Genomic DNA, 57,671 nt, shown 5'->3' on the forward strand with positions numbered 1-57,671 from the left:
CGTCGCAATCCACACCGAACCGGAAGGCCCTCACCTGTTCAAGATCCCCCAGCCGAGACCTGGCTCACTCGTCCACAACCTCCCGAGACAGAACACCTAGGTGGCTTTGCGGAGACGACCTGGAGCCGTCCGCGTTCCCCCGTCCGCGGTCCCCCCCGTGGGCGCCCCCGCGTGCGCCCGCCAGGCGGTGGGCCGTCCGGCGAAGTGGCGCGCACACAGGGCGAGTCGGCGGGAGACCGTCCCGTCGGCTGGGTCCGGGGCGGCTCGGTGTGATCGGATGGGTCCGACCCCGTTGGAACGGGACCCACGTGAAAGGAAGAACCGTGGCTACCACGCGCTCCGCACACACCGTATGGGAAGGCAACCTGCTCGAGGGCAACGGTGTCGTCACCTTCGACTCGTCCGGCGCCATCGCCGAGCAGCCGGTGACGTGGGCCGCTCGCACGCAGGAGGCGAACGGCAAGACCAGCCCCGAGGAGCTGATCGCCGCCGCGCACTCCAGCTGCTTCTCGATGGCGTTCTCGCACGCCCTCGCCGGCGCCGGCACGCCGCCCACCAAGCTCGTCACCTCCGCCGACGTGACGTTCCAGCCGGGTGAGGGCATCACCGGCGTCCACATCACCGTCGAGGGCGAGGTGCCCGGTCTCGACGAGGCGGGCTTCGTCGAGGCGGCCGAGAACGCCAAGGTGAACTGCCCCGTCAGCCAGGCCCTCAAGGCCGTCCCGATCACCCTGTCGGCCAAGCTGGCCTGACCCCCGGGTACACCACGGCCGGACCAGCCGCCTCGCGGGGCGTTGGTCCGGCCGTCGGCGTCCCGGATGCGCGCGCCGCCGCGGGCGAGCACATTGGGCGCATGAGTGATGACGCACAGCCAGGGCCCGACGCGGAGCTGAGACTCGCCGTCGCGTTCACCGGCGGCCTCAGCCTGGCCGTCTGGATGGGCGGCGTGGCGAGGGAACTGAACCTGCTGACCACCGCCGCGCGCGCCGACGCCTCCGACGATCTCCCCGGACTCGTGCGGGCCCGCTACAAGCGGCTGCTCGACCTGCTGCGGATCGACGTCAGCGTCGACGTGCTCTCCGGCACCAGTGCCGGCGGCATCAACGCGGCCCTGCTGGGCCTCGCCACCGTCCACGGCTGCGACCTGGGCGGACTGCGGTCGCTGTGGCTGGACGAAGGCGGTCTCGGAACCCTCCTGCGCGACCTCGACGAGCGGCGGCCCCCCTCCCTCCTCCAGGGCGAGGAACGGCTGCTGCGCGGGCTGGAGAAGGGGCTGGAGACCGTGCGCGACGACCGGGTGAAGGGGATCGCCGGGCACCCCCGAACCGACGCCGACCCCGATCCCACGCGGGTCTTCATCACCACCACCCTCCTGGACGGCATGCCGCACCCCTTCCGGGACGACTACGGCAGCACGGTCCACGACCGCGACCACCGGGGCCTCTTCCGGTTCACCGCCGACGACCTCGGACGCCCCGGGACGCTGCGGGCGCTGGCCCGCGCGGCCCGCTCCAGCGCCTCGTACCCCGTGGCCTTCGAACCGGCGTACATCCCCGCCGGTGAACCCACGCACCAGCGCCCCGACATGGGCCCGTACATGGTGCGGGTGCCCGCGACGCAGTTCTGCGCCGACGGGGGACTGCTGGCCAACCGGCCCATCGGGCCCGCCCTCCAAGCCGTCTTCGACCGCCCGGCGACCCGGGAGGTCCGCCGGGTGCTGGCCTACGTCGTCCCGTCGGCCGGCGGCGCGTCCGAACGGGCCGTCCCGCCGCCCGTGCCCGACCACGTACCGCCGCTGGGGCCGACGCTGCTGAAGGTCTTCGGCGTCGTCACCTCGCAGAGCATCAGCGCCGAGCTGAGCGCCCTGGCCGCCCACAACGAGCGGGTCAGGAGCAGGCTGCGGGCGGAGACCCGGCTGGCCCGGATGGCGGTACGGGGCGCCGACCTCGGCGACGAGGACCTGCGCCGCGAACACCGCGCGAAGCATGTCCGGGTGCTGGCCCGGGCCGTCGCCGAGGAGACCCTGGCCCAGATGATCGCCTGCGGCGCCGGCCCCGCGGACCGCCCGGTCGGGTTCGGCCCCGATCTGGACCGGCTCACGACCGCGGCGGCGGCCGTCGTCGAAAGCGGTGATCCGCCGCCGGAGGCCCTGCCGGAGGGCACGGCCGTCTTCGACGCGCTGGCCCGTTTCGGGCGGCCGCTGCTCGACGCGGGCAAGGCCACCGTGCTGCGGCTGCTGCGGGAGAGCGGCGCGCAGGCGCCGCCCGACACCCGTACGGCCGTCGAGGCACAGGTCGGACAGGTGCACGCCGCGATGCCAAAGCGGAGGGCGCCGGACCTCCGGGCGAAGGTACGGCCGGTCGTCGAGGCGGTGCTGGGCCGCGTCCCCGCGGACGGCGACCCGGTGGGCGCCGTGATCCAGGCCCCCGGCTGGGCCGACGCGATCACCGGACAGCTGCCCACCGCGGAGGAACTGCCGGACCTGGCGGACGCCTGGCGGACGATGGTCGGCGCGGTCCTCGACACGCTGCGGCGGTTCCCCGGCCCCGCGCGGGGCGACGGCGACCCGGCCGCGGACTGGAGGGTTCTGCTGGCGTACCTGGTCGGCTCCGAAGCCGGCACCGGTGTCGGGCCCGGGGACGGGCCGGCCGATCCGCCGCCCTCCGACGTCGTCGCGCGGCGGCTGTTCGATCTGCTCGCCGCCCAGCGGGTGATCTTCCCTGACGAGCCGGCCGCCCGGCAGCGCGTGGAGCTGGTCCAGATGAGCGCCGACACCCGCAGCCTGCTCGACGACCGCCAGACAGCCGAACAGAAGCTCACCGGTTTGCAGCTCCATCACTTCGGGGCCTTCTTCAAGCGGTCCTGGCGGGCCAACGACTGGATGTGGGGCCGCCTGGACGGCGCCGGATGGCTGGTCCACGTGCTGCTGTCCCCGCAGCGCCTGAAGCAGCTCGCGGACGAGGGCGTGCCCGTGGGGGAGCGGCTGCGGGAGATCGCCGGGACCGAGGCGCCGAGGGGGGTGTTCACCGCCGGGCCCCAGGGGGAGTCCGCCGAGCTGGCCTTCCTCACGGCGGACGACGCGGCACCCACGCCGGCGAGCCTGCCGCTCACGTCGATGTGGGTGGCCCTCGCCCTCCAGCGGCTGATCGCGGCGGAGGAACTGCCCTGCGTGGCCGAGCAGGCGGAGGCGGACCGGAAGGCGGGTGGCGCCCTGGCCGCGGCGGACTTCCTGAAGCACTACCGGGCGCGGTACCCCGACTCCCGGCGGCCGGTCGACCCGGAGACCGTCGGCGAGTTCCTCCGCGCCTGCCGGGTCTCCGAGGAGACCTTCCGAGGGGAGAAGGACAGCAGGCTTCTGGAGAACACCGTCTCGCACACCGCCGTGGTGACGGCGAACGCGGTCCGCACAGCGGTCGACCGGTGGTCCTGGCGTCTGCTCTTCGGCGGTGTGAGCGGGGCCCTGCGCCTGGCGCACGCCGTGCGCAGACGTACCTAGGCCGAGACCGCGCGCCCCATCGAGCCGCAACCCCCACGCCCCATTGACAAGAGGCCACTCAAGTTTTGTGCTGGTGGTAGGGGTCACGGGAAGGGGACGGCGATGGGGCGTGCGGTCGGGATCGATCTCGGGACGACGAACTCGGTGGTGGCCGTGCTGGAAGGCGGTGAACCGACCGTCGTCGCGAACGCGGAGGGCCAGCGGACCACTCCCTCCGTGGTGGCCTTCGCCAAGAACGGCGAGGTCCTCGTGGGCGAGGTCGCCAAGCGGCAGGCCGTCACGAACGTGGAGCGCACCGCGCGCTCCGTCAAACGCCACATGGGCGACGGAGCCTGGCGTTTCCCCGAACAGGGCTCCGTGGACGGCACCCGTCTGCGGGCCCAGGAACTGTCCGCGCGTGTGCTGCAGAAGCTGAAGCGGGACGCGGAGTCGTACCTCGGCGACGACGTCACCGACGCGGTGATCACCGTCCCCGCGTACTTCGACGACTCCCAGCGGCAGGCCACCAAGGAAGCGGGGGAGATCGCGGGCCTCAAGGTCCTGCGGATCATCAACGAGCCGACGGCCGCGGCCCTCGCGTACGGCCTCGACCGGGGCGAGGAGCAGACCGTCCTCGTCTTCGACCTCGGCGGCGGCACCTTCGACGTCTCGCTGCTGGAGATCGGGGACGGGGTCATCGAGGTCAAGGCCACCAACGGCGACACGCGTCTCGGCGGCGACGACTGGGACCAGCGGGTCGTCGAGTACCTCGTCAAGAAGTTCCAGGGCCAGTACGGCATCGACCTCGGCAAGGACAAGATGGCGCTGCAACGGCTCCGGGAGGGCGCCGAGAAGGCCAAGATCGAGCTGTCCAGCTCCTCCGAGACCTCCATCAACCTCCCGTACGTCACCGCCTCCTCCGAGGGGCCGCTGCACCTGGAGGAGCGGCTGACGCGTGCCCAGTTCCAGGAGCTGACGGCCGATCTGCTCGACCGCTGCAGGACGCCGTTCCACCAGGCCGTGAAGGACGCCGGGGTGAAGCTCTCGGCGATCGACCACGTCATCCTCGTCGGCGGCTCGACGCGGATGCCCGCCGTGACCGATCTGGTGAAGGAACTCACCGGGAAGGAGCCGCACAAGGGCGTGAACCCGGACGAGGTGGTGGCCGTGGGCGCCGCGCTCCAGGCGGGTGTCATCCGCGGCGACGTGAAGGACGTCCTGCTGCTCGACGTCACCCCGCTGTCCCTGGGCATCGAGACCAAGGGCGGCATCATGACCAAGCTGATCGAGCGCAACACCACGATCCCGACCCGGCGTTCGGAGATCTTCACCACGGCCGTCGACAACCAGCCCTCGGTCGGCATCCAGGTCTACCAGGGCGAGCGGGAGATCGCCGCGTACAACAAGAAGCTGGGCGTCTTCGACCTGACGGGGCTGCCGCCGGCGCCGCGCGGGGTGCCGCAGATCGAGGTGGCGTTCGACATCGACGCCAACGGGATCATGCACGTCTCCGCCAAGGACCTGGCCACCGGCCGGGAGCAGAAGATGACGGTCACCGGGGGCTCGGCCCTGGCGAAGGACGACATCGACCGCATGATGCGGGAGGCGGAGCAGTACGCCGAGGAGGACCGCAAGCGGCGCGACGCCGCCGAGACCCGCAACCAGGCGGAGCAACTCGTCTACCAGACCGAGCGGTTCCTCCGTGACAACCAGGAGCGGGTGCCGGCCGACGTCCGCGGCGAGGTCGAGGCCGCAGTGACCGAGCTGAAGGGGCTCCTCGACCACCCCGAGGACACGGCCGCCCTCCGGGCCGGCATCGACAAGCTCGCCACGGTGAGCCAGCGCATGGGCCAGGCGATGTACGCGAACGCCTCCGGCCCCCAGACCGACGAACCCCGCGCCACCCCCGACCCCGCCGGTGAGGAGGGCGTCGTGGACGCGGAGATCGTCGACGACGAGAAGAACACGAAGGGCGGCGCGACCTGACGGAGCCGGCGGGCCCCGTCCACGACGCGGCGGCGCTCAGGCGCCGGCCGTGTCGACCCGCTCCGGGGCGCCGCCGCCCCTTTCCCGGTGCCAGGCCGCCGCGAACATCTCGTGCAGGGGGGCGGGCGGCAGTATGCGGCCGAAGGGGGAGGCGATCTGGTCGCCCCACAGCGGGCGCACCCCGTACGCGCGCAGCTTCACGGTTTCGAGGGGCAGAGGAGGGGCCTTCAGCTCGGTCCACTCCCCGGGCAGGAACAGGGTCCGGCCGACGCGCGCCCGCTTGGCCGCGACGACCGCGCCGGTGGCGAGGAGTTCTTCCCGGACCTGCGCGTGCCGCTTGGTCGACCAGCCGTTCCACCGTCGTACGTCGCGGTCCGTGGGCGCGGCCAGTGTGGCCAGTTGGAGGTACAGGGCGGCGGCGTCCGCGCCGACCGCGAGTTCCCCCGCCGCTCGTGCGACCAGTTCCGGACAGGACCGACGGGGATCCGCCGCCGGGCCCATGTCACCGGCGGGCAGGCTCAGTACGTGTCGCGGTACCGCCGCAGGATGTCGCGGGTACGGTCCACGGAGGCGGCGTGGGCGGCCATGTGGTCGAGGACCTCCAGGTGGAGGGCGACCTCGTGTCGGGAGTCGAGGTACAGCGCGCCGGTGAGGTACTCCGTGTAGACCATGTCGGGGAGTTCGGGCTCCGCGAAGCGGAAGAGGGCGAACGGGGCGTACGTGCCCGGATGGGGCCCGGCGGCGAACTCGGCGACCTGCAGGACCACATGGTCCTCCTCGGTGATCTCCAGCAGCCGGTCCATCTGCTCCCGCATCACCCGCGCGTCGGTGCTCACCGGCCGTCTCAGCGCCGTCTCGTCCATGATCACCCACAGGTGCGGCGGGCTCTCCCGGGTGAGGAGCTTCTGCCGGGCCATGCGCAGCGACACATGCCGCTCGATGGTCTCGGCGCCGGTCTGGCCGAGGGTCCCCGCCTCCATCACGGCCCGGGCGTAGTCCTCGGTCTGGAGCATCCCCGGCACGAAGTGCGGTTCGTACTGCCGGATCAGGTGCGCCGCGCCCTCCAGGCTCACGTACAGGCTGAACCAGTCGGGCAGCACATCGTGGTACCGCTGCCACCAGCCGGGCTTGTTCGCCTCCTCGGCCAGCTTCACGAACGAGGCGACGTCCTGCTCGGCCACGCCGTACGTGGTGAGCAGGACCTGCACGTAAGGGATCTTCAACGCGACGTCGGCGGTCTCCATGCGCCGTACCGTGGCCGGGGCGACCCGCAGGACGCGCGCGGCCTCCTCGCGCTTGAGGCCGGCTGCCTCGCGCAGCTCCTGGAGCCGTCTGCCGAGCACCACCTGACCGACGGTGGGCGCGGGCCGCCGCTCACTCACGCCACGCCTCCCCACGCGCCGAAGTACGCGTTCCAGTCTGTCATGTCCGGGTGCGCATGGCGGAACGAGCCACGGCGACCCCAAAGAGTAAAGGACGATCCCGAAGGGTGAGCAACGATCCCCCGGCGTGACCTCCGTCATGACCTGTCACGGCCCCCGTCATGACCTGCCATGGCCTCCGTCATGACCTCCGGGGTAATCGACCGCCGCGCCCCGTGCGCGGCAAGGTGAGGGCATCGGGTTCCGGGCCGGCGCACTCCGGCCCGGGGCCCGGCCCCGGCGGCCCGCGCGGCCGCCCTCGGCCGACCCGCTTCCCAGCCGACCGACGCCACCTCGACGAAGGGTGATGCCCCATGTCCGCGACCCCGCTCGCCGTTCTCGCCCGGACCACCGACCCCCGGACCATGCTGCGCCGCTTCCTGGCCGCGGACGCCGCCGTGACCGGGGTGAACGGGATCGCCTACCTCGTCGCCGCCGGGCCGCTCGGCCGGCTCCTCGGGGTCGGCTCCGGTCTCCTCGTCGCGCTCGGCGCGTTCCTCACCGCGTTCGCGGCGGCCGTGGCCCTGCTTGCGGCGCGCGGGCGTCCGCCGGTGTGGCCCGTGCGGGCGGTGATCGAGGCCAACCTCGCCTGGGCCCTCCTCAGCCTCGTCTCCCTCGCCCTGTGGCTCACGCCGAGCACGGCGGGTGCGGTGTGGACGGTGCTCCAGGCGCTGACGGTGGCCGGCTTCGCCGCGGCGCAGTACACCGCCCTGCGCACGACCGGCGACTGAATGGCCGTCACATCGCCACGGACTGAAGGTACTTGACCGTCGCCGGGTCGGCCGGGAGGAACGTCTCGATGGCCAGCTCGGCCACGGTCACGTCCATGGGCGTGTTGAACGTGGAGATCGACGAGATGAAGGACAGCACCCGGCCCGCGTGCTCGACCCGCATCGGCAGCGCGAAGGAGACCCCCAGCTCCTCCTCGGCCTCCTCGTCGGCCCTGCCGGGAGGCAGCGGATACGCCGCGACCTCCTCGTACAACGCGCGCAGCGGCCCCGAGCGGTGCAGGGCGATCTGACGCTCCATCTGCTCCAGCAGATGACGGCGCCAGGCCCGCAGGTTGCGGATGCGGGGCGCCAGGCCCTCGGGGTGCAGCACCAGCCGCATCGCGTTCAGCGGCGGCACGAGCAGCGACTCGGGGACACCGTCCAGCAGCATCGCGATGCCCCGGTTGGCGGCCACCACGTGGTACGTCGCGTCGAGCACCAGCGCCGGGTACGGCTCGTAGCCCTGGATCAGGCGCTCCACACCCTCGCGGAGGGCCGCCATCGACGGGTCGTCCAGCGGGGTCTGCGGATACCGCGGGGCGTAACCGGCGGCCAGCAGCAGCGCGTTGCGCTCGCGCACGGGGACGTCCAGGTGCTCGGCGAGCCGCAGCACCATCTCCTCGCTGGGCCGGGAGCGCCCCGTCTCGACGAAGCTGATGTGCCGCGCCGACGAACCGGCCCGCAGTGCCAACTCCAGTTGGCTGACCCGCCGTTGCTCTCGCCATGCGCGAAGCAGCGGGCCGACGCCCCGGTCGCCGGGGGTGCCGGGGCGGCTCGTGGTGACGGACGGGACAATGGTCATACGTCAGAACGTAGCCGAGGCGATCGAGGTGTGGTGCGTGTACGACCCGTGGAACCCGTCCTGGGAGGCGACGGCGGTGTACCGGGCACGGGTGCGGGGGTGCCTGCTGGGCGGGGCGGTCGGGGACGCGCTCGGCTACCCGGTGGAGTTCGCCTCGCTGGCCGTCATCCGCTCCACGCACGGCGGCCGGGGGGTGACCGGACTCGTCCCGGACGTGGACGGAGTGGTCGGGCGGGTCAGTGACGACACCCAGATGACCCTCTTCACCGTCGAGGGGCTGCGGCAGGCGCACGAGCGGGCCCGCCTCAAGGGCATCGACGGGGCCTGGCCGCAGCTGGTCCGGGAGGCGTACGGCCGCTGGCTGGACACCCAGCAGCGGCCCGGCCCCGGCCCGCGCGCGACCTCGGGCCTGGCCGCGCTGCCCTGGCTGTACGCCCGCCGCGCGCCCGGCAACGCCTGTCTGTCCGGCCTCGCGCAGGTCCACCACCCCGATCCGGCCGCCCCGCTGGGGAGCCCAGGCCCCGTCAACCCGGAATCCAAGGGCTGCGGCACCGTCATGCGCTCGGCCCCCTTCGGGCTGGCGCGCGTCCCGGCGGAGGCCGCGTTCGGGATGGCCGCCCGCGCCGCCCGGATGACGCACGGGCACCCCACCGGCGCCTACGCCGCCGGCGCGCTGGCCGCGATCGTCGCCCACCTGCTCGCCGACGAGTCGCTGGAGGGCGCCGTCCTGCGCACCCTGCGGCTGCTGTCCCGCCACCCCCGGCACGAGGAGACCAGTACGGCCCTGGAGCGCGCCCTCGACCTCGCCGCAGAGGGCGCCCCCACGGCGGAGAAGGTCGAGTCGCTCGGCGCGGGCTGGGTCGCCGAGGAGGCCCTCGCCATGGGCGTCTACTGCGCCCTCGCCACGCACAGCGTCAGCGAGGCCCTCCTCCTCGCCGTCAACCACTCCGGCGACAGCGACTCCACCGGTTCCGTCTGCGGCAACCTCCTCGGCGCCCACTACGGGGACCACGGCCTCCCGCACGACTGGCTGGCCGCGACCGAGGGCCGCGCCGACATCACCGTCCTGGCGGACGACTTCGCGACGGAGAACGTACGCAGGTGAACGCCGGCCCCTGACCCATCGGCCCCCGGGCGCTGTTCCGCGCGGCCGAATGCGTACGCCGCCGGGCGGCCGCGCGGGTTCTGACCAGGGCGCGGCGGCCCGGCTGTGGCACGCTGAGAGGGACCGCACGTCATGGAGGGGACGTCACGGAAGGAGCGGGCCATGCCCGTCGAACCCTTGTCGCAGAAGGAGATCGAGGACCGGCTGGTGGAACTGCCGGGCTGGTCGCTGGACGGGGACCGGATCACCCGCACCTACCGGCTGGCCTCGCACTTCGCGGCGACCGCGATGGTCGTGCACATCGCCCGCACCCAGGAGGAGCTCGACCACCACTCGGACCTCACCCTCGGCTACAACACCGTCTCGCTGACCGTGCACACGCACAGCGCGGGCGGCGCCGTCACCGAGAAGGACTTCGAACTGGCCCGACGGGTGGAGGAGCTCGCCCCCGGTCACGGGGCGAGCTGAGCCGGTGCTGGACTACGACAAGGAGGCGGGCGACTACGACGCGCTGCGCGGCGGCGAGCCGCGCGCCGAGGCCGCCGCCGACGCCGTGCTCGGCCTCGTCCCCCAGGGCGCGCGCGGCCTGCTCGACGTCGGCTGCGGCACCGGCATCGTGACCCGGCGGCTCGCCGCCGCCCGCCCCGGGACGCGGGTGACGGGCGTCGACCTCACCGCCGCCATGGCACGCCGGGCCGCCGCGCGCCTGCCCGGTGCGATCGTCCTCGGCGACAGCCGCCGACTCCCCTTTGCCGACGGCGTGTTCGACGCCGTCACCAGCGTGTGGCTGCTCCATTTGCTCGCGGATCCGAACGATGTCCGGACCGTCGTCGGTGAGTGCGCCCGCGTGCTGCGTCCGGGCGGTGTCTACATCACCACCGTCGACAAGGGAGCCGCCCACAACGTCGGCAGCGACATCGACGCCGTCCTCGCCACACGCCCCCGCAGCCCGGCCACGGACACCTCGGCGGCCGTGGAGAAGCACGCCGACGAGCACGGGTTGCGCCCTGCGGGCGAGGCCCGCTTCCCCGGCCGCGGCCAGGGCCGCAGCCCTCGCCGCGCCCTCATGGACCTGCGGCGCGGCTGGTTCGTCACCCTGCCACCGGGCGACCCCCTCGCCGACGACTTCGCCGTTCGCCTCGCGGCCCTCCCCGACCAGGACCGGCCCCGCCCCGACCCCGAGTTCTGTCTGCGGGCGTTCCGCAAGAGGTGACCGGGGCCGGCGGTCAGGAGATCGCCGGCCGCCGGAACTCCATGATCCAGTTGGTCAGCCAGGTCGCCCCGTCGTCCAGCGAGAACGCCTGCTCCCAGCGGGCGCCGGCCGCGGACACGTCGGACCACACGAACCGCACGCGCACGTCCTCGCCGTCGTGCGTGTCGTCGCCGTGGAACTCGCCCCGGCCGCCCTCGAACCGGCCGACGACCGGCGGGAACAGCCGCCCGCTGCGGCTGGACGACCAGTTCAGCGACCACTGCCGGGTCTCCGGGTCGAACAGCCGCAGCGTCAGCCCCTTCGAGCCGAGGTGCGGCATGTCGATCTCGTCGATGTTGGCCGCACCGTCGAACAGGGGCAGACAGCGGCTGGTGGCCGGGAACTCCTCCCAGGCGCTGTCCGGGTCGAGGAAGCCGGTGCGGCGGCGGTGGCGGACCTCCCACTCGCCGTGGAAGAAGTCGAAGTCGTGCGGGCTGCTCATATGCGGTCTCCGGTGGTTCCGGCGGGCAGGGAATCGGCCAAGTAGCCGTCGAGGTCGGGGAGTCGGGGCGCGAGGACGTGCCGGACCCAGGCGTCGCGTTCGTGCAGGACCGGCGGCAGCTCCCACACGCAGCCGATCCACGGCCTCGTGGAGGCGACGAAGCGGGTGGGGTCGCGGTCGGGGCAGCCGAGGACGGGCTGGCCCGCGGCGGCGCCCCCGAAGTGCAGGACGTTGTCCCACACCCAGCTGTAGGCGTTGAGATAGGCCCCGTCGTCCCCGCCGCGGTGCAGGACGACGAAGGACGCCAGCGGTGTCCCGTCCGGTTCCGGCAGCAGTTCGGGGAGGATCGCGTACGCGGCCTCCTCGACCTCGGGCGCGATGCCGGCCGGGTCCGCGGTGACGTGGTAGCGCTTGATGTGCCGCCCCGCCACCTCGATGGGCGGCGGCACGGTCAGCAGTTTCTCGCTGAAGGACATGACGCGACGCTAGGGCCGCTTCACTGACATCCTGTGTCAGTGAAGTCCAGCCGTCTCGTCTCGATCCTCCTGCTGCTCCAGACCCGGGGCCGGATGACCGCCGCCCGGCTCGCCGAGGAGCTGGAGGTGTCGGTCCGCACGGTCTACCGGGACATGGAGGCGCTCGCCGCCGCCGGTGTCCCGCTGTACGGCGACGCGGGCCACGCCGGCGGCTACCGCCTGCTCGACGGCTACCGCACCCGGCTCACGGGCCTCACCGGCCAGGAGGCCGAGGCCCTGTTCCTCGCGGGCGCCCCCGGTCCCGCCGCCGAACTCGGCCTGGGCGCCGTCCTGGACGGCGACGGCTGGATCCGGGCCACCGTCCCCGTCGAGTCCCTCGACCGGGCCCACGACGACTTCCTGCGGCTCGGCACCGCCGTGGAGGTCCTGGAGCCCGCCGAACTGCGGGACCGCATCGCCCGGACGGTCACCGAACTCGCCGCGAGATACGGACCGGGGGGCGTCAACTCCGGTGCGACCGGCGACGACTGAGGAAGCGGAACCCACCAGGACGGGCCACGGCGACGCCCAGCACCTCGGCGACCTCGACCCGTCCACCGCCGGCCTGGAGGACTTCAAGGTCTCCGAGTCCGCCTCGCAGCCCGCCGCGCTGTACATCGACCCCGCGAACGGCGCGGTCCGCTTCAGGCTCGCCGCCTGCTGCGACAACGGCAGGGGCGTCGCCGCCGACATCCACGCGGGCAGTCCCGGGCCAGAGATGTGGTCCGCCTCCGACACCTCCCCGCGCGACCGGGCCGGCGCCGCGAAGGGCCGGAAGCCGTCCTCCGTCAACTTCCTCTCCTGGTGGGACGGCGACCCGGTGCGCGAACTCCTCGACGGCACCCGCATCGACACGTACGGCCCCTCCGCCGACACCCGCCTGCTGACCGGCGCCGGGGTCGCCTCCGACAACGGCACCAAGGCCACCTCCGCCCTCTCCGATCACGACGCTGCTCCACGACACCCAGTACCGCACGGGCCTGGCCTGGCAGAACACCGTGTACAACCAGCCCCCGCACACCAGCTTCTGCATCGGCGCCGGGATGCCCACGGCACCCCGGCCCGCGGTCCACGCGCCCTGACCGGTATGACGACACAGACACGAACGGATGTATTTTTCGGCCGTCCCGCTGACGTCGGCGGGCCCGGGCGGGATCATCGTCCGGCCCGCCCCGTTCAGCACGCCGTCACTCCCCGGGCAGCGGCCGAGAAAGTCCGTCGATGACCTTGTCCCGTGTCGTCACCGCCGCACCGGCGATCGTCATGCTCGTCGCCGCCACCGTGATGCTCCTCTGGTGGATCCGGCACCGCGACGACGAGTGAACGAATGACGAGAAGGAATGACCAGTGAATGAATGAGGGCGCGCGCCGTCACGGCGCGCGCCCTCGTCGCGTCCCGCTCGGGTGTCAGGTCACCGTGCAGGACTGGTCACCGAGGCGGAAGGCGGTCGGTCTGCCGTTCGTCCCCGACCAGCTTCCGGTGAAGCCGAAGCTCACCGACGACCCCGCCGCCACGTTCGCGTTCCAGGCGAGGTTCTTCACCGAGACCGCCGCGCCCGACTGGGTGTGGGCCCCGTTCCACAGCTGCGAGACGCTCTGGCCGTTCGGGAAGGACCAGGTGAGGGTCCAGCCCGTCCAGGCGCCGGTGCCCGTGTTGGCCAGCCGCACATCGGCCTGGAAGCCGCCCGACCACTGATTGGTGATCTTGTAGGTCACGGCACAGGCTCCCGTCGGCTGCGGTTCCGGATCGGGATCCGTCCCGCCGCCCGTGTCGGAGGTGTCGCCGTAGATGACGCCGCGGCCGTTGGTGGAGATGTACACCCGGCCGTAGATCCGCGGGTCACCCGTGATCGCCGCGCCGGTCCAGCCCCACTGATGGGCGTCGTCGTTGATCCGGGTCCACGTGGCGCCCTTGTCCGTCGAGCGGAAGATGCCGCGCACCCCGCCGATCCTGGCGCTGGTGTACAGCGTCTGGTACGAGGCCCCCGCGGCCGCCTTGCCGAAACCGATGGTGTCGGCCTGCCCGACGTTCGACAGCTTGGTGAAGGTCGCGCCGCCGTCGGTGGAGTGCCACAGCCCGTACGCGCCGCCCGTCTCCCCGCCGGCGAGCCACACATCGCCCTTCGTGCCGGGCAGCGCCTTGAAGCGGACATTGCCACCGCTCGGCAGGCCGCTCGCGCTCGACGCGGTGAAGGTCGCGCCGCCGTCCGTGCTGACGTAGAACTTCCCGGACTTGAAGCCGTAGAAGGTCTTCGGGTCGACCCGGTCGGACTCGACGATCGCGCCGGACGGTATCCCGCTCGACTCCTGCCACGACGTCCCGAAGCCCGTCGTGTACCGCACCCCGGTGCCCGCCGGGCTCCACACGAAGCGGCTGCCGTCCGCGCCGGCCGCGACCGTGCCGCCGCCGCTCACCCCCGACGGATCGGTGCCCGCGAACCAGTTCGCGCCGTTGTCCGTGGAGAACGCGATGTGCGGCCCCGAGTCCAGGTCGCCGACCCGCACGACGGTGTCCGGGTTGGTCTCGGCGAAGTCCAGGCTGGTCGTCGTCGTGAAGTTCGGCTGGGTGAACATCATCGACGGGACCTTCGTCAGATCCGTGTGCCGGAAGCCGCCGATGTCACCGAGCGCGCTGAGCAGCGGCGCCCCGGACGGGGGAGAGGCGAGATCGTTGACGGCCGTCTCCTCCAGGCCCCGCACCATGGGCTTGACGGTGAACTTGGTGCCGCTGTCCCAGTTGGTGAGGTTCTCGGTGCCGTAGATCGTCGCGCCCGTCCCGTACATCATGCGGTTCGAGTCGAACGGGTCGATCTCCAGCGACTCCGTCATCCAGCCCAGCTTCGGCGTCTGTTCCGGCGGCGACGGGTTCGCGCCCCACGTCAGCCACGGCGAGGACGAGACGTCCATGGTGTACCGGTTCTCGCGGTTCGGGTACGAGCTGTAATCCCACGCCTTCGTCCAGGTCGCGCCCCGGTCCGTGGAGCGGAAGATCTGCGTGTCCGGCCACCAGGAGCTGTACGCCGTCGCCATGACCGTGCCCGGCTTCTGGCGGTCCAGCGTGAGCCCGCTGAAGCCGTAGTGCGTGTCGGCCTCCGCCACCGGGCTGATGTCCGTCCACGTCCCGGTCGCCGTCGTGTACCGGTAGAGTCGGCCCTTGCCGCCGTCGTAGGGCCCGCCCGTGTCGCTGTACGCGAGGTAGAGGTAGCCGTTGGCCGCGTCCAGCACGCCCTTGTGGGCCAGTTGGCCGGTCGGCTGCCCGGCCAGCCGCGACCAGGTCGCGCCCGCGTCCGTCGAGCGGTAGACCGCGTTCTCCTTGTCGGCGACTCCGACGTAGATCGTCTTCGTGGCGGTGCCCGTGGTGCCGGTCGACTCGTCGAAGGTGACCCAGACGATGCCCTGGTTGTCGCTGGAGTACCCGCTGGTGTCGGACGGGTCGGCCACGTAGTTGCCGACGTTCGGGAAGTCGGTCACCTGCGACCAGGTGGCCCCCGAGTCGGTCGACCGCCACAGCCCCTTGCCGCTGGGCGCCCCCAGGTACAGCACGCTGTTCTTGTGGGGGTCCACCGCGAGCCGCTCGCCCATCCCGCGCCCCGGCATGTTCCCGCCCAGCTTGAACGGCAGGTTCGCCTTCTGCCAGCTCGCCCCCCGGTCGGACGAGCGGTAGATCGCGCCGTTGCCCGGGTCCCAGCTGTTGGTGTACGTACCGGCCGCCACGTACACCTTGTCCGGGTCGACCGGGTCGGAGGCGAGGCTCACGACACCCGTGTGCCCCCAGTCGTCCCAGCCGACCGAGTCCAGCAGCGGCGTCCAGGTCTTCGACGACTCCACCCAGCGGTACGCCCCGCCGATGTCCGTGCGGGCGTACGCGAGGTTCTTCTCCTTGCGGTTGAACACGATGCCGGGGACGAACCCGCCACCGTCGATACGGGCGTTCTTCCACGTGTAGGTGTCGGCGGCGATCGACACCTTGTTACCGGCCCGCGCGGTCTGCGCGGTCTGCTCCGCCTGTCCGGCCCGCTCGGCGGCCAGCGCGGGTGGGGAGCCCGCGAGGAGACCGGCCGCGAGGGCCAGGACGGTGGTGAGGATGCGGGTTCTTCGCACGGTGAAGTCCTCTCCGGGGATGTGGGGGAGGGGTGGACGGGCGCGAACGGCCGGGCGGTCCCCTGTGCGGGTGGGGACCGCCCGGCCCGGGTCCTGCCCCCGCCGGAGCGCAGGACCCTGCACACGGAGCCTCAGCGGGGACTTATTCGAGGAGCTCCGCGTACGCACCCATGGCCAGCGCGATGTCCGCCTGAGCCCAGAACCGGTGGTACGTGAACGACGGCGCGGCGCCACCCGCCAGATACGCCTCGATCTTCGACCAGGCCGGGTCGTCCTCGTAGAACGTCCGGATCGACTCGAACGTCGACGACGAGTTGATCGCGTCACCGTTCGGCATGGTCCCGGTCCACCCGCTCGGCACGTACACCCGGTCGTCGAACCGGTTGTAGTCCGCACGGGTCTCCGGCACCGCCAGACCCAGCCCGTCCTGGTAGTGCTCCCACATGCCGTCGAGCAGCGCCTTGGCGACCCGGGCCGCGTCGGCGTCACCGGAGCGGTCGGCGTAGTACGTCAGCGTCTTGGCGTACGAGCCCGCCACCCCCACGTCGTCGGTGTAGTCGGCGACGGTGACGTGCAGCCCGCTGTTGGAGCCGGGGCTGGAGGGGTTCCAGGTGTTCGGGGCGCCGGACCACTGGAGCGTGGAGGGAATCCGGTACGTCCCGTCGGGGTTGATCGTGGTCTTGGACAGCGCCCAGTCGACCCACTTGTCGAGCACCGCCTTCGCGGCGGCGTTGCCGGTCTGCTGGTAGTACTCGGCGACCCGCTCCATGGACCACGTCTGGAAGCCGAACCACTGGTTGGACGGCGGGTCGTGGTACACGGGCTTCTCGTCGTAGTACATGCCGTAGAAGGTCGGCGTCCCGGCCGGGGGAGTGGCGTACCGCCCCGCCCAGCTGTTGGTGGCGCCGCCCGCGATGGCTCCCTCGTCGGACTGCAGCCAGCGGTAGAACTCGATCTGCCGGTCCAGGGACTTGGCCCAGTCCGCCTGCCCGGTCGCCGACTTGGGCTTCAGCGGGCCGTAGTTGGCGAGGGCGTACGCGGCGAGCGGGTTCTGGTAGCCGCCGTGCGCGTGGCTGGAGCCGATGCGCCAGGACCAGCCGGCGTTGGTGTCGGTGGCCCCGCCCCACGCGTAGTACCAGGAGAGCAGGTAGAACGAGGAGTCCTTGCCGGTGCCCGCGGGGCAGGTCGTCGGACCCACGCAGTTCCCGACCTTCTTGAAGTACTTGTCGTACATCGCGTAGCGCAGGTAGTCGCCCATCTTCGCGGCCTTGCCGATGGTCGCGGAGACCTCGCCGCCCTTGCCCTGCTGCTTGGCCCAGACGTCCGCCCAGTACGCGGCCTGCACGGCACGCGCGTCGGCGTCGGGGGCGTTGGTGAACTTCCACTGCTTGGCGTAGGAGGCGTCACGGGTGAACAGGTCCAGGTAGCCGTTCCTGCCGCCGTACTTGAACTGGTCGCAGGTGGGCTGCGGGATGGTCTCCCACACCGACTCCTGCGGACCGCGCTGGAAGGTGTTGATGTACGACGGGCCGGTGTCGGCCGGACCGGCCTCGCACTTGCCCGGCGAGTTGCCGTAGCCGTAGACGTTGTCCACGTCCTGCAACCAGTGCATGCCGTAGATGTCGTCCGTGTTGTAGGCGCTCTTCAGCTCCGCCGCGATCGGGTCCGAGCCGACCGAGACCGACGTGTTGAGCTGCGCCGGGTACTCATTGGGGGTGTCGTGCTCGGGGGCGTACGTAGCCGGCTTGTTCGCCTGGTAGAAGGAGTTGGTCGGCTGGTCGGCCTTGGTGGGGATCATGTACTTCTCCATGATCTCCCAGGCGCCGTTGAACTTGGACCAGTCGCCCGTCACCTTGCCGTACATGGCCTGGAGCCACAGGAGGTAGCTGTACGCCTCCGAGGTGGTCTCATGGCCGTGGTCCGGCGCCTCGACGATCAGCGTCTCCACCGAGTGGTACGGAATGCCCTCGGGGGAGAAGTAGCCGTTCGCCGGGTTGGTGATCTTGCCGTACAGCTCCAGGAAGCGGGCGTCGTACACCTTCGACGCCGCCAGCTGCGTCACCGTCACCGCCGCCTTGGCGTGGCCGGTGGCCGTCGACTCGAAGACCGCGGCACCCGTGCCGGAGGAGTCGGCCGCGATGGTCACCTTCTGGGCCGTGTTCCAGTTCTGCGGCGTGAAGGTCAGCGACGCGCCACCGGTGACCGACAGACCCGAGTTGCCGGAGGCCCGCGCGGTCGTCACCGTCACGTTGCCCGAGGGCCGCGTGGAGAGCTTCACGTCGTACGTGCCCGTCTTGCCCTGCTGCACGCCCAGTTGCGTCGGCGAGACCACCACCGCGGGGCCCGAGGCGACGGTGATGCCGACCGGCGCGGAGTCCGCCGACGCGCCCAGGCTGTCGTACGCCTTGGCGACCAGCGAGTGGCTGCCCACGGACAGACCGGTGGCCGAGAAGGTGTACGGCGACGTCGTGTCCGTGCCCAGCAGCTTGGTGTCGTCGTAGAACTCCACCTTGGTGATGGTCGCGTTGTCCGCGGCGGCCGCGGTGGCCGCCATCGGCACCGGGTCGCCCTGCGAGTACGTGGCGCCCGCGGTCGGACTGGTCAGCACGGTGATCGGCGGCTGGTGGGCGCCGACACACGCGGTGCCGTTGATCGCGAAGCTGGTCGGCGCGGTGTTCGTGCCGCTGTAGGTGAACTGCGCGCCGGTGCTCACCGCGGCCCCGACGGCGATGGTGCCGTTCCAGGACGCGTTCTTCGCGGTCACCGTCTTGCCGGACTGCGACCAGGTGCCGCTCCAGCCGCCGGTGAGCGTCTGGTTGCCCGCGTAGGAGTACGTCAGCGTCCAGCCGTTGATGGCTTCCGTACCGCGGTTGGTGATGGTCAGCTCGGCGGTGAAGCCCGAGCCCCAGTCATTGGTCTTGTAGTCGACGTTGCAGGCCACGGCCGCCGCGGCGGCGGGGGACGTGCCCGTGCCCAGCATCGTCAGGGGAAGAGCTAGGGCCGCGAGCGCGGCCGTCCACAGGCGCCGTGTGCCACGGCGTCCGCGTCTGGGGTGCATGCTCTGGTTCCTTCCGTGCGGCTCTTACGAAGGTGGGGGCGGAGCAGCAACAACAAGCCTTGAACCAGTGGGAGCGCTCCCATATTGGGGAGGCGGGTGCAGGTGGTCAAGGTGCTTGAAGAGTCGAAAAGATTCGACGAGGGGCAAAAAGATTTGTGGTGGGCAATAACGCAACACCCCTGTCTTTTACCGTGACTTGGCGCTACCTTCACCAGCACCAGTGGGAGCGGTTCCATCAGTCGACGCGGCCGTCACGGCGCGCCCGATCTGCAAGGAGTCGCTCATGCGCCACCCCCCGCGTTCAGGTCTTTTACTCGTCGCCACGGCCGGGCACACCTCGCCGGACGGTGACGGGACGCCCGTGCCCGAGCCGTCCGGCGACAGGGTCGTCCGGCGTGCCCGCGGACGCGTACGACCTGAGTCCGCGGCCGGGGACCCGGCCCACCGGGCCCCAGGGCGATCCGCTTTTCGCCCGTGCCGGAACCGGAGCGCATGGCTCGCTCCCGGCCCGGTCTGATCTCCGCCCGCGCCGGCAGTCCCGTGCCGCCGGGCGTCGGGCCGCGCGACCGTCCGCGCTCCCTCGGCGGACGGGCACCACGCACGGCCCCCCACGGAACCTCCACGTACACCCCACTACGGAAGAGGAAACCCGCACTCATGAGCCGTACCAGAACAGCACTCCTCGCGGCGATGGCGCTGGTCGCCGGCGCCGCCGGAGCCGCGGTGGCCGCCGTGCCGGACGACACCGGCACCCGGGCCATCCCCTGCACCGTCGACTACAAGGTGCAGAACCAGTGGTCCACCGGCTTCACGGCCGCGGTGACGATCACCAACAACGGCGCCGCGAAGTCCTCGTGGTCCGCGAAGTGGTCGTACGCGGGCAACCAGCAGGTGGGCAACGGCTGGAACGCGAAGATCTCCCAGAGCGGCAGCGCCGTGACGGCCGCCAACGAGACGTACAACGGCTCCCTCCCGACCGGCGGTTCGGTCAGCTTCGGCTTCAACGCCAGCTACAGCGGCACCAACGCCACCCCGGCGACCTTCACACTCAACGGCGTGACCTGCAACGTCGACGACGGGGGCGGCGGCCCCACCGATCCCGGCCCCACCGACCCCGGCCCGGGCAACCCCGGCTCGCGGGTGGACAACCCGTACGCCGGCGCCAAGGTGTACGTGAACCCGGAGTGGTCCAGGAACGCCGCCGCCGAGCCGGGCGGCAGCCGGATCGCCAACCAGCCCACGGGCGTGTGGCTGGACCGCACCGCCGCCATCGCGGGTGCCGGCGGCAAGATGGGGCTGCGGGCCCACCTCGACGAGGCGCTGCGGCAGAAGGGCTCCGACCAGCTCGTCGTCCAGCTGGTGATCTACAACCTGCCCGGACGTGACTGCTCGGCCCTCGCCTCCAACGGCGAACTCAAGGCCGACGAGATCGACAAGTACAAGACGCAGTACATCGACCCGATCAAGGCGATCCTCGCCGACCCGAAGTACGCCGGCCTGCGCATCGTCACCACGGTCGAGATCGACTCGCTGCCCAACCTCGTCACCAACACCGGCAGCCGCCCGACCGCGGTGCCGCAGTGCGACGTGATGAAGGCCAACGGCAACTACGTCAAGGGTGTCGGCTACGCGCTCAACAAGCTGGGCGACGTCCCCAACGTCTACAACTACGTCGACGCCGGCCACCACGGCTGGCTCGGCTGGGACGACAACTTCGCCCCCTCCGCCGCCATCATGAAGGAGGCGGCGACCGCCGAGGGCGCCACGGTGAACGACGTCCACGGCTTCATCACCAACACGGCGAACTACAGCGCCCTGAAGGAGAACAACTTCTCCATCGGCGACACCGTGGCCGGCAAGTCGGTCCGCGAGTCGAAGTGGGTCGACTGGAACCGCTACGTCGACGAGCTGTCCTTCGCCCAGGCGTTCCGGGCCCAGGCCGTCACGGCCGGCTTCAACTCGAACGTCGGCATGCTGATCGACACCTCCCGCAACGGCTGGGGCGGCACCGCCCGGCCCACCGGACCGGGCGCGACGACCAGCGTCGACACCTACGTCGACGGCGGGCGCTACGACCGCCGCCTCAACACCGGCAACTGGTGCAACCAGGCGGGAGCCGGTCTCGGCGAGCGTCCGCAGGCCTCCCCCGCGCCGGGGATCGACGCCTACGTCTGGATGAAGCCCCCGGGCGAGTCCGACGGGGCCAGCTCCCAGATCCCGAACGACGAGGGCAAGGGCTTCGACCGCATGTGCGACCCGACGTACACGGGCAACCCGCGCAACAACTACAACATGTCCGGCGCCCTGCCCAACGCGCCGCTGTCGGGGCACTGGTTCTCCGCCCAGTTCCAGCAGCTGATGCGGAACGCGTACCCGGCGCTGTGATCGACGCCGGCTGAGAAGGTCCGCCAGGGGCACGCGCTTCCCCGGCCCCTGGCGGGTCCGGCCGAACGGCACACCCGCGCGAGCGACGGCCGCCCGCCCCCGTTCACCACGGGGGCGGGCGGCCGTGGCCGTTTCGGTGGCATGGTGGTTGTGACGCACGTCACTGTGGCGTGGGCGGATGGGGCGATGAGTTCCGGACGGCACCCCGGTCTTCATCGCCGTACACCCCGAGCGGACGAGGAGACCACCCCATGCGCATCGTCATCACCGAGTTCATGAGCCTGGACGGCGTCGTGCAGGCCCCCGGCGGTCCCGAGGAGGACACCGACGGCGGCTTCGCCCACGGCGGCTGGACGCAGGAGTTCTTCGACCCGGAGGTGGTCGGCGGTGCCTGGGACGAGGCGCTGCGCGCGGCCGACGCGCTGCTGTACGGGCGCCGCACCTGGCAGGCGATGGCCCAGGCGTGGCCGGACCGCGCCGGTGACCCCTTCGCCGACCGGATCAACGCGCTCCCCAAGTACGTGGTCTCCAGCACCCTCGGGGACGACGAGCTGACGTGGAACACCACCCGCCTTCCCGGTGAGGAGGCGGTCGCCCACATCCGCAAGCTCCGTGAGGGCGACGGCGGTGACCTGCTGGTCATGGGCAGTCCCAGCCTCGCCCGCACCCTCCTGCACGAGGGGCTCGTCGACGAGCTGCGGCTGATGATCATGCCGGTCGTCCTCGGCGGCGGTAAGACGATCTTCCCCGACGGCGGCGCCAAGCACACCCTGAAGCTGGTCTCCACGGTCACCAGCGACGCCGGGGTCAATGTGTGCGTCTACCGGGCCGCCGACCACGGCTGAGCCCCGCAGAGTTTGCCGTTACGGCAAGGAAGGTTGCCGTTCGGTGGCGCGTCGGCACACGCTGGCGGCAACCGGAAGAGAGGCTCAGCGTCATGGGACACCACCAGCAGCACGGCCACGGGCATGCGCACCACGAGCACGGTCACCTTGAGCACGGTCGCCACGAGCCGGGTCACGACGTCGACTGGGCCGAGCTGGCCGAGCACCTGGAGGAGCAGGCGGAGCTGTTCGCGCCGCTGAACCGCCAGGCCGCCGCCTGGGTGGCCGGGCGGCGGCCCGAGCCGGGACTGGTCGTCGACGCGGGCAGCGGGCCCGGAGTGGTGAGCACCCTGCTCGCCGACGCCTTCCCCGGCGCCCGGATCGTCGCCGTGGACGGCTCGGGTCCGCTGCTGGAGCGGGCCCGGGCCCGGGCGGAACGCCTCGGCGTGGCCGACCGGTTCGCCACCCTGGAGGCGGAACTGCCCGAGGGGCTGGCCGAGTTGGAGTATCCCGTGGATGTGCTGTGGGCGAGCCGCAGCCTGCACCACCTGGGCGACCAGCGGGCCGGCCTCGCGGCCTTCGCCGAGCGGCTGGCGCCGGGCGGGGTGCTGGCGCTCGTCGAGGGCGGGCTGCCCACGCGGTTCCTGCCGCGGGACATCGGCATCGGCCGCCCCGGCCTGCAGTCCCGGCTCGACGCGGTCGAGGAGCTGTGGTTCGGCGAGATGCGCGCCGCCCTGCCCGGCACGGTCGCGGAGACCGAGGACTGGCCGGGGCTGCTCACCGCCGCCGGCCTGCGGGACGCGACCTCCCGCACCTTCCTGCTGGACCTGCCGGCCCCGGTCCCGGAGGCGGCGCGCGCCCACGCCGTCACCGTCTTCCGGCGGCGCGGGGAGACCCTCGCGGAGTACGCGGACCATCTCGACCCCTCCGACCTCGCCACGCTCGACCGGCTCCTGGACCCCGACGACAAGGCGAGCCTGTACCACCGCCCCGATCTGTTCGTCCTCGCCGCTCACACGGTCCACCTCGCCCGCGCCTGACCGCGTACGACGGCGGAAGCGTCCCCTCACGCGAAACCGCCCGCCGGAGTGTCTCCGGCGGGCGGTCCCGTCTTTCGGCGTCGGCCCCGGTGGGCCTCAGCCCGTCCTCAGGCCATGTCGAAGGTGGCCGGGTCGGGGCCGATGCGGCGGTCCTCGTTCAGCGCGCTGATCGCCGCGATGTCCTCGGTGTCCAGGGAGAAGTCGAAGACCTCGATGTTCTCCTTGATGCGGGACGGCGTCACCGACTTGGGGATGACCACGTTGCCCAGCTGGAGGTGCCAGCGCAGCACGATCTGGGCCGGGGTGCGGCCGTGCTTCTGCGCGATGGCGACGATCGCCGGGACCTCCAGGAGGCCCTTGCCCTGGCCGAGCGGGGACCACGCCTCGGTGGCGATGCCCTGCTGCGCGTGGTACTCGCGGGCCGCGTGCTGCTGGAGGTGGGGGTGCAGCTCGATCTGGTTGACCGCCGGGATGACGTCCGTCGCCTCGATCAGCGTCTCCAGGTGCTCCGGAAGGAAGTTGGAGACGCCGATGGCCCGGGCGCGGCCGTCGGCGAGCAGCTTCTCGAACGCCCGGTAGGTGTCGACGTACGTGCCGCGGGACGGCAGCGGCCAGTGGATCAGGTACAGGTCCACGTACTCCAGGCCGAGCTTGTCCAGGGACTCGTCGAAGGCGCGGAGCGTGCTGTCATGGCCCTGGTCGCTGTTCCAGAGCTTGGTGGTGACGAAGAGGTCCTTGCGGGGGATGCCGGAGGCGGCGAGCGCCTTGCCGGTGCCCCGCTCGTTGCCGTAGATCGCGGCGGTGTCGATGCTGCGGTAGCCGGCCTCCAGCGCCGTGCCGACGGCCTGCTCGGCCTCGTCGTCCGGCACCTGCCAGACGCCGAAGCCCAGCTGGGGCATCTCGACGCCGTTGTTCAGGATGATCGGGGGGACCTTGCTGCTCACGAGCTCTCGATCCTTAAAGTCGTCGGTTGGTGCTTCCCATCGTCAACGATCACGGCGCGCGATGCATTCCTGAGCGGTCCGCCCGCGCCCCGAATCGCAGAATGGCCGGAAAAGGACCCGGCGATTCCACGGTATCGGTCCGGACCATTGACCGAACACGGTCATACGAGGAGTCTAGCCAGCGCTCGACGTACACCACTGAACTCCGGTCACCTACGTGAATGGATGGCCATGACCCCCACCCGCAGGACCCTCCTCGGCGCCGCGCTCGGCGGTGCGACCGCCGCCCTCGGCCTGCCGGCCCCCGCGCACGCCGCCTCCTGGCAACTGAAGTGGTCCCCGTCGGCGAGCGCGGACGGACTCCGTGCCTTCGAGACCGTCGAGGACGACCGCGCCGACTCCCACACCTCCGCCGCGCCGCACATCTACGCGACCGGCGACACCTGGCGGTTCGACATGCACACCGTCGACCGGGACACCTCCACCGACCGGCAGCGCCAGGAGGTCACCGGCCTGCGCACCGGCGGCGGCTTCCTCCGCTGGACGGAGGGGCAGACCTGGCGCGTCACCTACCAGATGTATCTGCCGAGTTCGCTCCGGGCGACCACCAGCTTCACCCACATCATGCAGATGAAGCAGCCCGGCAACGGCACCTCCCCGCTGGTCGTGCAGTCCCTCCGCCGGGTCGACGGCGCGCAGACCATCGAGCTGAAGCTGCCCGTCGACGACATCCTGGTCGGCCGCACGGACCTGGCGCCCCTGCACGACTCCTGGACCGACGTCGACTTCCAGGTCAAGGTCGGCAACGGTTCGGCGGGTTCGGTGCGCTGGATCCTCAAGAAGGGCTCGACCACCCTGATCGACGTCTCCCGCACCGGCGTCGACACCTTCCTCGCCGACCGGCTGCGCCCCAAGTGGGGCATCTACCGCTCTCTCGGCGACACCTCGGGCTCCCTGCGGAACTGCCACATGCTCCTGCGGAACATGCGCGGCTACCAGCTGGTGTGACCCGGCGTACGAGGCGGGCGGACGCTTCCGCGGCGCTCTCACGCCCGGTACAGCGCCTCCACCTCCTTCGCGTACGCCTTCTCGATCGCCTTCCGCTTCAGCTTCAGCGAGGGCGTCAGCAGACCCTGCTCCTCGGTGAACTGGTGCGCCAGTATGCGGAACGTGCGGATCGACTCGGCCTGCGAGACCAGGGTGTTGGCGGCGACCACGGCCCTGCGCACCTCGGTCTCCAGCTCCGGGTCGCGCACCAGCTCGGCCGGTGCCAGCCTCGGCTTGCCGTGCATCTGGACCCAGTGCTCGACCGCCTCCGCGTCGAGGGTGACGAGCGCGGCGATGTACGGCCGGTCGTTGCCGACGACGACGCACTGGGCGACCAGCGGATGATCCCGCACCCGCTCCTCCAGGATCGCCGGGGAGACGCTCTTGCCGCCCGACGTCACCAGGATCTCCTTCTTGCGCCCGGTGATCGTGAGGTAGCCGTCCTCGTCGAGCGCGCCCAGGTCCCCGGTGGCGAGCCAGCCGTCGTGCAGGGCCTCGTCGGTGGCCTTGGCGTTGTTGAGGTACCCCTGGAACACATTGGGGCCGCGCAGCCAGACCTCGCCGTCGTCGGCGATGTGCACGGTCATGCCCGGGATGGGCTGGCCGACGGTGCCGTACCGGGTGCGCTCGGGCGGGTTCGCCGTCGCCGCCGCCGTGCACTCCGTCAGGCCGTACCCCTCGTAGATGTGGATGCCGGCGCCCGCGTAGAACAGGCCGAGCCGGCGGTCCATCGCCGAGCCGCCGGACATCGCGTACTTGATCCGGCCGCCCATGGCCTCCCGGATCTTCGCGTAGACGACCTTGTCGAAGAACTGGTGCTGCACCCTGAGGCCCGCCGACGGTCCGGGCCCGATGCCCCAGGCTTTCGCCTCCATCGCGTCCGCGTACTTCACGGCGACCTCGACGGCCTTCTCGAACGGTCCCGCCCTGCCCTCCCGCTCGGCCTTGCGGCGGCTCGCGTTGAACACCTTCTCGAAGATGTACGGCACCGCCAGGAAGAACGTCGGCCTGAAGGCGGCCAGGTCCGGCAGCAGCACGGCCGCGCTGAGCTGCGGCTGGTGCCCGAACTTCACCTTGCCCCGGATCCCGGCCACCTGCACCATCCGCCCGAAGACGTGCGCGAGCGGCAGGAACAGCAACGTCGCCGGCTCCTGGCCCCTGCGGGACTCGAACAGCGGCGCCCAGCGCTCGATGACGGTGTCCGCCTCGACCATGAAGTTCGCGTGGGAGATGACACACCCCTTGGGGCGGCCCGTGGTGCCGGACGTGTAGATGATCGTCGCGACCGACTCGGGGGTCACGGCCCGCCGGTGCCGGTGCACCACCTCGTCGTCGAGCTGCGCGCCCGACTCGTACAGCTCCTGCACCGCGCCCGCGTCCAGCTGCCACAGCCGGCGCAGTTGCGGCAGCCGGTCGATGACCGTGGCGATGGTCATCGCGTGGTCCTCGTGCTCGACCATGGCGGCCGTGCACTGGGAGTCGAACAGCATCCAGAAGACCTGCTCGGCGGAGGAGGTCGGGTAGACGGGGACGACCTGGGCGCCGATGGTCCACAGGGCGTAGTCGAACAGGGTCCACTCGTACCGGGTGCGGCACATGATGGCGACCCGGTCGCCGAACCGGACCCCCTGGGAGAGCAGGCCCTTGGCCAGCGCCAGCACCTCGTCACGGAACTCGGCGGAGGTCACGTCGCGCCACTCGCCCCGCTCGTCCTTGCGGCCGAGCGCGATGTAGGTCGGGTCCTCCTGGGCGTACTCGAAGACGACGTCGGCCAGACCGCCCACCGGCGGCGCCGACGCCAACGGAGGGTTGGTGAACTCGCGCAAACCCGCTCCTCGTGGCGCTCCGCACAGCGCGTGAAAGCTACCTCACCGGGGGCCGGGACGGGAGGGGAATCGGAGGGGACGAATCGGCAAGATCAGCACGAGCGGGTGACACCGAATGTGTGCAGACGGGGAGAGTGAGGACGAAAGTCCTTACGGGGCGGTAGGTTTCGGCACCGTAATCTCCACCGAATCTGTACGACCCGATTACCGCCGTCGCCGGGGCCGGCTCGCGCCGCTTCACGTCCGGCCCCGGCGACACCGGACACACGGACCGGCATCCCTACCAGCGCAGCGGGGCACCGGTCCGTCACACTCCGCGAGCCCGGCCGCGGAGGCGGTCGCCGCCGGAGAGGATCGCCGCGGCCAGCGCGTCCGCCGCGCTCGTCGCCGCCCCCGGGCGCCGTCCGTGCACCAGGACGAAGTCGACCTCGCCCAGTTCCGGCAGCCCCGCCCGCTCGGGCACCCGGACCAGACCGGGAGGCACCAGACGCCGCGAATGAGCCATCACGCCGAGGCCCGCGCGGGCGGCGGCGACGAGGCCGTTGAGACTGCCGCTGGTACAGGCCACCCGCCAGGCCCGGCCCTCCCGCTCCAGCGCCTCCAGCGCCAGGGCCCGGGTGATGCCCGGCGGCGGATAGACGATCAGCGGCACCGGGCGGTCGGGATCCAGGCGCAGCCGCTGCGCGCCGATCCACACCAGCCGGTCCGTCCACACCGGCTCGCCGCGCGGGTCCTGCGGCCTCCGCTTCGCCAGCACCAGGTCCAGCTTGCCCGCCGCGAGCCGCTCGTGGAGCGTGCCGGACAGTTCGACCGTCAGCTCCAGGTCGACCTCGGGATGGTCGCGCCGGAAGCCCTCCAGGATCTCCGGCAGCCGGGTCAGCACGAAGTCCTCCGAGGCGCCGAAGCGCAGCCGGCCGCGCAGCCGGGTCCCGGTGAAGAACGCCGTCGCCTGCTCGTGCACCTCCAGCAGCCGGCGCGCGAACCCCAGCATCGCCTCGCCGTCCTCCGTCAGCTCCACCGAGTGCGTGTCCCGTGTGAACAGCTGCCGCCCGGCCGCGTCCTCCAGACGGCGCACATGCTGGCTGACCGTGGACTGGCGCAGCCCCAGCCGACGCGCCGCCTGCGTGAAGCTCAGCGTCTGCGCCACGGCGAGGAACGTCCGCAGGTGCGTGGGGTCGTACATGAGGGGCACCCTACTCCGGTCATCATAGAACGCGATGACAGTCAGAGCCGTATGACGGATTCCCGATCACGGAGCGGGAGAGGACCATGGAGAGGGGCTCTCCGGCCCCCGCCGCACCTCCGATCGAAAGCACGTGGAGCACCGTGAAACGCCTGCGCCGGCCGAGTTGGATGCCGATCGACCCGTACATCCTGCTGTTGCTCGTGACGGTGGGCCTCGCGGCGCTCCTTCCGGCGCGGGGCGCCGCCGCCGAGGTCGCCTCCGGCGCGTCCACGGCCGCGATCGCCTTCCTGTTCTTCCTCTACGGCGCCCGGCTCTCCACTCGTGAGGCCCTCGACGGCCTCAAGCACTGGCGGCTCCATGCCACGGTCCTGGCCTGCACGTTCGTCGTCTTCCCGCTGCTGGGGCTGGCCGCCCGGGGCCTCGAACCGGTGTTCCTGAGCCATTCCCTCTACACGGGTCTGCTCTTCCTCACCCTGGTCCCGTCGACCATCCAGTCGTCGATCGCGTTCACCTCGATGGCCCGAGGAAACGTTCCCGCCGCGATCTGCGCGGGCTCCTTCTCCTCCCTCGCGGGCATCGTCATCACCCCGCTGCTCGCGGCGAGCCTGCTCGGCGGCAGCGTGGGCGGCTTCTCCGCCGACGCGGTCTGGAAGATCGTGCTCCAGCTGCTGGTGCCGTTCGTCGCCGGGCAGCTCGCCCGGCGCTGGATCGGCGGCTTCGTCACCCGCCACAAGCGGGTCCTCGGCCTCGTCGACCGCGCCTCGATCCTCCTCGTCGTGTACGTCGCCTTCAGCGAGGGCATGGTGCGCGGCGTCTGGAGCCAGGTCAGTCCGCTGCGGCTCGGCGCACTGCTGGTCGTCGAGGCGGTCCTCCTCGCCGTGATGCTCACGCTCACCTGGTACGGCGCGAAGCTCCTGCGCTTCGACCGGGCCGACCGGATCGCCATCCAGTTCGCCGGCTCCAAGAAGTCCCTCGCCTCCGGACTGCCCATGGCGAGCGTCCTGTTCGGCGCCGAGGCGTCCCTCGCCGTGCTCCCGCTGATGCTGTTCCACCAGATGCAGCTCATGGTCTGCGCGGTCATCGCCAAGCGCCGCTCGCACGACCCGGAGGAGGCGGAGGTCACGGAGCGGCGAGACGAAGCGACACGAAACGGGGTCGGTACAGGGACACGTTCCGCGTGATGTTCAGCTGCGCCGCCGCAGCGTTCGCGTCGAGCCAGTTGACGTCGTAGCTGAGGACCAGCCGCCCGTCGCCGCCGACCGCCTCGTGCACCTGCGGGTTGTACGCCGCGACCCCGTCCCCGGGCAGCGGCGGGCCGAACCCCTCGGCCGGCCCGTGCCAGGGCCCGGTGGGGGAGCAGGCCCAGTAGGCGGTGACGGTCCTCAGCCCCTTGGTCCCGGCGGCCATCGTGAACAGCACATAGGTACGCCCGTCCCGGACGACGCTGAAGGCGCTGCCCACGCCCTTGTCCCCGCCGTTGCCGAGCACCGCCCCCGGACGCGCCCGCACCGCCCACCGCGAGCCGTCCCAGTACTCCCACGCCCCCGGCTCCCCGAGCCTGCCGCGCGGCACCCGGGCGACATAGGCGTGGGACGTCGGCCGGGAGGCGGCCTGGGCGTCGGTGCCGCCGAAGACGTAGGTCCAGTCGCCCGCGTCGACGGCGGTCGTCCCGAACAGCACCCGCCGGGCGGGATCGGCGACCGACGCCTGGTCGAGGACGGTCGTGATCCCCTCCAGCCGCAGCGCGGGCAGCGACAACGTGGCGACCTCGGTGGCGGTGGGCACCCCGTAGATCCAGGGCGACTGCCCCGTCGTACGCGTCCACAGCAGCACCCGGACGACCTTCTCGGTGGAGCCGGGGGAGCGGGGCTCGACCCGGGCGGCCACCGGCCAGCGCCACCGCTGGGGCGCCGGGTCGGGGAAGACGGGGGCCGGGAGCGTGGACTCCAGGCGGCCCGAGCGGGACATGACGACCGCCGAGTTGCGCACCAGCGGCGTCGCGACGTCCCGCCAGGCCACGGACTCGCCGACCGGGTTGGGCGGCGCGTGCACCTGGCCGAGGTAGGTGTCGGAGAACAGCCACAGCACCCGCCCGTCGGGCAGGCGCACCGAGTGGGTGCCGTCGCCGCCGGTCCAGTCGTCGGTGCGGGTCGCGTCGTCGCCGTAGCGGGCGAACTCCCCGGTCAGCGGCTCGTCCGGGGCCCAGTCCCGGACGGTGCGGGCCGTGCAGGTACGACCGCCCTCCCGGTCGTCGTCCGGGAGGACGGTGAGCAGCACGGCCGCGAGGGCCAGGACCAGCGCCAGGACGACGACCGGTCCCGCCCCCGTCCGCCGTCGTGCTCCCGGGTCGTCGGGCACGGGAGGGACGTTAGTGGCCCGGGTCCACGCGGTCCATGGGCAGCCACAGGATCGCGCCGCGCCGCGCGGCCGGGTCCCCGGCCCGCAGCCCGGCCACCTCGTCGTCGCTCAACGCCCGGTCGACGACGAGCACGTCGTCGAGGGCCCCGGTGAAGTGCACCCGGCTGTCGACGCGTTGCCCGAGGTGCACCCCGAACGGCGAGTTCCGGCTGACCGATCCGGCGACATCGGCGACGGCGGACCGTGTCCCGTCCACGAACAGCGCCAGCTCCCCGCCGCCGCGCCGCAGCACCAGGTGGTGCCACCGCCCGTCGTTGTACGCACCCGTCGACCGCACCGACACGCTCCTGGGCGGCGCGGCCCCGTCCCGCACGGTCATCAGCCCCGTCAGCCTCCCCGACGCCGGCTCGCCGCGCACCCACACCTGGGGCTGTGTGGTCCCGACCCCGCCCATCCACAGCATCGGCTGCTCCCCGGAGCTCGCCGTGTACCGGAACCACAGCGAGGCGGTGAAGTCTCTGTCGTGCAGCGGCAGTCGGGACCGGTAGGGCAGCCGTACGGCGTCGTCGGCGCCGTCGAACGCGATCGCGCCCCCGAACGCCCCGTCCGTGGGCCGCGCACCCCCGAGCACGGCGGCCCGCCTGCCGCCGGATGCCCGGTCGGGCGTCGTCGGGCCGGGGCCCCGGCGCGGCTTCAGCCAGTCCTCCGTGAAGCGGGCGAAGCGGATCTCGTCCCGGGCGTCGACCGCACCGCCCTCGTACAGCAGCCCCACGACATCGTCGCCGCCGACGCCCCGGTCGATGCGCACCAGGTCCGAGTAGCCGGACCAGTCGGTGGTGACGACCGTGCCCCGGTCCACGCTCTCCCAGGTACGGCCGCCGTCGTACGAGGAACGGATCGTCATCGTCCGGCGGCGGTCGGGGTCGGCGGGCCCGGCCAGCAGCACGCGGTCGCCGAGCCGCAGCACGGAGCCCTGCACCTGGGGCATGTACAGGTCCGGAAGCGCCCGGAACGGGGAGGCGAAGCTGCGACCGCCGTCCCTGCTGACCGTCTGGCTGCGGTGCCCGAGGGCGGTGCCGTCCTGCTCACGCCCGCTCACCAGGACGGAGCCGTCGGCGCGTTCGGTGAGCGTCAGCTCCGACGGCTTCTGCCGGAACGTTCCGTCGGTCGCGACCGGCCAGGTGTCGGTGGCGCCGATCCGCCAGTTCTCGCCGCCGTCGTCGCTGGTGACGAGCGCCGCGTGGTTGGCGGTGACCCGGCCGTCCGCCCAGGTCTCGGCGTTCACCCCGAGGACCAGCCGGCCCGCGTGCCGGCCCCGGATGAGCTGGATGCCGTGCACCGGGCCGGTGGCGTACCAGGAGTTCCAGTGGGCCGGCCGGATCTGCCCGCCGAGCGGGCGCGGCTCGGACCAGGTCACTCCGTCGTCGTCGCTGTACTGCAGGTGCGGGGTGCGGTCACAGGGCACGTCGCAACTCGCGCTGTCCGTACGGCCCGTGTTGTAGGTCTCCACCAGGACGATGCGGCCGGTCTCCCGGTCCACAACGGGGGCGGGGTTGCCGTGTGTGTCGCCCTTGCCCTCGTTGACGACCTGGAGCGGACCCCAGGTGCGGCCGCCGTCCGTGGACCGCTTCACCACGAGGTCTATGTCGGCCGCGTCCCCGCAGTTAAGGACGCGTCCCTCGGCGAAGGCCAGCAGGGTCCCGGCCGTGCTCCGCACGATCGCCGGGATGCGGAAGCAGGCGTAGCCGGGGTCCTGGGACGCCTTGAACAGAACCTGTTGCTCGAACTCGGTCGCGCCGGTCCGTGGGCGGTCCTCCGCCCCGGCGGGGCGGGGGAGGGCGAGGAGCGCGGAGGTGGTGAGTGCGGCGGTGAGTAGGGCGGTGAGGGTGGATCTGAGACGTGCGCGAAGACTTGACGGCACGGTGCGGCCAGCCCTTCATGCGTCCGGATGGGGGGACGTCGGACGTCCCATGTCCGAGGTCCGGCCACCGACGGTACGGGGGGTTGAGGGGGCCGACAAGAACCGTGCGGGCGGTGTGTCAGCGGGCGCCCAGTAGCTCGGGGGCGCGGGTGTTTTGGCGGGTGCGGGTTCGTCGCGGTTCCTCGCGCAGTTCCCCGCGCCCCTGAAAAGCGACCGGGGCTGCGCCCCGTGCTTTTCACCGGGAGGGTGGGCCGCGGGCCCAACCCTTCCGGGGGGGGAGGGCGGGCCGCAGGCCCGTCCCTCCAGGGGCGCGGGGAACTGCGCGACCAGCCAGGAACGAACCCGCACCCGGCAACGCACCAGCGGTCCGACGACGCGTACCCGGCGGCTGAACCGGCGGAGCCCCCGGCGCAGGGGGCGCTCCCCGCCGGTGGGGCTCCGCCGCCGTGCCGCGGGGGAGCCGGTCAGCCGCCCTGGGGGGCCGTGGCCGCCCGCAGGGCGATCCGGTGTTCACCCGCGTACACGTTCATGGAGGCTCCCCGCAGGAAGCCGACGAGGGTCAGCCCCGTCTCGGCCGCCAGGTCCACCGCCAGCGACGACGGCGCCGACACCGCCGCGAGGACGGGGATCCCGGCCATCACCGCCTTCTGCGCCAGCTCGAAGGAGGCCCGCCCCGACACCAGCAGCACGGCCCGGGACAGCGGCAGCGACCCGCTCTGGAGCGCCCGCCCGACCAGCTTGTCCACCGCGTTGTGCCGGCCCACGTCCTCCCGTACGTCGAGCAGCTCGCCGTCCTCGGTGAACAGGGCCGCCGCGTGCAGGCCCCCGGTCCGGTCGAAGACCCGCTGGGCCGCCCGCAGCCGGTCGGGGAGGCTCGCGAGGAGCTCGGGGTCGAGGCGGACCGGGGGAGCGTCACCGCCGTGGGTGTCGTCGACGGGCCAGCGGGCCGTCGTACGGACCGCGTCCAGGGACGCCTTGCCGCACAGCCCGCAGGACGACGTGGTGTAGACGTTGCGTTCGAGGGTGATGTCGGGGATCACCACCCCGGAGGTCGTCCGCACGTCGACCACGTTGTACGTGTTGGAGCCGTCGGCCGTGGCGCCCGCGCAGTACACGATGTTCTGCAGGTCGGACCGCTCGGCGAGGACGCCCTCGCTGACCAGGAACCCGGCGGCGAGCGCGAAGTCGTCGCCGGGGGTGCGCATGGTGATCGCGAGGGGCTTGCCGTTGAGGCGGATCTCCAGTGGCTCCTCGGCGACGAGCGTGTCCGGACGCGAGGAGACCGCGCCGTCCCGGATGCGGATCACCTTGCGTCGTTCCGTGACTCGTCCCATGTCCTGCCCCTGTCCCGACCGGTGCCGATCAGTCCCGGTTCTGTACGTGCTGGTAGCCGAAACGGCCCTTGATGCACGGATTGCCGTGGGTCACCGGGTTGTCGTGCGGCGAGGTGACCTTCACGATCTCATTGTCCTGCACATGGAGCGTGAGGTCGCAGCCCACTCCGCAGTACGCGCACACCGTGGTCGTCTCCGTCCGCGCCGACTCGTCCCAGGTGCCGGCCGCCCGCAACCGCGCCTCCATGCCGGGCCCGCTCGGTGCCGGTCCGCACCTCCATGCCGGGCTCCGCCTCGCGGGAGCAGGCCGGGACGAGCGTCCTGGACCCCTCGACCTCCACCACGCAGACCCGGCAGGCGTTCTTCGGGGTGAGGGTGTCGCCGTGGCAGAGCGTCGGGATGTCCTTGCCGGCGGCCCGGCAGGCGTCCAGGAGCGTCGAGCCCTCGGGGACCCTCGTCTCCTGCCCGTCGAGGGTGAACTCCAGGGACTCCGCCGTGATCGCGTCGGACCCCGACACCGTGCGGCAACGGTCCGCGTCGTTCCTGCTGGTCCTCAACTGCAACCCGGACTTCGAGCCCGTCGGCGACATGAGCACCGCGCCCGCGCAGGTGGACGGGTGTGTGCTGACGGACGACCTCACCGACTGAGCTGTCCCGCACGACCGTTCGGCGCGCGCCGCATACCGTTCATCGCATACGGTCGACGCGCCGCCTTCTCAACTCCCCCGCCACTCCCTACCGTCCGGGATCATGAGTCCCCCCGTCGCGCCCGTGGGCTGGAGCCGCTGGCTCGTTCCCCCCGCCGCCCTCTCCGTCCATCTCTCCATCGGACAGGCCTACGCCTGGAGCGTGTTCAAGCCGCCGCTCGAATCCGCGCTCGGTCTCAGCGGTACGCAGAGCGCGCTGCCCTTCCAGCTCGGCATCGTCATGCTGGGCCTGTCCGCCGCGTTCGGCGGGACGCTCGTCGAGCGCAACGGGCCGCGCTGGGCGATGACCGTGGCGCTGATCTGCTTCTCCTCCGGCTTCCTGATCGCCTCCCTGGGCGCGGCCACCGAGCAGTACTGGCTGATCGTGTTCGGCTACGGCTTCGTCGGCGGCATAGGCCTCGGCATCGGCTACATCTCGCCCGTCTCCACGCTGATCAAGTGGTTCCCGGACAGGCCCGGCATGGCCACCGGCATCGCCATCATGGGCTTCGGGGGCGGCGCGCTGATCGCCTCGCCGTGGTCCGCGCGGATGCTGGAGACCTTCGGCGCCGACTCCTCCGGGATCGCCGTCGCCTTCCTCGTCCACGGACTGTCCTACGCGGTGTTCATGACCCTCGGCGTGCTGCTCGTCCGGGTGCCGCGGGGCTTGAGGTCCGCCGAGAGCGGCCGGAAGTCCGCGGAGAGCGGGCCGAGCGCCTTCGAGGGTCCGCAGGTCTCGGCCCGCAACGCCATCCGCACCCCGCAGTTCTGGTGCCTGTGGGTCATCCTCTGCATGAACGTGTCCGCCGGCATCGGCATCCTGGAGAAGGCCGCCCCGATGATCACGGACTTCTTCGCCGAGTCCTCCACCCCGGTCTCGGCCGGCGCGGCGGCCGGCTTCGTGGCGCTGCTGTCGGCGGCCAACATGGCGGGCCGCATCACCTGGTCGTCGACCTCCGACCTGATCGGACGCAAGAACATCTACCGCGTCTACCTCGGCGTCGGCGCCCTGATGTACCTGCTCATCGCGCAGTTCGGCGACTCCTCCAAGCCGCTGTTCGTCGTCTGCGCGCTGGTGATCCTCTCCTTCTACGGCGGTGGCTTCGCCACGATCCCCGCCTATCTGAAGGACCTCTTCGGCACCTACCAGGTCGGCGCCATCCACGGCCGGCTGCTCACCGCCTGGTCCACCGCCGGTGTCCTCGGCCCGCTGATCGTCAACTGGATCGCCGACCGCCAGGAGGAGGCGGGCAAGAGCGGCCCCGACCTCTACGGCATGTCCTTCTTCATCATGATCGGCCTGCTCGTCGTCGGCTTCGCCGCCAACGAACTGGTCCGGCCCGTCCACCCCCGCTTCCACATCCCCGCCCCGAGGGAGGCCACCGATGCCGTCCAGCGACAGCAACCCGACTCAGCCTGACCGGCGCCCGCTGATCGTCCTCGCCTGGCTGTGGGTGGGCGTACCGCTCGCCTACGGACTGTACGAACTCATACGAAAAGCCACGCAACTGTTCACCGCATAACCGCTCGGGCGGATACTCGGACGTCCTGAGGTCTGACAGAAGCCCACAACATGGGTTCGTCTTTCCTGTCGCCTCACTCGCCCTCCTACCCGTGAGTCACTGCGCAGACTGGTGAATCCCGCTGACCACAGGCTATGAGGGGGAACACCCATGATCGGCTCGCGGATCGCCGCCGTCGGCCACTACCAGCCCGCCAAGGTGCTCACCAACAAGGACCTGGCGGGCATGGTCGACACCAGTGACGAGTGGATCACGAGTCGTGTGGGCATCCGCACCCGGCACATCGCGGGACCGGACGAACCCGTCGACGAGCTGGCCGGGCACGCCGCCGCCAAGGCGCTCGCCTCGGCCGGTCTCGCCGCCGCCGACATCGACCTCGTCGTGGTCGCCACGTCCACGGCCGTCGACCGCTCCCCGAACATGGCCGCCCGGGTCGCCCACCGGCTCGGCATCCCCTCCCCGGCGGCGATGGACGTCAACGTCGTCTGCGCCGGCTTCACCCACGCCCTGGCCACCGCCGACCACGCGGTGCGGGCGGGCGCGGCCACCCGGGCGCTCGTCATCGGCGCCGACAAGATGTCCGCGGTGACGGACTGGACCGACCGTACGACCTGTGTGCTCGTCGGGGACGGGGCGGGCGCGGCGGTCGTCGAGGCGGCCGACCCCGGCTCCGCGCCCGGCATCGGGCCGGTGCTGTGGGGCTCGGTGCCCGAGATGGGGCACGCGGTACGGATCGAGGGGACGCCCGCCCGGTTCGCCCAGGAGGGGCAGAGCGTCTACCGCTGGGCCACCACCAAGCTGCCGCCCATCGCCCGCGCCGCCTGCGAGAAGGCCGGACTCGCCCCCGCCGACCTCGCCGCGGTCGTCCTGCACCAGGCCAACCTGCGCATCATCGAACCCCTCGCGGAGAAGATCGGCGCCGTCAACGCCGTCGTCGCCCGGGATGTCACCGAGTCCGGCAACACCTCGGCCGCGAGCATCCCGCTCGCCTTCTCCAAGCTCGTCGAACGCGGCGAGATCTCCAGCGGCGACCCCGTGCTGCTGTTCGGCTTCGGCGGAAACCTGTCGTACGCCGGACAGGTCGTCCGCTGCCCCTGAGCACCGCGTCGGTGGTGGTGTGACGAGACAGACGCGTCAACTCCCTGGCCAACTGGGCTCGTAGACTGTAGACGAAAGACAATCCATACTGGCTGTTGACCTCGACTTTCCAGTACGGGCCGTTGGCTTTCCGTGTGCGGTACACCCGGTGGTGCTCTGGAGGGGGACCCGATGTTGTCGACAGGACTGCCGCAAGGGGCGGTGCCCAAGCTCGAACGTCCCGGTCCGCTGCGCGACCGTGTCTACGAAGCCCTGCTCGAACTGATCACCACCCGCGCCCTGCGCCCCGGTCAGCACCTGGTGGAGAGCGAACTGGCCGGCCATCTCGGGGTGTCCCGGCAGCCGGTCCGTGAGGCGCTCCAGCGGCTGAACGCCGAGGGCTGGGTCGACCTGAGGCCCGCGCAGGGCGCGTTCGTGCACGAGCCGACGGAGGAGGAGGCCGACCAACTCCTCACTGTCCGCACCCTGTTGGAGGCTGAGGCGGCCCGTCTCGCCGCGGCGAACGCCGGTGCGGCGGGCATCACCGCGTTGGAGGACCTCTGCGCGGAGGGCGAGCGGGCCGTCGACGCGGACGACGTGGACGCCGCCGTCGCCCTGAACGCCCGCTTCCACGCGAAGGTCATGGAACTCGCCGGCAACACGGTCCTCGCCGAACTCGCCGCCCAGGTCGACCGCCGGGTCCGCTGGTACTACACCCCGGTCGCCCGGCAGCGCGGTCACCAGTCCTGGATCGAACACCGCGAACTGATCACGGCGATCTCTGCCCGCGACGAGCAGCGGGCGACAGCGGTGATGCGGGCACACACGGAGCACACCCGGAAGACGTACCACGAGCGGCCCCGGCCGTAGCCCCGGGTCAGGGCGCCGTGTCCGACAAGTCGAACACGGCGACGCCCTGTTGGAGGACCGACGAGCCCGCGTGCGGCCAGGTCGGCGTTCCGCGATGCGAGGCGTTCGTCGCCGTGCACCGAGAAACGACGGGATACCGCTTGGCTCGGTGACGTCTCAGGACTCCGGCCCGTCGCTCCGGCTGTCACGATGGTTCATCCGGTGACTGAGCCTGGTCCAGAAGCTGGGTCGGGGTGGCCGTGACAACTCGTACGAACAGGCGCAGCGAGCGCTCCGGGTCTGAGGATGAAAACTGCACCCTTCTTTGTCCTGGGAGTGGGGAAAGTCGGCGGCAATCTCTGCGCGACTTCTTCCCAGCCGTGGTGACCACTGCTACGTTCCCTGCGAAAGCGCGCCACACTGAGGTGGCCGGAACCCAGTGGACGCAGGCCGGTCGAGGCGGGGAGGGGCTCGTGAGACGTATGACGGCTCGGCCCGGGAACGCGCATCAGGCACGGCTGCTGAAGCTGTTGCGGGACGGCGGACCGCACTCCCGGGCGCAGCTCGGCGACCGGGTCGATCTCTCCCGGTCCAAGCTGGCCGTCGAGGTGGACCGGCTGCTGGAGACGGGGCTGGTCGTGGCCGACGGACTCGCCGCCTCGCGCGGCGGCCGGCGCTCGCACAACATCCGGCTCGCCCCCCAACTCCGTTTCCTGGGTGTCGACATCGGCGCGACCTCCATCGATGTCGCCGTCACCAACGCCGAGTTGGAGATCCTCGGGCACATCAACCAGCCCATGGACGTCAGGGACGGCCCCGTCGCCGTCTTCGAGCAGGTCCTCTCCATGGCCGCCAAGCTCAGGGCCTCGGGGCTCGCCGAGGGGTTCGACGGCGCCGGTATCGGCGTCCCCGGACCGGTCCGCTTCCCCGAGGGCGTCCCGGTGGCCCCGCCGATCATGCCCGGCTGGGACGGGTTCCCGGTGCGCGAGGCGCTCAGCCAGGAACTCGGCTGCCCGGTGATGGTCGACAACGACGTGAACCTGATGGCGATGGGGGAGCAGCACGCGGGCGTGGCCCGTTCCGTGGGCGACTTCCTCTGCGTCAAGATCGGCACCGGCATCGGCTGCGGCATCGTCGCCGGCGGCGAGGTCCACCGCGGTACGACGGGCAGCGCCGGCGACATCGGCCACATCCTCGCCGTACCGGACGGCCGCCCCTGCGCCTGCGGCAACCGGGGCTGCCTGGAGGCCCACTTCAGCGGCGCCGCGCTCGCCCGCGACGCCAAGGAGGCCGCGCAGCAGGGCCTCTCGGTGGAGCTCGCCTCCCGGCTGGAGATCAACGGCACCCTGACCGCCGTCGACGTCGCCGCCGCGGCCGCCGCCGGTGACGCCACCGCCCTCGACCTGATACGCGAGGGCGGCAACCGCACCGGCCAGGTCATCGCCGGACTCGTCAGCTTCTTCAACCCCGGCCTGGTGGTGATCGGCGGCGGGGTGACCGGCCTCGGTCACACCCTCCTCGCCGCCATCCGCACCCAGGTCTACCGCCAGTCCCTGCCCCTCGCCACGGGCAATCTGCCCATCGTCCTCGGCGAGTTGGGGGCCGCCGCCGGAGTCATCGGCGCGGCCCGCCTCATCAGCGACCACCTGTTCTCACCCGCGTAACCGCTCCGTACGGAGCGACCACCAGCACAGCGCCCCGCACGGCCCTGCCCCACCCCGCACGGTCCTGCCTCACCCCGCTCTGCCCCCCCCGCACGGTCCCGCCCCGCCCCGCCCCGCTCTGCTCTGCCCGAACGCGCCTGCCCCGCAGGCTGATTCGCCCTGCAACCGGCCCGCACGCCCGCCAAGGGGAACTCATGGCACCAGAACCACCGCTGCTCACCATGTCCGGCATCACCAAGTCGTTCCCCGGCGTCCGGGCCCTCGACGGCGTCAACCTCGACGTCCAGGCCGGAGAGGTCCACTGTCTGCTCGGTCAGAACGGCGCCGGCAAGTCCACCCTGATCAAGGTGCTCGCGGGCGCCCACCAGCCCGACGGCGGCACCATCGGCTGGCGGGGAGAGCCCGTCACCCTCAAGTCGCCGATCGCCGCCATGCGGTTGGGGATCGCCACCATCTACCAGGAACTGGACCTGGTGGAGCACCTCTCGGTGGCCGAGAACGTGCATCTGGGGCATGAGCCCACCGCCGCCGGATTCGTCGTCCGGGGGAAGACCGCGCGCGCCTCGACCGCCGCGCTGCTGAAACGCCTCGGGCATCCCGAGATCGACCCGGCGCGGCTCGTCGGTGAACTCTCCGCCGCCCAGCAGCAGATCGTGTCCATGGCGCGGGCGCTCTCCCACGACGTACGCCTCATCGTGATGGACGAGCCGTCCGCCGCCCTCGACCCCGACGAGGTCGACAACCTGTTCAGGATCGTGGCGGACCTCACCGCCGCCGGGGTCGCCGTCGTCTACATCTCGCACCGGCTGGAGGAGATCCGCCGGATCGGCGACCGGGTGACCGTGCTGAAGGACGGCCGGGCCGTGGCCGGCGGACTGCCCGCGAAGTCGACACCGACCCGCGAGGTCGTGGCGCTGATGACGGGACGGAACGTCGAGTACGTCTTCCCGGAGCGGCCGTCCGCCCCGCCGCCGGAGGCCACCACACCCGTCCTGGAGGTGCGGGGGCTCGCCCGTGACGGGGAGTTCGAGGCTTTCGACCTCGACGTCCGGCCCGGGGAGATCGTCGGCCTCGCCGGACTCGTCGGCTCCGGACGCTCCGAGATCCTGGAGACGATCTACGGCGCCCGCAGGCCCTCCGCGGGAGAGGTCCGCGTCGACGGACGGCCGCTGCGGACCGGCAGCGTACGGGCCGCCGTTCGCGCCGGGCTCGGGCTCGCCCCCGAGGAACGCAAGGCGCAGGCACTGCTGATGCTGGAGTCGGTCACCCGGAACGTGTCGGTGTCGACGATGTCCCGCTTCGCCCGCGTCGGCTGGATCGACCGGGGCGCCGAGTACCGGGCCGCCCGCGCCGCGACCCGCGAGCTGTCCCTGCGCCCCGACAACCCCGCCGTGCCGGTGCGCACCCTCTCCGGCGGCAACCAGCAGAAGGCGGTGCTCGCCCGCTGGCTGCTGCGCGGCTGCCGGGTGCTGCTGCTGGACGAGCCGACCCGGGGCGTCGACGTGGGCGCCCGCGCCGAGTTGTACGCGGTGGTGCGCCGTCTCGCCGACGAGGGCCTCGCCGTGCTGCTGGTCTCCAGCGAGGTGCCCGAAGTGCTCGGCCTCGCCGACCGCGTGCTCGTCCTGCGCGAGGGCCGGGTCGTGCACACCGCGCCCGCCCGCGAACTCGACGAACACCGCGTCCTCGACCTCGTGATGGAAGGAAGCCCCGTGGCAAGTGCAGCCAGTCCCGCCGACGCGGCCAGCCCGGCGACCGGCAGGTCAGGCCCGGCGACCGGCACGGCCCGCCCGGCGACCGGCACGCCAGGCCCGGCGACCGGTGCGGCCGGCCCGGTGTCCGGCGTCACCGGCCCGGCGACCGGCGAAGGGAGGCCGGCGTCATGACCCAGCACGCGTCCCCGCCCCGCGACGGCACCGACAAGGTGACCCCGGTCGCCGAACCGTCCCCCGCCTGGCGCACCGTCCTCTTCCGCGCCGACGTCCGCACCCTCTCCCTCCTCGGCGTCCTCGCCGCGCTGATCGTCATCGGCGGCATCACCAAGCCCGACGAGTTCCTCGACACCCGCAACCTCCAACTCGTCCTCACCCAGGCTTCGGTGATCGGTGTCGTCACCGTCGGCATGACCTTCGTCATCACCTCCGGCGGCATCGACCTGTCGGTGGGCGCGATCGTCGCCCTGGCCTCGGTGTGGGCCACCACCGTCGCCACCCAGGAGTACGGGTTCGCCGGCATCCTCTTCACCGCCGTGATCGTCGGCGTCGGGTGCGGTCTGGTGAACGGGCTGCTCATCGCGTACGGCGGGATGGTCCCCTTCATCGCCACCCTCGCCATGCTCGCCTCCGCCCGCGGACTCGCCCTCCAGATCACCGACGGCAAGACGCAGATCGTCAGCGTGGAGGGCGTCCTCGACCTCGGCGAGCGCGACGCGTACGTCCTCGGTGTCCCGCCGCTCGTCCTGGTCTTCGCGGTCGTGACGGTCATCGGCTGGCTCGTGCTGAACCGCACGACCTTCGGCCGGCGCACCGTCGCCGTCGGCGGCAACGCGGAGGCCGCCCGGCTCGCCGGCATCGACGTCCGCCGCCAGCGCCTCTACCTCTATCTGCTCTCCGGACTGTGCTGCGGCATCGCCGCGTTCCTGCTGATCGTGCTGTCCGGCTCGGGCCAGAACACCAACGGCAACCTCTACGAACTCGACGCCATCGCCGCCGCGATCATCGGCGGCACTCTGCTCACCGGCGGCCGGGGCACCATCACCGGCTCCGTGCTCGGCGTCCTGATCTTCACCACGATCACCAACATCTTCGCGCTGAACAACCTCCAGAGCGACGTCCAGCAGATCGCCAAGGGCGCGATCATCGTCGCCGCGGTCCTGGTCCAGCGACGCACGGCCAGCACGACCTGACCCACCGAAGAGCCCCCACCGGAAAGGTCCACCGCCATGCCACAGTTCCCCAGCCGCAGAGGACTGCTCTTCGGGACCGCCGCCGTCTCGGCCGGCACCCTCCTCGTCGGTTGCACCAGCAATGACACCGGCGACAAGGCGGCCGCCGACAAGCAGCCCGCCGCCGACGACAAGCCCGGCAAGGAGGTGACGATCGGCTTCGCCGGGCCGCAGGCCGACCACGGCTGGCTCAACGCCATCAACGACAACGCCAAGAGCCGCGCCGAGAAGTACGAGGACGTCACCCTGGAGATCACCGAGGGCTCCAACGACACCGCCCAGCAGATCGGGCAGATCGAGACCCTCATCAACAAGAAGGTCGACGTCCTGGTGATCCTGCCCGCCGACGGCAAGGCCCTCACCCAGGTCGGCCTCAAGGCGATGCGCGCCGGGATCCCCGTCATCAACCTCGACCGGATCTTCAACTCCCCGCAGGCGTACCGCTGCTGGATCGGCGGCGACAACTACGGCATGGGCCTCAACGCCGGGCACTACATCGGCGAGAAGCTCAAGGACAAGTCCGACGCCCGGGTCATCGAACTCGCCGGCCTCGACAACCTGGAACTCACCAAGCAGCGCACCCAGGGCTTCGACGACGCCCTGAAGAACTACCCCAACATCAAGAAGGTCGCCCGCCAGGCCGCCGAGTTCACCGTGGAGTCCGGGCAGGCCAAGATGGCCCAGCTCCTCCAGGCCCAGTCGAAGTTCGACGCCCTGTGGAACCACGACGACGACCAGGGCGTCGGCGCGCTGCGCGCCATCGAGCAGGCCGGGCGCGACGACTTCCTCATGGTCGGCGGCGCGGGCGCACTCTCCGCCTTCCAGGCCATCGAGAAGGACGACGGCGTCCTCAAGGCGACCGTCCTCTACCCGCCGACCATGGCCGCCTCCGCGATCGACCTCGCCCGCGCCCTCGGCCAGAGCAAGGGCATAGGCGGCCTCGCCGAGTTCGAGATCCCGTCCTCGGTGACGCTCTACTCGGCCGTCGTCGACAAGGACAACGTCGACCAGTACATGTCCACCGGCTTCAAGTGACGGCTCCCGCCGGACGGGCCCGACCGGAACGACCACCGGGCGCCGGCGGGCGCCGCTCCCGGAGATCCCCGCAGGGCCGCACCCCCCCACCGCGCCGCGACCACGAGGAGGACACACGCATGGGACAGCCGCAGCAGCCCGACCAGGCAGAGGCGGAGGAGGCAGGGGCTCCGGGCCCCGGCACCGGCGCCGGAACCTGGCCCGCCGGGCTCGCCGGCGGGGCCGGCAGACCGCCGCTGCGGGTCGGCATGGTCGGGTACGCGTTCATGGGGGCCGCGCACTCGCAGGGCTGGCGCACCGCGGGACGGGTCTTCGACCTGCCGCTCAGCCCGGTCCTCGCCGCCGTCTGCGGACGCGACCGGGACGCCGTGCGGGCCATGGCCGACCGGCACGGCTGGGCCACGACCGAGACGGACTGGCGGGCCCTCGTCGCCCGCGACGACATCGACCTCGTCGACATCTGCACCCCCGGCGACAGCCACGCCGAGATCGCCCTCGCCGCCCTGGCCGCGGGCAAGCACGTGCTCTGCGAGAAGCCGCTCGCCAACACCGTCGAGGAGGCGGAGGCCATGACGGCGGCGGCCGAGGAGGCCCACGCGCGTGGCCAGGTGGCGATGGTCGGCTTCAACTACCGCCGGGTGCCCGCCACCGCGCTGGCCCGGCGCATGGTCGCCGAGGGGCGGCTCGGCGCCCTTCGCCACGTACGGGTGACGTACCTCCAGGACTGGCTCGTGGACCCGGACTTCCCGCTGACCTGGCGGCTGCGCAAGGAGACGGCCGGTTCCGGGGCGCTCGGCGACCTCGGGGCGCACATCGTCGACCTCGCGCAGTACCTCGCCGGGGAGCCCGTGATCGGGGTGTCGGCGCTGACCGAGACCTTCGTGAAGGAACGGCCCCTGCCCGCCGGGGCGTCCAGCGGGCTGGCGTCGACCGGGGGCTCCGACGCGCGCGGGCCGGTCACGGTCGACGACGCGGCCCTGTTCACGGGCCGCTTCGCCTCCGGGGCGATCGCCTCCTTCGAGGCCACCCGCTTCGCCACCGGCCGCAAGAACGCCCTGTGCATCGAACTCAACGGTGAGCGCGGCTCCTTGGCCTTCGACCTGGAACGGCTCAACGAGCTCTCCTACCACGACCACACCGAACCCGGCGCCCACGCCGGCTTCCGCCGCATCCTCGTCACCGAGTCCGACCACCCCTACCTGGACGCCTGGTGGCCGCCGGGCCACGGCCTCGGCTACGAGCACACCTTCGTCCACCAGGCCCGCGACCTGATCCACGCCGTCGCGGCGGGCGAGCGGCCCGCGCCGTCCTTCGCGGACGGGCTCCAGGTGCAGCGTGTGCTGGCGGCGGTCGAGGAGAGCGCCGAGAAGAACTCCGTCTACACCCCCACCGCGGTCTGAGGAGGCCCCGCACCATGCCGCGCACCTTCACGCTCTTCACCGGCCAGTGGGCCGACCTGCCCCTCGAAGAGGTCTGCCGCCTCGCCCGCGACTTCGGCTACGAGGGACTCGAACTCGCCTGCTGGGGCGACCACTTCGAGGTCGACAAGGCCCTCGCGGACCCGTCGTACCTCGCCTCCCGGCACGAACTGCTGGAGAAGTACGGCCTGAAGTGCTGGGCCGTCTCCAACCACCTCGTCGGCCAGGCCGTCTGCGACGCCATCATCGACGAACGCCACCGGGCCATCCTGCCCGCCCGGATCTGGGGCGACGGCGAACCCGAGGGCGTACGGCAGCGGGCCGCCGCCGAGATGGCCGACACCGCGCGGGCCGCGGCGGCCTTCGGCGTCGACACCGTCATCGGCTTCACCGGCTCCGCGATCTGGCACCTGGTCGCCATGTTCCCGCCCGCCCCCGAGTCGATGATCGAGCGGGGCTACGAGGACTTCGCGACGCGCTGGAACCCGATCCTCGACGTCTTCGACGCCGAGGGCGTGCGCTTCGCCCACGAGGTCCACCCCAGCGAGATCGCCTACGACTACTGGACCACCCAGCGCGCCCTGGAGGCGGTCGGCCACCGGCCCGCCTTCGGCCTGAACTTCGACCCCTCGCACTTCGTGTGGCAGGACCTCGACCCGGTCGGCTTCCTGTGGGACTTCCGCGACCGGATCTACCACGTCGACTGCAAGGAGGCCCGCAAGCGCCTCGACGGCCGCAACGGCCGCCTCGGCTCCCACCTGCCCTGGGGCGACCCGCGCCGCGGCTGGGACTTCGTCTCCGCCGGCCATGGCGACGTGCCCTGGGAGGACGTCTTCCGGATGCTCCGCTCGATCGGCTACCAGGGGCCGATCTCCGTCGAGTGGGAGGACGCCGGCATGGACCGGCTCCAGGGCGCCCCCGAGGCCCTGAACCGCCTCAAGGCGTTCGACTTCGAACCGCCGTCGGCCTCGTTCGACGCGGCGTTCGGCGGCAACGACTAGGTCCCTTTCGGGGGTCCGGCCGCCAGTTCCCGCACGGGACTCCCGGCCCGGCCCCCGGCCCAGTTCATCGGGCCGGCTGTCCGGCCGGGCCCCCACGGCCCGGCCGTGTCTCCGGGGTGACGGCGCACCCCGGCGTACCGCACACACCCGTACAGCTCCGTACGACCAAGCCCCTCCTTGGAGGCCCTTCGTGCACCCGTACGACGACAACAGACACCCCACCAGCCCCTTCAGACGCCGGAGGTTCCGCGGGCCCCTGGCGCTGCTGAGCGGTCTGCTGCTCGCCGGCGCCTCGCTCTCGCTGACCTCACCCGCCGCCGGAGCGGCCGAGGCCGCCCCGCGGGCCGCCGCGGCCGAGGACTTCCAGCAGGTCACCCTCGCCAAGGGCGAACCCGAGGTCGGCGAGCCCATGTCGCTCGCCGTGCTGCCGGACCGCTCGGTGCTGCACACCTCCCGCGACGGCGAACTGCGGCTGACCGACGCGGCCGGCAACACCCGCCTCGCCGGCAAGCTCGACGTGTACTCCCACGACGAGGAGGGTCTCCAGGGCATCGGCGTCGACCCCGGCTTCGCCGAAAACCGCTTCGTCTACCTGTACTACGCGCCCCCGCTGAACACCCCCGCCGGGGACGCGCCCGAGACCGGCACCGCCGCCGACTTCGCTCGCTTCGACGGCGTCAACCGCCTCTCCCGGTTCGTCCTGAAGACGGACGGCACGCTCGACAAGGCCAGCGAGAAGAAGATCCTCGACGTGCCCGCCTCGCGCGGCATCTGCTGCCATGTCGGCGGCGACATCGACTTCGACGCGGCGGGCAACCTGTACCTGTCGACCGGCGACGACAGCAACCCGTTCCAGTCGGACGGCTTCACCCCCATCGACGAGCGCGCCAACCGCAACCCGGCCTTCGACGCGCAGCGCACCTCCGCCAACACCAACGACCTGCGCGGCAAGATCCTGCGCATCAAGGTGAACGCCGACGGCTCGTACGCCATACCCGACGGCAACCTGTTCGCGCCCGGCACGGACAGGACGCGGCCCGAGATCTACGCGATGGGCCTGCGCAACCCGTTCCGCTTCAGCGTCGACAAGAAGACCGGCATCCTCTACGTCGGCGAGTACGGCCCCGACGCGGGCGCCGCCAACCCCTCGCGCGGCCCGGCCGGCCAGGTCGAGTTCGCCCGCGTCACCAAGCCGGGCAACTTCGGCTGGCCGTACTGCACCGGCAAGAACGACGCCTACGTCGACTACGACTTCGCCACCGGTGCCTCCGGCGCGGCCTTCGACTGCGCGGCGCCGAGGAACACCTCCCCGAACAACACGGGCCTGACCGAACTGCCGCCCGCCGAGCCCGCGTGGATCCCCTACAACGGCAACTCCCTGCCGGAGTTCGGCGACGGCTCCGAGTCCCCGATGGGCGGCCCGGTCTACCACTACGACGCCTCCCTCGACTCCCCGGTGAAGTTCCCCGAGGCGTACGACGGGGACTTCTTCGCCGGTGAGTTCGGCCGCCGCTGGATCAAGCGCATCGCCAGCGACGCCGACGGCACCGTGCGCTCCATCGCCGACGTGCCCTGGACGGGCACCCAGGTGATGGACATGGCCTTCGGCCCGGACGGTGCGCTGTACGTCCTCGACTACGGCGTCTCCTGGTTCGGCGGCGACGAGCACTCCGCCCTGTACCGCATCGAGAACGCCACCGACGGCCACTCGCCGGTCGCCCAGGCCGCCGCCGACCGCACCTCGGGCCAGGCGAGGCTCAAGGTGCGCTTCTCCTCCGCGGGCACCAGCGACCAGGACGGCGACGCCCTCACCTACCGCTGGGACTTCGGCGACGGCTCCACGTCCACGGCGGCCAACCCGACGCACACCTACAGGAAGAACGGCACCTACACGGCGACCGTCACCGCGAAGGACCCCTCCGGCCGCACCGGCAGCGCAAGCGTGCGGATCGTCGTCGGCAACACCGCGCCCAAGGTGACGCTGGACCTACCGAAGGACGGGCAGTTGTTCGCCTTCGGCGAGGCCGTACCGTTCAAGGTGCGGGTCAGCGACCCCGAGGACGGCCGGACGATCGACTGCGCCAAGGTCAAGGTCACCTTCGTCCTCGGCCACGACAGCCACGGCCACCCGGTGACCTCCGCCAACGGCTGCACCGGCACCATCCAGACCAGCGCCGACGGCGGCCACGACGAGAACGCCAACATCTTCGGGGTGTTCGACGCCGAGTACACCGACGGCGGGGGCGGCGGCCAGGCCCCGCTGACCACCCACGACCGGCACGTCGTCCAGCCCAAGCACCGCCAGGCCGAGCACTACGGCGACTCCTCCGGCATCACCGTCCAGTCGAAGGCCACGGCCCACGGCGGCAGGACCGTCGGGGACATCTCGAACGGCGACTGGATCTCCTTCGAGCCGTACGTCCTGTCCGACGCCACGAAGATCACCGCGCGGATCTCCTCCGGGGGCGCGGGCGGCAGGCTGGAGGTCCGGGCGGGCTCGCCCACCGGCCGGCTGCTCGGTAGGACCACCGTGCCGGTCACCGGCGGCTGGGAGAACTTCCAGGACGTCACCGCGAACCTGACCAGGGCCCCGCGTGGCACCACCACGCTCTACCTGGTGTTCAAGGGCAGCGGCTCGGGCGGGCTGTTCGACGTGGACGACTTCACGTTCACGACGAGGTGAGGGGCGGTCATGCGAACGAACGGACGTATGGGGACGGCCGTGATCGGCGCCGCCCTGCTGATCGGCTGCGTCTCGGGGCCGGCCGTGTCGGATGAGGCGGCCGACGCCGGTACGGCACGCGGCTCCGCACAGCCCCGGGTGCTGGTGTTCTCCAAGACCGCCGGCTTCCGGCACGACTCCATCCCCGAGGGCATCACCGCCGTACGGGAACTGGGCGCCGCCCACGGCTTCCGGGTCGACGCCACGGAGGACGCCGGCGCCTTCACCACCCGCAACCTCGGCCGGTACGCCGCCGTCGTCTTCCTCTCCACCACCGGCGACGTCCTCGACGCGAGCCAGCAGACCGCGTTCGAGCGGTACATCGGACGCGGCGGCGCCTACGTCGGCATCCACGCCGCCGCCGACACCGAGTACGACTGGGCCTTCTACGGCGGACTCGCGGGCGCGTACTTCCAGTCGCACCCCGCGATCCAGCCCGCGACGGTCGACGTCGAGGACCACGCCCACCCGGCGACCGCCGGGCTCGGCGCGACCTGGAACCGCACGGACGAGTGGTACAACTACCGCTCCAACCCCCGTGAACGGGCCCACGTCCTCGCCTCGCTCGACGAGTCGTCGTACAGCGGCGGCACCATGAACGGCGACCATCCCATCGCCTGGTGCCAGAACTACCAAGGGGGACGCGCCTTCTACACCGGGGGCGGCCACACCAAGGAGTCCTACGCCGAACCCGCCTTCCGGCAGCACCTGCTGGGCGGCATACGGTGGGCGATCGGCGAGGCCCGGGCCGACTGCCGACCGGAGAACGGCTACCGGCCGCTGTTCGACGGCACCTCCCTGGACGGCTGGCGGCAGGCCGGGCCGGGCTCCTTCGAACTCGGCGCCGACGGCACGCTCACCTCCAGCGGCGGCATGGGCATGCTCTGGTACGCCGACCGGAGCTTCGGGTCGTACTCCCTGAAGCTCGACTGGAGGATGTCCGGCACCTCCGGCGACGACAACTCCGGTGTGTTCGTCGGCTTCCCGCCCTCGGACGACCCGTGGTCGGCCGTGAACAACGGCTACGAGATCCAGATCGACGCCACCGACGTACCGGAGCGGACCACCGGGTCCGTCTACGGCTTCCGCTCCGCCGACCTCAGGAAGCGCGACCGCGCCCTGAACCCGCCGGGGGAGTGGAACACGTACGAGATCCGCGTGGAGGGCGAACGCCTCCGCGTCTGGCTCAACGGCGTGCGGATCAACGATTTCACCAACACCGATCCGGCCCGCAGCCTCAGGGACGGTCACCTCGGCATCCAGAACCACGGTGCGGGCGACCGGGTGTCCTTCCGTGACATCCGGATCAAGGAACTGCCCGCGCGGGCCGCCGGTACGGCGGCGCCGCCCACGGGCGACTGAACGGCGACGGGCGGGGGACGCCGGACCTCCGCCCGCCGCCTCCCCGCCCGGCGTACCCACATTCCGGTGCTCGCCAAGTCCGCCCGGCGCGTCCGGGTCCCGCACCACGTGCTCGACAAGGAGGCTGCCCATGTCCGCGTCCCCGCCCGTGTCCGTGCCCGTGCCGGGTTCCGTGCCGCGCGTCGGTGTCTGGCTGATCGGGGCCCGCGGCTCCGTCGCCACCACCGTCGTCGCGGGCTGCGCGGCCCTCACCGCGGGCCTGCACGCTCCCACGGGCATGGTCACCGAGACCCCCCTCTTCGCCGGTGCGGGTCTCCCGCCGCTCGCCTCCCTCGTCTTCGGCGGCCACGACACCACGGACTGCCCCCTGCCCAAACGCGCCGAGTCCCTCGCCGCGGGCGGCGTCCTGCCCCACGACCTGCCCGCGGCCGTCGCCGCCGAACTCACCGCCGCCGAGCGCGAGATCAGGCCCGGCGGCCCCCTCCCCGGCGACACCCGGACCCCCGACGAGCTGATCTCCGCCTTCACCGCCGACCTCCAGGACTTCGTACGACGCCGGGGCCTCGCCCGTGCCGTCGTCGTGAACGTGGCCTCCACGGAGCCCGCGCCCACCGGCACCGCCCCACCGCCCAGTGCCCAGTACGCGGCGGCCGCCCTGCGCGCCGGCTGCCCCTACGTCAACTTCACCCCGTCGACGGGGCTGGACCACCCCTCCCTCGCCTCCCTGGCGGAGTCGGCGGGCGTCCCCTGGGCGGGCCGCGACGGCAAGACCGGCCAGACCCTGCTCCGGTCGGTCCTCGGCCCGATGTTCGCCCAGCGGGCGCTGACCGTCCGGGCCTGGTCCGGCACCAACCTCCTCGGCGGCGGCGACGGTGCCGCCCTCGCCGACCCGGCGGCCGCCGCCGCCAAGAACGCCGGCAAGGAACGCGTCGTGACCGACACCCTCGGCACGGCCCCCGAGGGCCGGACCCACATCGACGACGTCCCCGCCCTCGGCGACTGGAAGACCGCCTGGGACCACATCGCCTTCGACGGCTTCCTCGGCAGGCGGATGGTCCTCCAGACCACCTGGCAGGGCTGTGACTCCGCGCTCGCCGCACCCCTGGTGCTCGACCTCGTCCGCCTCCTCGCCCGCGCCCACGAAGCGGGCCTGTCCGGCCCCCTGCCCGAGCTGGCCTTCTACTTCAAGGACCCGGTGGGGGAGGCCCCCTCGGCCCTGGGGGAGCAGTACGCGCTGCTGGCGGGCTTCGCGGAGCGGCTGCGGAGCGGAGAGCGGGACCTGTCGTCGGCCGCCGCGGTGGCCGAGGGCCCCCCTCCCGCCGGGCCGGACGACGGGCCGCCGGCGGCCGGGCGCGGGCCGGGGCGGACGCCCCTGCCAGGGTCGCGCCGGCCGGGCGGACCGGGGCCGCGCCTGCCGGATGAACCGGGGCCGCGCCTGCCGGATGAACCGGGGCCGCGCCCGCTGGATGAACCGGGGCCGCGCCTGCCGGATGAACCGGGGCCGCGCCTGCCGGATGAACCGGGGCCGCGCCCGCCGGATGAACCGGAGCCGCGCCTGCCGGATGAACCGGGGCCGCGCCCGGTGCGTGGACCGGGGCCGCGAGGTGAGGCCCGATGACTCCCCGGACCACGCCCCTCGCCTTCGGCTACGGCACCAACGGTCTCGCCGACCTCCGTCTCGACGACGCGCTCACCCTCCTCGCCGACCTCGGCTACGACGGGGTCGGGCTGACCCTCGACCACATGCACCTCGACCCGCTCGCCCCCGGCCTGGCGGCCCGCACCCGGCGGCTCGCGCGGCGGCTCGACGCCCTCGGACTGACCGTCACCGTGGAGACCGGCGCCCGCTACGTCCTCGACGCCCGCCGCAAGCACGGGCCGACCCTGCTGGACGCCGACCCGGACGACCGCGACCGCCGCGTCCGGCTGCTCCTGACCGCCGTGCGGGTCGCCGCCGACCTGGGGGCCCACGCCGTGCACTGCTTCAGCGGCGTCACCCCGCCCGGCACCGACGAGGACACCGCCTGGAAGCGCCTGCCCGACGCGCTCGCCCCCGTCGTCGAGGCCGCCACCGCCGCCGGTGTCCCGCTCGCCGTCGAACCCGAACCCGGTCACCTCCTCGCCACGCTCGCCGACTTCCACCGGCTGCGCGAGGCCCTCGACAGCCCGGCCGCCCTCGGCCTCACCCTCGACATCGGCCACTGCCAGTGCCTCGAACCCCTCCCTCCCGCCGACTGCGTGCGGGCCGCCGCGCCCTGGCTGCGCCACGTCCAGATCGAGGACATGCGGCGCGGCGTCCACGACCATCTGCCGCTCGGCGAGGGGGAGATCGACTTCCCGGCCGTCCTCGACGCACTGGCCGCCGTCGACTACCGGGCCCTGACCGTCGTCGAACTGCCCCGCCACTCCCATGCCGGCCCGCACCAGGCCGAGCGATCCCTCGCCTTCCTGCGCCGGGCGACCGGCCGCACGGCGGGGCCGCCGCAGGGTCCCGCCGCCGCACCTCCCGGGAGCACCTCGTGATCCATGACCGCCCCCCGACACCGGCCGACCCGGCGGCCCGCCCCGGCCACCCGGCCCACACCGCCCCCGCCGCACTGCGCGGCCCACTGACCGCACGGCTCGACGACCCCGCCCGCGCCTGGCTCGACCGGGCCCTCGCCGAGGCCGCCGACCATCCCGGCACCCACGGCCCCCTCGCCGTGTGGGAGCTGCGCCTCGCCGAGGCGGGCCGGCGCTGCGGCACCGAGCACGCCGACGCCGTCCGCGTCCTGATCCTGCACGCGGCCCGCGCCGACACCGCCGCGCTCGACCGGGTCTACCGGCAGGGAACCGCCGACGAACGCCGGGCCGTGCTGCACGCCCTGCCCCACCTGGTGCCCGGCCCCGACGCGCTGCACCTCGTCGAGGACGCCCTGCGCACCAACGACACCCGCCTCGTCGCCGCCGCCCTCGGCCCCTACGGGGCCCGGCACCTCGCCCCGCACGACTGGCGGCACGCCGTCCTGAAGTGCCTGTTCACCGGTGTGCCCGTCGACGAGATCAGCGACCTGTCCCGCCGCGCCCCCGGCGACACCGAACTGGCCCGCATGCTGAGCGCCTACGCCGACGAACGCGCCGCCGCGGGCCGCCCCGTGCCCGCCGACCTGTACCGCGTCCTGGCCCTGACCGCGCCCCCGCCGGCCGGCGGGGCCGGCACCGACGGCAAGGAGACCTGATGCGCCTCTTCGACCCGCACATCCACATGACGTCGCGCACCACCGACGACTACGAGGCGATGCGCGAGGCGGGCGTCCTCGCCGTCGTGGAGCCGGCCTTCTGGCTGGGGCAGCCCCGTACGTCCCCCGCCTCCTTCCTCGACTACTTCGACTCGCTGCTCGGCTGGGAGCCCTTCCGGGCCGCCCAGTACGGCATCGCCCACCACTGCGCGATCGCCCTCAACCCCAAGGAGGCCAACGACCCGAGGTGCACCCCCGTCCTGGACCACCTGCCCCGCTACCTCCTCAAGGACCGGGTCGTCGCCGTCGGCGAGATCGGCTACGACTCCATGACCCCCGCCGAGGACCTCGCCCTGGAGCACCAGCTCCAGCTCGCCGCCGACCACGGACTGCCCGCCCTGGTGCACACCCCCCACCGCGACAAGCTCGCCGGACTGCGCCGCACCGTCGACGTGGTGCGGGCCTCCGAGCTGCCGCCCGAGCGGGTGCTGCTGGACCACCTCAACGAGACCACCGTCAAGGAGGCCAAGGACAGCGGCTCCTGGCTCGGCTTCTCCGTCTACCCCGACACCAAGATGGACGAGGAGCGCATGGTCGCCGTCCTCAAGACGTTCGGCACCGAGAAGGTGCTGGTCAACTCCGCCGCCGACTGGGGGAGGAGCGACCCCCTGAAGACCCGCCGGGTCGCCGACGCCCTGCTCGCCGCAGGGTTCGACGAGGACGACGTGGACCTCGTGCTGTGGCGCAACCCGGTCGCCTTCTACGGGCTCAGCGGCCGCCTCGACCTCGACGCCGCCACCACCGGCCCCACCCACGAGGGCAACAGCATCCTGCGCGGCGGGGAGTGACCCATGCGCTTCCGCCACCCCGACGGCGCCACCGTCCACCTCGCCTACTGCACCAACGTGCACCCGGCCGAGACCCTCGACGGGGTCCTCGCCCAGCTGCGCGACCACTGCGAGCCCGTCCGCCGGCGCCTCGGCCGTGACCGCCTCGGCATCGGCCTGTGGCTCGCCAAGGACGCCGCCCACGCGCTGATCACCGACCCGTCGGCCCTGCGCGGGCTGCGCGCCGCACTCGACCGCCGCGGCCTGGAGGTCGTCACCCTCAACGGCTTCCCGTACCAGGGCTTCGGCGCCGAGGAGGTCAAGTACCGCGTGTACCGGCCGGACTGGGCCGACCCCGAGCGCCTTGACCACACGGCCTCCCTGGCCCGGGTCCTCGCCGCGCTCCTGCCCGACGACGTCACCGAGGGCACCGTCTCGACGCTGCCGCTGGCCTGGCGCACCGCCTACGACGACGCCCGCGCCGACGCCGCCCACGCGGCCCTGCGCTCGCTCGGCGAACGCCTCGACGCCGTCGCCGAGCTGACCGGCCGTTCGATCCGCGTCGGCCTGGAACCCGAACCGGGCTGCGTCGTCGAGACCACCGCCGACGCCATCGGCCCGCTCACCGCGATCGGTCACGACCGCGTCGGCGTCTGCGTCGACACCTGCCACCTCGCCACCTCCTTCGAGGACCCGCACACCGCTCTGGACGCGCTCGTCCGGGCGCGCGTCCCCGTCGTGAAGGCCCAGCTCTCGGCCGCCCTGCACGCCGAGCACCCCCACCTGCCCGAGGTCCGCGAGGCGCTCGCCGCCTTCGACGAACCCCGCTTCCTGCACCAGACCCGCACGGCGACCGCCGCCGGTCTGCGCGGCACCGACGACCTCGGCGAGGCCCTCACCGGTGACGCCCTCCCCGACGCCTCCCCGTGGCGCGCCCACTTCCACGTCCCCCTGCACGCGGCCCCTGCGGCCCCCCTCACCTCCACGCTCCCGGTCCTCAGGGCCGCCCTGACCCGACTGGTCGGCGGCGCCCACCCCCTCACCCGCCACCTGGAGGTCGAGACCTACACCTGGCAGGCCCTCCCGGCGGAGCTGCGCCCCACCACCCGCGCCCGGCTCACCGACGGCATCGCCGCCGAACTCGGCCTGGCCCGCGACCTGCTGACCGACCTCGGACTGAAGGAGCTGCCATGAGCACCCCCACCCCGCTCCTCGTCCTCGACGTAGTCGGCCTCACCCCCCGCCTCCTCGACCACATGCCCCATCTGAAGTCCCTCGGCCGGTCGGGCTCCCGCGCCCACCTCGGCACCGTCCTGCCCGCCGTCACCTGCGCCGCCCAGTCCACCTTCCTCACCGGCTCGCTCCCCGCCGAGCACGGCATCGTCGGCAACGGCTGGTACTTCCGGGAACTCGGCGACGTCCTGCTGTGGCGCCAGCACAACGCCCTCGTCGCCGGGGACAAACTGTGGGACGCCGCCCGCCGCGCCCACCCCGGCTACACGGTCGCCAACATCTGCTGGTGGTACGCCATGGGCGCCGACACCGACATCACCGTCACCCCCCGCCCGATCTACTACTCCGACGGCCGCAAGGAACCCGACTGCTACACCCGGCCCCCGGCCCTGCGCGACGAACTCACCGACAAGCTCGGCACGTTCCCCCTGTTCCACTTCTGGGGGCCCGGCGCCGACCTCGTCTCCAGCCGCTGGATCATCGACGCGACCCGCCACGTCAACCGCACCCGCCACCCCGATCTGACCCTCTGCTACCTCCCGCACCTCGACTACGACCTCCAGCGCCACGGCCCCGACGACCCCCGCTCCGTGCGGGCGGCCGCCGACCTGGACCGGGCCCTGGCACCCCTGCTCGACGACGCCCGCGCCGAGGGCCGCACCGTCGTCGCGCTCTCCGAGTACGGCATCACCCGCGTGGACCGGCCCGTCGACATCAACCGCGCCCTGCGCCGCGCCGGGCTCCTCGACGTCCACACCCAGGACGGCATGGAGTACCTCGACCCGATGGCCTCACGGGCCTTCGCGGTCGCCGACCACCAGATCGCCCATGTCTACGTACGCCGGCCCGAGGACCTGGAGGCGACCAAGGATGCCCTCGCCGGTCTCCCCGGCATCGACCAGCTCCTCGACGACGAGGGCAAGAAGGCCCACCACCTCGACCATCCGCGCTCCGGCGAACTCGTCGCCGTGGCCGAGCCGGACGCCTGGTTCACGTACTACTACTGGCTCGACGACGACCGCGCGCCCGACTTCGCGCGCACCGTCGAGATCCACCGCAAACCCGGCTACGACCCGGTCGAGCTGTTCCTGGACCCGCACGACCCCTATGTGAAGCTCAAGGCGGCCACGGCACTGGCCCGCAAGAAGCTGGGGCTGCGCTATCGCATGTCAGTCGTGCCTCTCGACCCCTCGCCCATCCGCGGCAGCCACGGCCGCCTCCCCCTGAGCGACGACGACGGTCCGCTCCTCATCTGCTCCACCCCCCGCGCCGTCGGCGACCGCATCGCGGCCACCGATGTGAAGGCACTGCTGCTCCGACTGGCCGGTCTGTCCTGACCGTCCCCGGCACCAGCACCGATCACCAGTGAAGCACCCACCACCGACAACGCCCTCCCACCCCAAGGAGCCCCCGGCATGAGCCGCACCCACCAGCCCGACCCCGAACTCAGCCACCGCCTCAGCAGACGAGGCATGCTCGGCGTGGCCGCGGGCGCCACCGTCGCCGCCCTCCTGGGCACCGCCGCATCCCCCGCCCAGGCAGCCGGTGCCACCGAGGCCGCCACCGCGGGCAAGGGCCGCCCCGTCCTACCGCCCGGCCGCCTCGGCATCCAGCTCTACAGCCTCCGCGACAAGGTCTCCACCCTCGGCTTCGCGCCCGTCTTCGCCGAACTGGAGAAGTACGGCTACGACGAGGTCGAGTTCGCGGGCTACACCCAGGGCTCCGCGGGCCCGATCACCCTGACGCAGCTGAAGCGGCTGGCCCGCAACCACGGCCTCACCCCGATCGGCAGCCACGTCGGCTACTACTCCGACGACCCGAACGCGTACACCTTCGCCCAGAACCTCGACAAGGTCCTCGACGACGCCCAGGCCCTCGGCCTGAAGCACATCGGCACCGCGTCGGGGCCGTTCCGCTACGGCACCACCGTCGACGCGATGAAGCGGGCCGCGGAGGAGTTCAACGCCTACGGGGCGGCGGCCAGGGCGCGCGGCATGAAGTTCTACCAGCACAACCACTCCGAGGAGTTCTCCTTCGCCTCCGACAAGCCGCACGTCCGCCTCTACGACATGCTGCTCCGCGAGACCGACCCCAGCCTCGTCTACCTGGAGATGGACATCTACTGGGCGTACGTCGCCCAGTTCCGGTTCTCCAAGCGGCCCGACGGCATCCCCGCCCCGTTCGAGCCCCTCGACTACGTCCTCAGGCGCCCGAACCGCTACCCCCTCTTCCACGTGAAGGACGGCGAGAGCGACCCGTCGAACCCCTACGGCTACCGCATGGTGGACGTCGGCGACGGCGACATCGACTACCAGAAGTTCAT

General features: G+C 72.2%; 44 protein-coding genes and 4 pseudogenes (1 of these 48 running past the window's edge). 34 read left to right on the top strand and 14 right to left on the bottom strand.

Annotated features, from left to right (window positions below; all coding sequences use genetic code 11):
• Positions 1-323: 323 nt before the first annotated feature.
• The 3 genes from ACZ4Z2_RS25430 to dnaK all read left to right on the top strand — a co-directional run bounded on the left by ACZ4Z2_RS25430 (position 324) and on the right by dnaK (position 5,461).
• On the top strand, positions 324-752 hold the full coding sequence (locus ACZ4Z2_RS25430) for an OsmC family protein (protein ID WP_468078958.1): 429 nt from the start codon (positions 324-326) through the stop codon (positions 750-752).
• A 101-nt stretch (positions 753-853) separates the two neighbouring features.
• The gene (locus ACZ4Z2_RS25435) at positions 854-3,496 is read left to right on the top strand and encodes a patatin-like protein (protein ID WP_468078959.1); all 2,643 of its coding nucleotides are present in this window, start codon (positions 854-856) and stop codon (positions 3,494-3,496) included.
• A 102-nt stretch (positions 3,497-3,598) separates the two neighbouring features.
• On the top strand, positions 3,599-5,461 hold the full coding sequence (gene dnaK, locus ACZ4Z2_RS25440) for a molecular chaperone DnaK (RefSeq protein ID WP_468078960.1): 1,863 nt from the start codon (positions 3,599-3,601) through the stop codon (positions 5,459-5,461).
• A gap of 36 nt (positions 5,462-5,497) precedes the next feature.
• On the opposite strand, the gene ACZ4Z2_RS25445 is transcribed toward dnaK, so the two are convergent.
• Positions 5,498-5,962, bottom strand: coding sequence for a hypothetical protein (locus ACZ4Z2_RS25445; RefSeq protein ID WP_468078961.1), 465 nt, complete (start codon positions 5,960-5,962; stop codon positions 5,498-5,500).
• Positions 5,963-5,979: 17 nt separating this feature from the next.
• On the bottom strand, positions 5,980-6,843 hold the full coding sequence (locus ACZ4Z2_RS25450; protein WP_468078962.1) for a helix-turn-helix domain-containing protein: 864 nt from the start codon (positions 6,841-6,843) through the stop codon (positions 5,980-5,982).
• Between the two features lie 353 nt (positions 6,844-7,196).
• Here ACZ4Z2_RS25450 and ACZ4Z2_RS25455 point away from each other — a divergent pair, with 353 nt between their 5' ends.
• Complete coding sequence (locus ACZ4Z2_RS25455) at positions 7,197-7,613, top strand: hypothetical protein (protein WP_468078963.1); 417 nt, start codon at positions 7,197-7,199, stop codon at positions 7,611-7,613.
• A gap of 7 nt (positions 7,614-7,620) precedes the next feature.
• Here ACZ4Z2_RS25455 and ACZ4Z2_RS25460 read toward each other — a convergent pair whose 3' ends face one another.
• A complete protein-coding gene (locus ACZ4Z2_RS25460; protein WP_468078964.1) occupies positions 7,621-8,454 on the bottom strand; it encodes a helix-turn-helix domain-containing protein in 834 nt (277 codons plus the stop codon).
• Between ACZ4Z2_RS25460 and ACZ4Z2_RS25465 the strand changes: the two genes are divergently transcribed.
• From ACZ4Z2_RS25465 to ACZ4Z2_RS25475, 3 genes are all read left to right on the top strand, one after another.
• Positions 8,447-9,559, top strand: coding sequence for an ADP-ribosylglycohydrolase family protein (locus tag ACZ4Z2_RS25465; RefSeq protein ID WP_468078965.1), 1,113 nt, complete (start codon positions 8,447-8,449; stop codon positions 9,557-9,559). The genes ACZ4Z2_RS25460 and ACZ4Z2_RS25465 overlap by 8 nt on opposite strands.
• Before the next feature lie 162 nt (positions 9,560-9,721).
• Entirely contained in the window at positions 9,722-10,027 is a 306-nt protein-coding gene (locus tag ACZ4Z2_RS25470; RefSeq protein WP_468078966.1) for a 4a-hydroxytetrahydrobiopterin dehydratase, read from the top strand.
• A 4-nt stretch (positions 10,028-10,031) separates the two neighbouring features.
• A complete protein-coding gene (locus tag ACZ4Z2_RS25475) occupies positions 10,032-10,772 on the top strand; it encodes a class I SAM-dependent methyltransferase (protein WP_468078967.1) in 741 nt (246 codons plus the stop codon).
• A 13-nt stretch (positions 10,773-10,785) separates the two neighbouring features.
• Here the strand turns inward: ACZ4Z2_RS25475 and ACZ4Z2_RS25480 are convergent, their stop codons facing one another.
• Positions 10,786-11,253 (bottom strand): hypothetical protein, encoded by a 468-nt coding sequence (locus tag ACZ4Z2_RS25480; protein WP_468078968.1) that lies wholly within the window; start codon positions 11,251-11,253, stop codon positions 10,786-10,788.
• Complete coding sequence (locus tag ACZ4Z2_RS25485) at positions 11,250-11,729, bottom strand: hypothetical protein (protein WP_468078969.1); 480 nt, start codon at positions 11,727-11,729, stop codon at positions 11,250-11,252. The genes ACZ4Z2_RS25480 and ACZ4Z2_RS25485 overlap by 4 nt, the downstream gene beginning before the upstream one ends.
• A gap of 39 nt (positions 11,730-11,768) precedes the next feature.
• On the opposite strand from ACZ4Z2_RS25485, the pseudogene ACZ4Z2_RS25490 reads away from it, so the two are divergent.
• A pseudogene (locus ACZ4Z2_RS25490) lies at positions 11,769-12,212 on the top strand (helix-turn-helix transcriptional regulator); the annotation flags it as partial.
• 61 nt (positions 12,213-12,273) lie between these two features.
• Positions 12,274-12,850 (top strand): annotated as a pseudogene (locus ACZ4Z2_RS25495) (rhamnogalacturonan lyase family protein); the annotation flags it as partial.
• A gap of 325 nt (positions 12,851-13,175) precedes the next feature.
• Here the strand turns inward: ACZ4Z2_RS25495 and ACZ4Z2_RS25500 are convergent.
• A complete protein-coding gene (locus ACZ4Z2_RS25500; RefSeq protein ID WP_468078970.1) occupies positions 13,176-15,869 on the bottom strand; it encodes a cellulose binding domain-containing protein in 2,694 nt (897 codons plus the stop codon).
• 142 nt (positions 15,870-16,011) lie between these two features.
• Positions 16,012-18,927, bottom strand: a complete 2,916-nt coding sequence (locus ACZ4Z2_RS25505; protein ID WP_468078971.1) for a glycoside hydrolase family 48 protein — start codon at positions 18,925-18,927, stop codon at positions 16,012-16,014.
• 657 nt (positions 18,928-19,584) lie between these two features.
• Between ACZ4Z2_RS25505 and ACZ4Z2_RS25510 the strand changes: the two genes are divergently transcribed.
• The 3 genes from ACZ4Z2_RS25510 (at position 19,585) to ACZ4Z2_RS25520 (ending at position 23,176) form a co-directional block, all read left to right on the top strand.
• On the top strand, positions 19,585-21,312 hold the full coding sequence (locus ACZ4Z2_RS25510; protein WP_468078972.1) for a glycoside hydrolase family 6 protein: 1,728 nt from the start codon (positions 19,585-19,587) through the stop codon (positions 21,310-21,312).
• A gap of 251 nt (positions 21,313-21,563) precedes the next feature.
• On the top strand, positions 21,564-22,157 hold the full coding sequence (locus ACZ4Z2_RS25515; protein WP_468078973.1) for a dihydrofolate reductase family protein: 594 nt from the start codon (positions 21,564-21,566) through the stop codon (positions 22,155-22,157).
• A gap of 92 nt (positions 22,158-22,249) precedes the next feature.
• A complete protein-coding gene (locus ACZ4Z2_RS25520) occupies positions 22,250-23,176 on the top strand; it encodes a class I SAM-dependent methyltransferase (RefSeq protein WP_468078974.1) in 927 nt (308 codons plus the stop codon).
• Positions 23,177-23,283: 107 nt separating this feature from the next.
• On the opposite strand, the gene ACZ4Z2_RS25525 is transcribed toward ACZ4Z2_RS25520, so the two are convergent.
• Positions 23,284-24,120 carry an aldo/keto reductase gene (locus tag ACZ4Z2_RS25525; RefSeq protein WP_468078975.1) on the bottom strand — a complete coding sequence of 279 codons (837 nt, stop codon included), beginning with the start codon at positions 24,118-24,120 and terminating at the stop codon, positions 23,284-23,286.
• A 231-nt stretch (positions 24,121-24,351) separates the two neighbouring features.
• On the opposite strand from ACZ4Z2_RS25525, the gene ACZ4Z2_RS25530 reads away from it, so the two are divergent.
• Positions 24,352-25,128: a Tat pathway signal sequence domain protein gene (locus ACZ4Z2_RS25530; RefSeq protein WP_468078976.1), complete on the top strand. Its 777-nt coding sequence runs from the start codon at positions 24,352-24,354 to the stop codon at positions 25,126-25,128.
• 38 nt (positions 25,129-25,166) lie between these two features.
• Here ACZ4Z2_RS25530 and ACZ4Z2_RS25535 read toward each other — a convergent pair whose 3' ends face one another.
• Both ACZ4Z2_RS25535 and ACZ4Z2_RS25540 read right to left on the bottom strand, forming a co-directional pair.
• Positions 25,167-26,993 (bottom strand): AMP-dependent synthetase/ligase, encoded by a 1,827-nt coding sequence (locus ACZ4Z2_RS25535; protein WP_468078977.1) that lies wholly within the window; start codon positions 26,991-26,993, stop codon positions 25,167-25,169.
• A 307-nt stretch (positions 26,994-27,300) separates the two neighbouring features.
• On the bottom strand, positions 27,301-28,176 hold the full coding sequence (locus tag ACZ4Z2_RS25540; protein WP_468078978.1) for a LysR substrate-binding domain-containing protein: 876 nt from the start codon (positions 28,174-28,176) through the stop codon (positions 27,301-27,303).
• A gap of 143 nt (positions 28,177-28,319) precedes the next feature.
• Between ACZ4Z2_RS25540 and ACZ4Z2_RS25545 the strand changes: the two genes are divergently transcribed.
• Positions 28,320-29,360 (top strand): bile acid:sodium symporter family protein, encoded by a 1,041-nt coding sequence (locus tag ACZ4Z2_RS25545; RefSeq protein WP_468078979.1) that lies wholly within the window; start codon positions 28,320-28,322, stop codon positions 29,358-29,360.
• Here the strand turns inward: ACZ4Z2_RS25545 and ACZ4Z2_RS25550 are convergent.
• From ACZ4Z2_RS25550 to ACZ4Z2_RS25565, 4 genes and pseudogenes are all read right to left on the bottom strand, one after another.
• Positions 29,299-30,537 carry a hypothetical protein gene (locus tag ACZ4Z2_RS25550; protein ID WP_468078980.1) on the bottom strand — a complete coding sequence of 413 codons (1,239 nt, stop codon included), beginning with the start codon at positions 30,535-30,537 and terminating at the stop codon, positions 29,299-29,301. The two genes, ACZ4Z2_RS25545 and ACZ4Z2_RS25550, sit on opposite strands and share 62 nt — an antisense overlap.
• A 10-nt stretch (positions 30,538-30,547) precedes the next feature.
• Positions 30,548-32,458 carry an exo-alpha-sialidase gene (locus ACZ4Z2_RS25555; protein WP_468078981.1) on the bottom strand — a complete coding sequence of 637 codons (1,911 nt, stop codon included), beginning with the start codon at positions 32,456-32,458 and terminating at the stop codon, positions 30,548-30,550.
• A gap of 464 nt (positions 32,459-32,922) precedes the next feature.
• Entirely contained in the window at positions 32,923-33,792 is an 870-nt protein-coding gene (gene fdhD, locus ACZ4Z2_RS25560) for a formate dehydrogenase accessory sulfurtransferase FdhD (RefSeq protein WP_468078982.1), read from the bottom strand.
• 28 nt (positions 33,793-33,820) lie between these two features.
• Positions 33,821-34,277: pseudogene (locus ACZ4Z2_RS25565) on the bottom strand (2Fe-2S iron-sulfur cluster-binding protein).
• A 10-nt stretch (positions 34,278-34,287) separates the two neighbouring features.
• On the opposite strand from ACZ4Z2_RS25565, the gene ACZ4Z2_RS25570 reads away from it, so the two are divergent.
• From ACZ4Z2_RS25570 to ACZ4Z2_RS25665, 20 genes and pseudogenes are all read left to right on the top strand, one after another.
• Positions 34,288-34,440: a hypothetical protein gene (locus ACZ4Z2_RS25570; RefSeq protein WP_468078983.1), complete on the top strand. Its 153-nt coding sequence runs from the start codon at positions 34,288-34,290 to the stop codon at positions 34,438-34,440.
• Positions 34,441-34,542: 102 nt separating this feature from the next.
• Complete coding sequence (locus tag ACZ4Z2_RS25575; RefSeq protein ID WP_468078984.1) at positions 34,543-35,898, top strand: OFA family MFS transporter; 1,356 nt, start codon at positions 34,543-34,545, stop codon at positions 35,896-35,898.
• Positions 35,864-36,001, top strand: a complete 138-nt coding sequence (locus tag ACZ4Z2_RS25580) for an MFS transporter small subunit (RefSeq protein ID WP_468078985.1) — start codon at positions 35,864-35,866, stop codon at positions 35,999-36,001. Before ACZ4Z2_RS25575 ends, ACZ4Z2_RS25580 begins: the two co-directional genes overlap by 35 nt.
• A 150-nt stretch (positions 36,002-36,151) precedes the next feature.
• Positions 36,152-37,099, top strand: coding sequence for a beta-ketoacyl-ACP synthase III (locus tag ACZ4Z2_RS25585; RefSeq protein ID WP_468078986.1), 948 nt, complete (start codon positions 36,152-36,154; stop codon positions 37,097-37,099).
• A gap of 171 nt (positions 37,100-37,270) precedes the next feature.
• A complete protein-coding gene (locus ACZ4Z2_RS25590) occupies positions 37,271-37,948 on the top strand; it encodes a GntR family transcriptional regulator (protein ID WP_468078987.1) in 678 nt (225 codons plus the stop codon).
• Between the two features lie 461 nt (positions 37,949-38,409).
• Entirely contained in the window at positions 38,410-39,591 is a 1,182-nt protein-coding gene (locus ACZ4Z2_RS25595) for an ROK family transcriptional regulator (protein ID WP_468079160.1), read from the top strand.
• A gap of 194 nt (positions 39,592-39,785) precedes the next feature.
• Entirely contained in the window at positions 39,786-41,474 is a 1,689-nt protein-coding gene (locus tag ACZ4Z2_RS25600; RefSeq protein ID WP_468078988.1) for a sugar ABC transporter ATP-binding protein, read from the top strand.
• On the top strand, positions 41,471-42,493 hold the full coding sequence (locus tag ACZ4Z2_RS25605; protein ID WP_468078989.1) for an ABC transporter permease: 1,023 nt from the start codon (positions 41,471-41,473) through the stop codon (positions 42,491-42,493). The genes ACZ4Z2_RS25600 and ACZ4Z2_RS25605 overlap by 4 nt, the downstream gene beginning before the upstream one ends.
• A 36-nt stretch (positions 42,494-42,529) precedes the next feature.
• Positions 42,530-43,567: a substrate-binding domain-containing protein gene (locus ACZ4Z2_RS25610; RefSeq protein WP_468078990.1), complete on the top strand. Its 1,038-nt coding sequence runs from the start codon at positions 42,530-42,532 to the stop codon at positions 43,565-43,567.
• A gap of 119 nt (positions 43,568-43,686) precedes the next feature.
• A complete protein-coding gene (locus ACZ4Z2_RS25615) occupies positions 43,687-44,967 on the top strand; it encodes a Gfo/Idh/MocA family protein (RefSeq protein WP_468078991.1) in 1,281 nt (426 codons plus the stop codon).
• 14 nt (positions 44,968-44,981) lie between these two features.
• Positions 44,982-45,986 (top strand): sugar phosphate isomerase/epimerase family protein, encoded by a 1,005-nt coding sequence (locus ACZ4Z2_RS25620; RefSeq protein WP_468078993.1) that lies wholly within the window; start codon positions 44,982-44,984, stop codon positions 45,984-45,986.
• 190 nt (positions 45,987-46,176) lie between these two features.
• Entirely contained in the window at positions 46,177-48,669 is a 2,493-nt protein-coding gene (locus ACZ4Z2_RS25625; protein ID WP_468078995.1) for a PQQ-dependent sugar dehydrogenase, read from the top strand.
• Between the two features lie 9 nt (positions 48,670-48,678).
• Positions 48,679-50,070: a ThuA domain-containing protein gene (locus ACZ4Z2_RS25630; RefSeq protein WP_468078997.1), complete on the top strand. Its 1,392-nt coding sequence runs from the start codon at positions 48,679-48,681 to the stop codon at positions 50,068-50,070.
• 130 nt (positions 50,071-50,200) lie between these two features.
• Positions 50,201-51,343: pseudogene (locus ACZ4Z2_RS25635) on the top strand (inositol-3-phosphate synthase); the annotation flags it as partial.
• Between the two features lie 341 nt (positions 51,344-51,684).
• Complete coding sequence (locus ACZ4Z2_RS25640; RefSeq protein WP_468078999.1) at positions 51,685-52,593, top strand: sugar phosphate isomerase/epimerase family protein; 909 nt, start codon at positions 51,685-51,687, stop codon at positions 52,591-52,593.
• Positions 52,590-53,288 carry an EboA domain-containing protein gene (locus tag ACZ4Z2_RS25645; protein WP_468079000.1) on the top strand — a complete coding sequence of 233 codons (699 nt, stop codon included), beginning with the start codon at positions 52,590-52,592 and terminating at the stop codon, positions 53,286-53,288. Before ACZ4Z2_RS25640 ends, ACZ4Z2_RS25645 begins: the two co-directional genes overlap by 4 nt.
• On the top strand, positions 53,288-54,136 hold the full coding sequence (locus tag ACZ4Z2_RS25650) for a TatD family hydrolase (protein ID WP_468079001.1): 849 nt from the start codon (positions 53,288-53,290) through the stop codon (positions 54,134-54,136). Before ACZ4Z2_RS25645 ends, ACZ4Z2_RS25650 begins: the two co-directional genes overlap by 1 nt.
• A gap of 3 nt (positions 54,137-54,139) precedes the next feature.
• Positions 54,140-55,309: a metabolite traffic protein EboE gene (gene eboE, locus ACZ4Z2_RS25655; protein ID WP_468079003.1), complete on the top strand. Its 1,170-nt coding sequence runs from the start codon at positions 54,140-54,142 to the stop codon at positions 55,307-55,309.
• Positions 55,306-56,685, top strand: a complete 1,380-nt coding sequence (locus tag ACZ4Z2_RS25660) for a nucleotide pyrophosphatase/phosphodiesterase family protein (protein ID WP_468079004.1) — start codon at positions 55,306-55,308, stop codon at positions 56,683-56,685. The genes eboE and ACZ4Z2_RS25660 overlap by 4 nt, the downstream gene beginning before the upstream one ends.
• 78 nt (positions 56,686-56,763) lie before the next feature.
• A protein-coding gene (locus tag ACZ4Z2_RS25665) for a sugar phosphate isomerase/epimerase family protein (protein WP_468079005.1) crosses the window boundary here: on the top strand, positions 56,764-57,671 show its 5' portion. Its footprint extends 133 nt past the window's final position; 908 of the gene's 1,041 nt are visible here — the first part of the coding sequence; it begins with the start codon at positions 56,764-56,766; the stop codon falls past the right edge of the window.

This window comes from Streptomyces sp. NPDC030183 (assembly GCF_055573455.1).

Bases quoted from the DNA above. Each gene is read 5' to 3' on its own strand.
- ACZ4Z2_RS25435 (WP_468078959.1), top strand. From the start codon at position 854: ATGAGTGATGACGCACAGCCAGGGCCCGACGCGGAGCTGAGACTCGCC.
- dnaK (WP_468078960.1), top strand. From the start codon at position 3,599: ATGGGGCGTGCGGTCGGGATCGATCTCGGGACGACGAACTCGGTGGTG.
- ACZ4Z2_RS25445 (WP_468078961.1), bottom strand. From the start codon at position 5,962: ATGGGCCCGGCGGCGGATCCCCGTCGGTCCTGTCCGGAACTGGTCGCA.
- ACZ4Z2_RS25455 (WP_468078963.1), top strand. From the start codon at position 7,197: ATGTCCGCGACCCCGCTCGCCGTTCTCGCCCGGACCACCGACCCCCGG.
- ACZ4Z2_RS25465 (WP_468078965.1), top strand. From the start codon at position 8,447: ATGGTCATACGTCAGAACGTAGCCGAGGCGATCGAGGTGTGGTGCGTG.
- ACZ4Z2_RS25460 (WP_468078964.1), bottom strand. From the start codon at position 8,454: ATGACCATTGTCCCGTCCGTCACCACGAGCCGCCCCGGCACCCCCGGC.
- ACZ4Z2_RS25470 (WP_468078966.1), top strand. From the start codon at position 9,722: ATGCCCGTCGAACCCTTGTCGCAGAAGGAGATCGAGGACCGGCTGGTG.
- ACZ4Z2_RS25480 (WP_468078968.1), bottom strand. From the start codon at position 11,253: ATGAGCAGCCCGCACGACTTCGACTTCTTCCACGGCGAGTGGGAGGTC.
- ACZ4Z2_RS25485 (WP_468078969.1), bottom strand. From the start codon at position 11,729: ATGTCCTTCAGCGAGAAACTGCTGACCGTGCCGCCGCCCATCGAGGTG.
- ACZ4Z2_RS25505 (WP_468078971.1), bottom strand. From the start codon at position 18,927: ATGCACCCCAGACGCGGACGCCGTGGCACACGGCGCCTGTGGACGGCC.
- ACZ4Z2_RS25510 (WP_468078972.1), top strand. From the start codon at position 19,585: ATGAGCCGTACCAGAACAGCACTCCTCGCGGCGATGGCGCTGGTCGCC.
- ACZ4Z2_RS25515 (WP_468078973.1), top strand. From the start codon at position 21,564: ATGCGCATCGTCATCACCGAGTTCATGAGCCTGGACGGCGTCGTGCAG.
- ACZ4Z2_RS25520 (WP_468078974.1), top strand. From the start codon at position 22,250: ATGGGACACCACCAGCAGCACGGCCACGGGCATGCGCACCACGAGCAC.
- ACZ4Z2_RS25530 (WP_468078976.1), top strand. From the start codon at position 24,352: ATGACCCCCACCCGCAGGACCCTCCTCGGCGCCGCGCTCGGCGGTGCG.
- ACZ4Z2_RS25540 (WP_468078978.1), bottom strand. From the start codon at position 28,176: ATGTACGACCCCACGCACCTGCGGACGTTCCTCGCCGTGGCGCAGACG.
- fdhD (WP_468078982.1), bottom strand. From the start codon at position 33,792: ATGGGACGAGTCACGGAACGACGCAAGGTGATCCGCATCCGGGACGGC.
- ACZ4Z2_RS25575 (WP_468078984.1), top strand. From the start codon at position 34,543: ATGAGTCCCCCCGTCGCGCCCGTGGGCTGGAGCCGCTGGCTCGTTCCC.
- ACZ4Z2_RS25580 (WP_468078985.1), top strand. From the start codon at position 35,864: ATGCCGTCCAGCGACAGCAACCCGACTCAGCCTGACCGGCGCCCGCTG.
- ACZ4Z2_RS25585 (WP_468078986.1), top strand. From the start codon at position 36,152: ATGATCGGCTCGCGGATCGCCGCCGTCGGCCACTACCAGCCCGCCAAG.
- ACZ4Z2_RS25590 (WP_468078987.1), top strand. From the start codon at position 37,271: ATGTTGTCGACAGGACTGCCGCAAGGGGCGGTGCCCAAGCTCGAACGT.
- ACZ4Z2_RS25595 (WP_468079160.1), top strand. From the start codon at position 38,410: ATGACGGCTCGGCCCGGGAACGCGCATCAGGCACGGCTGCTGAAGCTG.
- ACZ4Z2_RS25600 (WP_468078988.1), top strand. From the start codon at position 39,786: ATGGCACCAGAACCACCGCTGCTCACCATGTCCGGCATCACCAAGTCG.
- ACZ4Z2_RS25605 (WP_468078989.1), top strand. From the start codon at position 41,471: ATGACCCAGCACGCGTCCCCGCCCCGCGACGGCACCGACAAGGTGACC.
- ACZ4Z2_RS25610 (WP_468078990.1), top strand. From the start codon at position 42,530: ATGCCACAGTTCCCCAGCCGCAGAGGACTGCTCTTCGGGACCGCCGCC.
- ACZ4Z2_RS25615 (WP_468078991.1), top strand. From the start codon at position 43,687: ATGGGACAGCCGCAGCAGCCCGACCAGGCAGAGGCGGAGGAGGCAGGG.
- ACZ4Z2_RS25620 (WP_468078993.1), top strand. From the start codon at position 44,982: ATGCCGCGCACCTTCACGCTCTTCACCGGCCAGTGGGCCGACCTGCCC.
- ACZ4Z2_RS25630 (WP_468078997.1), top strand. From the start codon at position 48,679: ATGCGAACGAACGGACGTATGGGGACGGCCGTGATCGGCGCCGCCCTG.
- ACZ4Z2_RS25640 (WP_468078999.1), top strand. From the start codon at position 51,685: ATGACTCCCCGGACCACGCCCCTCGCCTTCGGCTACGGCACCAACGGT.
- ACZ4Z2_RS25650 (WP_468079001.1), top strand. From the start codon at position 53,288: ATGCGCCTCTTCGACCCGCACATCCACATGACGTCGCGCACCACCGAC.
- eboE (WP_468079003.1), top strand. From the start codon at position 54,140: ATGCGCTTCCGCCACCCCGACGGCGCCACCGTCCACCTCGCCTACTGC.
- ACZ4Z2_RS25660 (WP_468079004.1), top strand. From the start codon at position 55,306: ATGAGCACCCCCACCCCGCTCCTCGTCCTCGACGTAGTCGGCCTCACC.